41 protein-coding genes and 1 pseudogene (2 of these 42 running past the window's edge) are annotated in these 57671 nt (G+C 59.2%); 15 read left to right on the top strand and 27 right to left on the bottom strand.

Translation table 11 applies throughout. The features are described 5' to 3' along the window. The 5 genes from lgt to M3089_RS02275 all read right to left on the bottom strand — a co-directional run. On the bottom strand, positions 1-784 hold the 5' portion of the coding sequence (gene lgt, locus M3089_RS02260) for a prolipoprotein diacylglyceryl transferase (protein WP_249081510.1). Its footprint begins 62 nt before the window's first position; the window shows 784 of its 846 coding nt (coding positions 1-784); the start codon lies at positions 782-784; its stop codon lies beyond the left edge, outside the window. Between the two features lie 37 nt (positions 785-821). After that, on the bottom strand, positions 822-1922 hold the full coding sequence (gene ychF / locus M3089_RS02265) for a redox-regulated ATPase YchF (protein ID WP_205106899.1): 1101 nt from the start codon (positions 1920-1922) through the stop codon (positions 822-824). Positions 1923-2198: 276 nt separating this feature from the next. Next, entirely contained in the window at positions 2199-3188 is a 990-nt protein-coding gene (gene nadA / locus M3089_RS02270) for a quinolinate synthase NadA (RefSeq protein WP_249081512.1), read from the bottom strand. 260 nt (positions 3189-3448) lie between these two features. Continuing rightward, the gene (locus M3089_RS15790; protein WP_262922140.1) at positions 3449-3580 is read right to left on the bottom strand and encodes a hypothetical protein; all 132 of its coding nucleotides are present in this window, start codon (positions 3578-3580) and stop codon (positions 3449-3451) included. A 249-nt stretch (positions 3581-3829) separates the two neighbouring features. Further along, positions 3830-6823 carry a fibronectin type III domain-containing protein gene (locus M3089_RS02275; RefSeq protein ID WP_249081513.1) on the bottom strand — a complete coding sequence of 998 codons (2994 nt, stop codon included), beginning with the start codon at positions 6821-6823 and terminating at the stop codon, positions 3830-3832. Between the two features lie 872 nt (positions 6824-7695). Here M3089_RS02275 and M3089_RS02280 point away from each other — a divergent pair. Further along, positions 7696-9120: an MFS transporter gene (locus M3089_RS02280; RefSeq protein WP_205106893.1), complete on the top strand. Its 1425-nt coding sequence runs from the start codon at positions 7696-7698 to the stop codon at positions 9118-9120. A gap of 126 nt (positions 9121-9246) precedes the next feature. Then, on the top strand, positions 9247-10221 hold the full coding sequence (locus tag M3089_RS02285; RefSeq protein ID WP_249081515.1) for an aldo/keto reductase: 975 nt from the start codon (positions 9247-9249) through the stop codon (positions 10219-10221). 303 nt (positions 10222-10524) lie between these two features. On the opposite strand, the gene M3089_RS02290 is transcribed toward M3089_RS02285, so the two are convergent. Together M3089_RS02290 and M3089_RS02295 are read right to left on the bottom strand one after the other, a co-directional pair. Continuing rightward, the gene (locus M3089_RS02290) at positions 10525-11541 is read right to left on the bottom strand and encodes an ABC transporter ATP-binding protein (RefSeq protein WP_249081517.1); all 1017 of its coding nucleotides are present in this window, start codon (positions 11539-11541) and stop codon (positions 10525-10527) included. Between the two features lie 143 nt (positions 11542-11684). Then, complete coding sequence (locus tag M3089_RS02295) at positions 11685-13271, bottom strand: glycoside hydrolase (protein WP_249081519.1); 1587 nt, start codon at positions 13269-13271, stop codon at positions 11685-11687. A 381-nt stretch (positions 13272-13652) separates the two neighbouring features. Between M3089_RS02295 and M3089_RS02300 the strand changes: the two genes are divergently transcribed. Then, positions 13653-15659 (top strand): helix-hairpin-helix domain-containing protein, encoded by a 2007-nt coding sequence (locus M3089_RS02300; RefSeq protein ID WP_249081520.1) that lies wholly within the window; start codon positions 13653-13655, stop codon positions 15657-15659. A 320-nt stretch (positions 15660-15979) separates the two neighbouring features. Here the strand turns inward: M3089_RS02300 and M3089_RS02305 are convergent, their stop codons facing one another. Both M3089_RS02305 and miaB read right to left on the bottom strand, forming a co-directional pair. Continuing rightward, a complete protein-coding gene (locus tag M3089_RS02305) occupies positions 15980-17809 on the bottom strand; it encodes an ABC transporter ATP-binding protein (protein WP_205106883.1) in 1830 nt (609 codons plus the stop codon). Between the two features lie 101 nt (positions 17810-17910). Further along, positions 17911-19254, bottom strand: coding sequence for a tRNA (N6-isopentenyl adenosine(37)-C2)-methylthiotransferase MiaB (gene miaB / locus M3089_RS02310; RefSeq protein WP_249081522.1), 1344 nt, complete (start codon positions 19252-19254; stop codon positions 17911-17913). A 289-nt stretch (positions 19255-19543) separates the two neighbouring features. Between miaB and M3089_RS02315 the strand changes: the two genes are divergently transcribed. The 5 genes from M3089_RS02315 to M3089_RS02335 all read left to right on the top strand — a co-directional run bounded on the left by M3089_RS02315 (position 19544) and on the right by M3089_RS02335 (position 25748). Continuing rightward, entirely contained in the window at positions 19544-20701 is a 1158-nt protein-coding gene (locus M3089_RS02315; RefSeq protein ID WP_249081524.1) for a MalY/PatB family protein, read from the top strand. A gap of 365 nt (positions 20702-21066) precedes the next feature. Next, positions 21067-22578 (top strand): RNA polymerase factor sigma-54, encoded by a 1512-nt coding sequence (gene rpoN / locus M3089_RS02320; protein WP_205106877.1) that lies wholly within the window; start codon positions 21067-21069, stop codon positions 22576-22578. Further along, positions 22575-23192 (top strand): phosphatase PAP2 family protein, encoded by a 618-nt coding sequence (locus M3089_RS02325; protein ID WP_205106875.1) that lies wholly within the window; start codon positions 22575-22577, stop codon positions 23190-23192. The genes rpoN and M3089_RS02325 overlap by 4 nt, the downstream gene beginning before the upstream one ends. 19 nt (positions 23193-23211) lie before the next feature. Beyond that, on the top strand, positions 23212-23718 hold the full coding sequence (gene purE / locus M3089_RS02330; RefSeq protein WP_205106873.1) for a 5-(carboxyamino)imidazole ribonucleotide mutase: 507 nt from the start codon (positions 23212-23214) through the stop codon (positions 23716-23718). A gap of 89 nt (positions 23719-23807) precedes the next feature. Next, positions 23808-25748, top strand: a complete 1941-nt coding sequence (locus tag M3089_RS02335) for a 4-hydroxy-3-methylbut-2-en-1-yl diphosphate synthase (RefSeq protein ID WP_249081525.1) — start codon at positions 23808-23810, stop codon at positions 25746-25748. 191 nt (positions 25749-25939) lie between these two features. Here the strand turns inward: M3089_RS02335 and M3089_RS02340 are convergent, their stop codons facing one another. The 6 genes and pseudogenes from M3089_RS02340 to M3089_RS02365 all read right to left on the bottom strand — a co-directional run bounded on the left by M3089_RS02340 (position 25940) and on the right by M3089_RS02365 (position 30898). Next, positions 25940-27106 (bottom strand): carboxymuconolactone decarboxylase family protein, encoded by a 1167-nt coding sequence (locus M3089_RS02340; protein ID WP_249081526.1) that lies wholly within the window; start codon positions 27104-27106, stop codon positions 25940-25942. 371 nt (positions 27107-27477) lie between these two features. Then, on the bottom strand, positions 27478-28152 hold the full coding sequence (locus M3089_RS02345; RefSeq protein WP_249081527.1) for a flavodoxin family protein: 675 nt from the start codon (positions 28150-28152) through the stop codon (positions 27478-27480). A 39-nt stretch (positions 28153-28191) separates the two neighbouring features. After that, positions 28192-28995, bottom strand: a complete 804-nt coding sequence (locus M3089_RS02350; protein WP_249081528.1) for a flavodoxin — start codon at positions 28993-28995, stop codon at positions 28192-28194. Positions 28996-29056: 61 nt separating this feature from the next. Next, positions 29057-29596 (bottom strand): annotated as a pseudogene (locus tag M3089_RS02355) (flavin reductase family protein); the annotation flags it as partial. A gap of 303 nt (positions 29597-29899) precedes the next feature. Beyond that, positions 29900-30169, bottom strand: a complete 270-nt coding sequence (locus M3089_RS02360) for a helix-turn-helix transcriptional regulator (RefSeq protein ID WP_317236390.1) — start codon at positions 30167-30169, stop codon at positions 29900-29902. 207 nt (positions 30170-30376) lie between these two features. Next, the gene (locus tag M3089_RS02365) at positions 30377-30898 is read right to left on the bottom strand and encodes a cupin domain-containing protein (RefSeq protein WP_249081531.1); all 522 of its coding nucleotides are present in this window, start codon (positions 30896-30898) and stop codon (positions 30377-30379) included. Between the two features lie 331 nt (positions 30899-31229). Here M3089_RS02365 and M3089_RS02370 point away from each other — a divergent pair, with 331 nt between their 5' ends. Next, complete coding sequence (locus tag M3089_RS02370) at positions 31230-32408, top strand: acyltransferase family protein (RefSeq protein ID WP_249081532.1); 1179 nt, start codon at positions 31230-31232, stop codon at positions 32406-32408. Positions 32409-32467: 59 nt separating this feature from the next. Here the strand turns inward: M3089_RS02370 and M3089_RS02375 are convergent, their stop codons facing one another. Together M3089_RS02375 and M3089_RS02380 are read right to left on the bottom strand one after the other, a co-directional pair. Then, positions 32468-33346 (bottom strand): DMT family transporter, encoded by an 879-nt coding sequence (locus M3089_RS02375; RefSeq protein ID WP_249081602.1) that lies wholly within the window; start codon positions 33344-33346, stop codon positions 32468-32470. A 129-nt stretch (positions 33347-33475) separates the two neighbouring features. Then, complete coding sequence (locus M3089_RS02380) at positions 33476-34423, bottom strand: DMT family transporter (RefSeq protein WP_249081534.1); 948 nt, start codon at positions 34421-34423, stop codon at positions 33476-33478. A 485-nt stretch (positions 34424-34908) separates the two neighbouring features. Here M3089_RS02380 and M3089_RS02385 point away from each other — a divergent pair, with 485 nt between their 5' ends. The 3 genes from M3089_RS02385 to xpt all read left to right on the top strand — a co-directional run bounded on the left by M3089_RS02385 (position 34909) and on the right by xpt (position 37952). After that, positions 34909-35793 carry a helix-turn-helix transcriptional regulator gene (locus tag M3089_RS02385; RefSeq protein ID WP_249081536.1) on the top strand — a complete coding sequence of 295 codons (885 nt, stop codon included), beginning with the start codon at positions 34909-34911 and terminating at the stop codon, positions 35791-35793. Between the two features lie 209 nt (positions 35794-36002). Next, complete coding sequence (locus tag M3089_RS02390; RefSeq protein ID WP_394802238.1) at positions 36003-37226, top strand: MFS transporter; 1224 nt, start codon at positions 36003-36005, stop codon at positions 37224-37226. Between the two features lie 159 nt (positions 37227-37385). After that, complete coding sequence (xpt, locus tag M3089_RS02395; protein ID WP_205106853.1) at positions 37386-37952, top strand: xanthine phosphoribosyltransferase; 567 nt, start codon at positions 37386-37388, stop codon at positions 37950-37952. A 269-nt stretch (positions 37953-38221) separates the two neighbouring features. Here the strand turns inward: xpt and M3089_RS02400 are convergent, their stop codons facing one another. The 4 genes from M3089_RS02400 to M3089_RS02415 all read right to left on the bottom strand — a co-directional run bounded on the left by M3089_RS02400 (position 38222) and on the right by M3089_RS02415 (position 44510). Then, positions 38222-38548, bottom strand: coding sequence for a hypothetical protein (locus tag M3089_RS02400; protein ID WP_205106851.1), 327 nt, complete (start codon positions 38546-38548; stop codon positions 38222-38224). A 6-nt stretch (positions 38549-38554) separates the two neighbouring features. Continuing rightward, positions 38555-39301 (bottom strand): hypothetical protein, encoded by a 747-nt coding sequence (locus tag M3089_RS02405; RefSeq protein ID WP_205106849.1) that lies wholly within the window; start codon positions 39299-39301, stop codon positions 38555-38557. Between the two features lie 135 nt (positions 39302-39436). After that, positions 39437-42061 (bottom strand): DNA mismatch repair protein MutS, encoded by a 2625-nt coding sequence (gene mutS, locus M3089_RS02410; protein ID WP_249081540.1) that lies wholly within the window; start codon positions 42059-42061, stop codon positions 39437-39439. Positions 42062-43040: 979 nt separating this feature from the next. Then, positions 43041-44510 carry a chitobiase/beta-hexosaminidase C-terminal domain-containing protein gene (locus M3089_RS02415; RefSeq protein ID WP_249081541.1) on the bottom strand — a complete coding sequence of 490 codons (1470 nt, stop codon included), beginning with the start codon at positions 44508-44510 and terminating at the stop codon, positions 43041-43043. A 586-nt stretch (positions 44511-45096) separates the two neighbouring features. On the opposite strand from M3089_RS02415, the gene M3089_RS02420 reads away from it, so the two are divergent. Continuing rightward, positions 45097-46755, top strand: coding sequence for a sigma-70 family RNA polymerase sigma factor (locus M3089_RS02420; protein WP_249081542.1), 1659 nt, complete (start codon positions 45097-45099; stop codon positions 46753-46755). Between the two features lie 86 nt (positions 46756-46841). Further along, positions 46842-47639: a class I SAM-dependent methyltransferase gene (locus tag M3089_RS02425; protein ID WP_249081543.1), complete on the top strand. Its 798-nt coding sequence runs from the start codon at positions 46842-46844 to the stop codon at positions 47637-47639. A gap of 1205 nt (positions 47640-48844) precedes the next feature. Here M3089_RS02425 and polA read toward each other — a convergent pair. Beyond that, complete coding sequence (gene polA, locus M3089_RS02430) at positions 48845-51613, bottom strand: DNA polymerase I (protein ID WP_249081544.1); 2769 nt, start codon at positions 51611-51613, stop codon at positions 48845-48847. Between the two features lie 85 nt (positions 51614-51698). Here polA and M3089_RS02435 point away from each other — a divergent pair, with 85 nt between their 5' ends. After that, a complete protein-coding gene (locus M3089_RS02435; RefSeq protein WP_205106837.1) occupies positions 51699-52676 on the top strand; it encodes a polyprenyl synthetase family protein in 978 nt (325 codons plus the stop codon). A 93-nt stretch (positions 52677-52769) separates the two neighbouring features. Here M3089_RS02435 and M3089_RS02440 read toward each other — a convergent pair whose 3' ends face one another. From M3089_RS02440 to uvrC, 5 genes are all read right to left on the bottom strand, one after another. Continuing rightward, a complete protein-coding gene (locus M3089_RS02440) occupies positions 52770-53420 on the bottom strand; it encodes a GNAT family N-acetyltransferase (protein ID WP_249081545.1) in 651 nt (216 codons plus the stop codon). A gap of 135 nt (positions 53421-53555) precedes the next feature. Continuing rightward, positions 53556-54494: a deoxyribose-phosphate aldolase gene (gene deoC, locus M3089_RS02445; RefSeq protein WP_205106833.1), complete on the bottom strand. Its 939-nt coding sequence runs from the start codon at positions 54492-54494 to the stop codon at positions 53556-53558. After that, positions 54491-54820 carry a nucleotide pyrophosphohydrolase gene (locus tag M3089_RS02450; RefSeq protein ID WP_205107125.1) on the bottom strand — a complete coding sequence of 110 codons (330 nt, stop codon included), beginning with the start codon at positions 54818-54820 and terminating at the stop codon, positions 54491-54493. Before M3089_RS02450 ends, deoC begins: the two co-directional genes overlap by 4 nt. Before the next feature lie 48 nt (positions 54821-54868). Beyond that, positions 54869-55321, bottom strand: coding sequence for a D-aminoacyl-tRNA deacylase (gene dtd / locus M3089_RS02455; RefSeq protein ID WP_205106831.1), 453 nt, complete (start codon positions 55319-55321; stop codon positions 54869-54871). 877 nt (positions 55322-56198) lie between these two features. Continuing rightward, positions 56199-57671 carry the 3' portion of an excinuclease ABC subunit UvrC gene (uvrC, locus tag M3089_RS02460; RefSeq protein ID WP_249081546.1) on the bottom strand. It continues 402 nt past the right edge of the window, so only the last 1473 of its 1875 coding nucleotides appear in the window; the start codon falls outside the window, past its right edge — the gene reads right to left on this strand; the stop codon is at positions 56199-56201.

Consider the following 57671-nt stretch of genomic DNA (forward strand, 5'->3'; position numbering starts at 1 on the left):
CCCCGACAATTATGAACGGTATGCTGAGCAGCTGTCCCATGTCGAGAGGCAGGCTGGCCTCGAATGCTTCCTGTATCTCCTTGGTGTATTCTATGAAGAATCGCGCGGTGAAAATAAACGTCAGGCACAGCCCGAAGAAGAATCCCGTGCCCACCTTCTGCGGGTGCTTGCGGTAGAGGGCCCACCCAATGAAGAACAGCACGGCGTAGGCCAGCGCCTCGTAGAGCTGGCCCGGGTGGCGCGGCATGGGGTCGACGCGCTCGAAGATGAACGCCCAGGGCACGTCGGTCACCTTGCCTATTATCTCAGAGTTCATCAGGTTGCCCAGCCGTATGAAGCACGCCGTGGTCGGGGTGGCTATGGCTATGTTGTCGAGAACGCGCCAGATGTTGAGCCGCGTCTTGCGAACGTATATCCAGAGGGCTACCATCAGGCCGAGCGTGCCGCCGTGGCTGGCCAGCCCTTCGTAGCCCGTGAACTTGACGGAGCCATCGGCCATGAAGCGTATGGGCACTATCATCTCGACCACATGCTGCCATGACGAGAGGAAATAGTCGGGCTGGTAGAACAGGCAATGGCCCAGGCGCGAGCCTATGAGTATGCCCACGAAGCAGTAGACAAACAGAGGGTCGAACAGCTCGGGGCTTATTTTCTGCTCCTTGTAGAGCCGCTTCACTATGAGGTAAGCCAGCAGCAGGCCCACAAGCCAGCACAGCGAATACCACCTCATGCCCATGAAGGCGGTGAGGTCGGGGTTCCACACGATGTATGCAAGCGTATCCATGACGTTGGGTTTTATGGTTGTAGACTTGGCGTACAGGCTATACGTTGAATCGGAAGTGCATGATGTCGCCGTCCTGCACAACGTAGTCCTTGCCCTCTATGCCCAGTTTGCCGGCCTCGCGCACGGCAGCCTCAGAGCCATACTTTATGTAGTCGTCGTACTTTATCACCTCGGCGCGTATGAAACCCTTCTCGAAGTCGGTGTGGATGACGCCCGCGCACTGCGGCGCTTTCCACCCTTTGTGGTACGTCCAGGCCTTCACTTCCATCTCGCCGGCGGTGATGAAGGTCTCGAGGTTGAGCAGGGCGTAGGCCTTCTTTATCAGCCGGTTGACGCCACTCTCGGCCAATCCGAGCTCCTCGAGGAACATCTGTTTGTCGTCGTACGACTCAAACGATGCAATGTCTTCCTCTGTCTTGGCGGCTATGACCATTGCCTCGGCCCCCTCCTCGGCGGCAATCCGCTCTATGCGCGCGCTGTAGTCGTTGCCGGTCTTGGCCGCCGCCTCGTCGACGTTGCACACGTAAAGCACCGGCTTGGCCGTGAGCAGGAACAGGTTGCGGGCCGCGTCTTGCTCCTCCTTGGTGTCAAACTGCACCGTGCGGGCGTTCTTTCCCTGCTCCAGCGCAGCCTTGTAGGCCTCGAGCACGGCCACCTCGGTCTTGGCCTCCTTGTTGCCCGCGGCCGCCACCTTCTGCTGCTTGGCCAGCCGCGCCTCTATTGTCTCAAGGTCCTTGAGCTGCAGTTCGGTGTCGATAATCTCCTTGTCGCGCACGGGGTCGATGGTTCCGTCGACGTGGGTGATGTTGTCATCGTCGAAACAACGCAGCACATGTATTATGGCATCGGTCTCGCGGATGTTGCCGAGAAACTTGTTGCCGAGCCCCTCGCCCTTGCTTGCCCCTTTGACCAGGCCGGCTATGTCTACAATCTCGCACGTGGCGGGCACGATACGGCCCGGGTGCACTATCTCGGCCAGGCGGGTAAGGCGCTCGTCGGGCACGGTTATCACGCCCACATTGGGCTCGATGGTACAGAAAGGAAAGTTGGCTGCCTGCGCCTTGGCGCTCGACAGGCAGTTGAAAAGCGTCGACTTGCCCACGTTGGGCAGGCCCACTATACCGCATTTTAATGACATCTATTATATTGTTTAAATGGTTTCAGTGTGCGAAGTTACAACTTTTATCCGACATAAGCCCACTTGCCGGCGCCATAAATGGCCGTGCGGGCTGTTTTATCACTATATTATGGTATTGCGGCCAACGGCACGGAGCGACGTAATGCCGCCGGCCACATATGCCGCCACCGGCCGTGGCGTGCGGCGCCGATGCCTTTGCATGCTCCGGGGGCCACGCCCGCGCCAACGCCCGGCTACAGCTGCGGCAGCGGGGCCGGGTGGGCGCGGGCATCGCCCTCAGCTCAGGCTGAGCATGCGCTCGATGGGCTTCACTGCCTCGCGGGCCACTTCCGGGTCGACGTCGACCACGGGCCACTCATACTTCAAGGCATTGTACAGCTTGAGCATGGTGTTCATCTTCATGTAGTCGCACTCGTTGCAGGAGCATCCCAGCGACCCTTCGCTTATCTCGGGCGGCACGGGCAGGAAAGTCTTGTCGGGGCATGAGCGCTTCATCTCGTGCAGTATGCCGGCCTCGGTGGCCACGATGAACTCTTTGTCGGCCGACTTCTTGACATACTCCAGCATCACGGCCGTCGACCCAACCACGTCGGCCAGCGCCAGCACGGGGCCCTTGCACTCGAGGTGGGCCAGCACCTTGGCACCGGGATGGGCCTGGCGCAGCTTCACCACCTCGGCCACCGAGAATCGCTCATGCACGTGGCAGCCGCCCTCCCAGAGCAGCATCTGCCGCCCCGTGACGCTGTTGATGTAGGCCCCGAGGTTGCGGTCGGGCCCGAAGATGAGCTTCTCGTCCTTTGGGAAAGAGTCGACAATCTTCTTTGCGTTGCCGCTCGTCACCACCACGTCGGTGAGCGCCTTCACGGCAGCCGTGGTGTTGACATAGCTCACCACCTTGTATCCCGGGTGCTCGTCCTTGAACTTGCGCAGGTCGTCGGCGCGGCAAGAGTCGGCCAGCGAGCACCCCGCGTTGAGGTCGGGGGCCAGCACCTTCTTGTCGGGACTTAGTATCTTGCACGTCTCGGCCATGAAATGCACGCCGCACATCACTATGATGCGCGCGTCGGTCTCGGCGGCCTTGCGCGCCAGCGCCAGCGAGTCGCCTATGAAGTCGGCCACGTCTTGTATCTCTCCGCGCGTGTAGTAGTGGGCCAGTATTACGGCCTTCTTCTGCTCGCACATCTTGCGTATCTCGGCACTAAGGTCGGTGCCGGCCGGTGCCGGCTCGTCGATGTAGCCTTGGGTTGTCCATTCCTTTTTCACCATTGCATAAAAATTATTATACGTTTTTTCTTTCCTTTAAAAACTGAAATGTTCTGTATGATATGCTGTTGATATGTTGAAAACTTTCCGTCGGTTTTCTTGCGTATTCCAATGTCAACGTCTGTGCAGCGGTTGCCAACATCAGTTGTTGATTGTTTTTTGCTGATTATTAGCGCCATCGTAGGTTTATCAACAATCCGGCATTACGGTGCAAAATTAATAAGTTTATATCTTTTTCTGCCAGAAAAGCGTTGAAAACTTAATCAAAAGCCTTTGATAAGTGTGTTGATATGCCCATGTCCGGGGCCTTGGTGTGCTTGTTGTTGATAAGTCGGTGTGGTTTCAACACACTTATCAACGGGGTTTTCAACATAGTTATCAACATAGTTTTCCACAGGCGCAGGCCTTGTTGCAAGTCTTTGCGGGCGGCGTTGCGGCAAGGCGTGTGGTCGTTTGCCGGGCCATACGGCGCCGGCGTGAGAGGGGCCTGCGGCGACAGCGTTCCCGAATGGGCCGTATTGCGGTGCGAAACGGGCCGTATTGAGATGCCAAACGGCCCGTTCCACAATGCGGAACGGGCCGTTCTGTGTTCAGCCGTTGCTGCCGTAGCTTTCCATGTTGTGCGTGCAGCCTGGCAGCCTGGCTCACCTGGTGGCCTTACGTGTGGTTACTGTGCCGTCGGCAAAGGTTGTCTTCACTATGTAAATGCCCTTGTGCGGCACGTTGTCGAGCCTCATTCCCTGCATGTTGTAATACTCGGTGGCGGTGGGTTTGCCGCGGCCGCCGTCGTTGCCTGTGCCCTTTATGGCCGACGCTATGTCGAGCTCGTCGACCACCCAGCGCAGCCTGGTCCTGTCGGCCGGCCATGCAAAGGCTATCGACCCTCCCTTGCCGTCGGCGTCGGGCGTGCCCACGTTCAGGCATCGGTTGTTGTCGGGCGATGTCTCGATGTAGAAAGCATGCTTCCCGTTATCGTCCTTGGCGTAATAAGGGTATACCGTCACGGGCTCGGCCGACAGCGTGCCGGCTATGCGCAGGTATGTGCCCGTCTTGGTGTTGCTGATGTATGCGCAGCCGCCGTCGCCCGGTTCGATGTTCCATTGTGCCTCGGGCATGGCGCTCACGGGGTCGGCCTGGCCTGCGGCTATCTGCTCTTCGCTCAGCCCTACGATGAACACGAGCGAGTCGGTGATGCCGTCTTCTTTCTTTACCGTGGCCAGGTAGCGCCGCTCCACCTGCGCCGTGGCGTCGACGGTGCTTGAGTTGCTTATCGTGCCATAGCTGTAGATGTTGTGCACTTTCTTGCTGTCGTAGCCCGCAAGTGTCATTATGCGTGCCCCGTCGAAAGCTTTCCGGGCTGCGGCCATGGCCTCGGCTGCAGCGTCTACTTCGGCCTGCGTGGCGTTGCCCGCGGCTGCCTTGCCGGCCGTGGCCTTGGCTTCGGCTATGGCGGAGGTGAAGTCTGAGTATGCCTCTTCGGGGTAGCCGAGCGTCACGTTGCCCACGGTGGCCTCGGCGGCGGCCAGCTCCGCTGCTGCTATGGCGTCGTCGAGGGCGCTTGTGTAGAGCCCGAGCAGCGAGGCGTCGAGCGAAGAGAAGGTGAAGGCCATGTCGGCCCGGGCTATCGTTCCGTTGCCCCATATCCAGTTGTCTTCAAAGGTCACGGGCCTTAACTGCTGCCCTTTGTTCTGCGGACTGTTTATCCTGAACATGGCAACTTGCCCCTGCAGGCCCGACTGGGCCACGGTCTCGTTGGTTGAGAACACTATTTCGAACGGCGCGGCCTGGGCCACAGCCGTCACGCGGGCGCCGTCGCCTACGGTCTCTGTCGACGGGTTCAGGTATTCTCTCGTGGCGTAGTTGCGTATGTATACCTGCCCTTCGCCCTCGCTTGCCGGCGTTATCTCCCACAGCAGGGCCGGGTTGTTCCACTCGAAGTCGGTGGTAGAGCCCAGCGTTCCGTCGGAGTTGAAGGTGAGGTACTTGGGCGCCCCGGCATAAGTGGTGCCCGAGTTGTAGGGCACAGTGCCGTAGTTTATTATCCTGTAGAGCCTGCCCTCCTGCGGCACGAAGGCCTCGGTGCCGGCCGGTACGCCCCCCGCCGGCCTCATGTGCTCGTCGTTTACCGACACGGCGGCCGAGTAAAGCGATTGCTCATCGCCCTTGACAGCCTTCAGCCTGAAGTAGTACACCTGCCCTTCCTTCAGCCCCTGTATGGTGGCGGTGGTGGCGTTGCCCTCCACTTCGGCTGCGGTAGTGTAGTCGACGCCGTTCTCCGACATCTCCACCACAATCTTGTCGGCCCCCTCTTCGGCGTTTTTCCACGTCAGCACCACCGTGGTGGGGTCTTTCAATGTGGCGGTCACGGCCTGCGGATACATGATGTAGTCGCTCTTGTGGGCCAGGCTGTTCACGTAGTCCTCTATGTTTGTATACCCGTTGCCGTCGGCATCGCCGTTGGCGTCGGCCTTGTCCGGGTCGGTGCCGTTGGCCTTTTCCCATTCGTCGGGCATGCCGTCGCCGTCAGAGTCGGCCGGGGCGTCGGCTCCGGCCAGCGTGCCTATTCCCCCAACGTCCTGCTCGTTGGCGATGAACGCGCCCTTGGTGCCGAGCGAGGCGAGCTGTTCTATTATGCGCAGGTCGTGGCTGTCTCTCACCCTCGACGCCCCGGCGTGCTCCATCACGGCATAGAATGCGTCTTCGGCCGGCTCGAGGTTCATCGGCGCCTGGCACTTCAGGTTGGGCTGCTGCATGGGCGTTGCCCCGTTGTAGTCGGTTATCAGTCTGCCGTTGAGCTTGCCGTCGCGGTTGTCGTCGGTATAGTTGCCGGTGCTGTACAGGTGGTCAGTCTCTGTCCATTGGTCGAAATACTTGTTCGACGAGCCGCTGCTCGGGCCCGTGATGAAGTAGTTGTTCATCACGTCCTGGTAGTTGTCGGCCGCCGAGTGGCCTCCCACGATGCCGATGCCATAGTTGTACACCACGTTGTTATAGTACTGCAGGTAGCACTTCATCTTCGGGTTTCGGCTCTTGTTGTTGGTCCACAGGCAGTGTGATATGGTCCAGTTGCGCGTTCCGTCGGTAATGGCCCCAAACCGTTGCGGCTCTATTCCCTCGCTGATGATGCAGTTTTGGTAAGTTATGTTGTTCGCGTCCTTGATGTGAACGTTGTCCCACCGTCCCCACGAAATGGAGCAGTGGTCGAGTATTACGTTGTCGCAGTAGTCCATGGTCAGCGTGCATTTGTCTTCAGGCATGCTTATGCTGCCCCTCATCCTGATGTACCTCATTATCACGTTAGAGCTGTTAGACATTATCACGCGTCCGCCGTAGATGGTTATCCCCTCTCCCGGCGCGGTCTGCCCGGCTATGGTCAGGTTGCTGGCAATGGTCAGGTTCTGCCCTGTGATGTCTATCACTCCGCCGACATCGAACACAACCGTGCGGTTGGGTTGGCTCACGGCGTCGGCCAGCGAGCCAGGCCCCGATGCGTTGAGGTTGGTCACGTGTACCACTGTTCCTCCTCTTCCGCCTGTGGCATAGGCCCCGAATCCTTCGGCGCCGGGGAATGCCAGCTGTTGCGAATTGGCCTGGGCACACATCATGAGTGCAGGCAACATTAATAGACTTTTCTTCATTTTACTGGTTGTTTTTGTAGTTTTGTGATATTGTGAATGTTGTTTTGGTTGTGGGTACGTTCGTTTCAGGTTTGCCTTTTTAAAGCCAGCCGCTGCTTGTTGCTTTTGTTCGCCAACCCAAACAGGCCGTAGGCCGGCTTGGTGTTTGTTTTTTCAGTTGCGCCGGTCGGGCATGGCGCATTGCCCGTGTCGGCTGCGTCCCGGTTGGCCCTTTGCCTCGCCGTGGCCCGCCGAGCCTTTGGCGGGGGCTGCGCTGGGGCGCCATGCCATCGGCATGCAGCTGTTTCCGCCACTGCATCACTGTTTGGATTGGATGGTGCAAAGATAGTTATTAATCGTGTAAAATGCCCACTTTTTACGCATGAAAATTCTTTTTGTAGTATAATATGTTCAATAATCCCATTCCGACATGGTTTTGTCAAACGGTGGCGAGTATTGCCCGTAGCGTCGGGATGTATTGAAAAAAACATCGGGAAAAGCCACGTTGATTGCCGTTGCATACGTGGTGTGACCCTACTATGGCGGTAAATGCTTTTTACAAAATGCCCATTGCCTGCTGCCTCCGCCGAAGGTGTCTTGCAAAACGGCCGTTTTCGGGTTGCAATTCGGCCCGTTTTGCAGCGTGAAACGGGCCGAATTGAAATGCCATACGGGCCGTTTTGTATTTTCACGGCACACAGGCCCGGATGCCGGGGCAAGCAGAGGGGGCCCGTGCCGCGGCCATGCGGTAGGCTTGGCGGCCCTCAGTCTATCAGTGCTCCGTGCTCGGTGGATTGTCAAACCTTTCTTTCCAGTCAATTTGTTTGTGTGTGTTGGGCTTTCTTTATAATTTTGCACGGTATTTAGGATTGTAGATATAAAAAAGTGAGGTTATGGACAAAGAAAACACAAAAGCAGGGTCTGACGGCCAGGGCAGGCTGCGCATAGAGGGCAACCTCGAATGGGACGGTTTGCACCGCCCACGCATCTACTACGCCATGGCGGCCACGTTCTGCGGCCTTTTCCTTGCCGTGCTCGACGGTACGATATGCAACGTGGCCCTGCCGAGCATGGCCTCGCAGCTCGGGGTGGCTTCGGAAGACTCCATCTGGATAGTCAACGCCTTCCAGCTGGCGGTAATGATGCTCCTGCTTCCGTTTGCCTCGATGGGCGAGCTGTGGGGTTACAAGCAGGTTTACGTGCGCGGCATAGTGGTGTTCACGTTCGGTTCGCTGCTGTGCGCGCTCTCGCCGTCGTTCGCCATGCTTGTCATTGCCCGCGTGGTGCAGGGAGTCGGGGCAGCGATGATGATGAGCGTGAACACGTCGATGGTCAAGCTCATCTACCCCAAGCGCCGCCTGGGCGAGGGGGTTGGGCTCAACGCCACCGTCGTGGCCATAGCCTCGGTGGCAGGGCCTACGCTCTCGGCCGCCATCCTGGCCGTGGCGCCATGGCCGTGGCTGTTTGCCATCAACGTGCCGGTGGGCATACTTACGTTTGTCATGGCCCGCAAGCATCTGCCCGACAACCCCGTGCGCGTGGTCGGCAGGACGTTCAACTGGCGCGAGGCCGTGCTCAACGCCGCCACGTTCGGACTGTTCATAGGCTGCGTCGAGGCTTACTCTCACGACGTCGAGCCGCTCATTGTGCTGCTGGGGGCAGTGGCCATGGTGGCCGTGGGCTTTGTCTACGTGCGCATGCAGGTAGGCAAGAAGTACCCCATGCTGCCGCTCGACCTGCTCAAGATACCCATCTTCACCACCTCGGTGGCCACGAGCGTCATCTCGTTCACCGCCCAGATGCTCGTCATGGTGGGCATGCCGTTCATGCTTGTCACCACTTTCGGCTACAATGCCGTGGGCACCGGACTGCTCATGACGTCGTGGCCGCTGGCCATCATCTTCGTGGCGCCGCTGGCGGGATGGCTCGTGGGACGCGTACATCCGGGCATACTCGGCGGCATCGGCCTGTCTATGCTCAGCGTGGGGTGCTTCCTGCTGTCGTTCATACCGGCCGACACCGACCACTTCGGGCTTGTTTGGAGGCTCATGTTGTGCGGTGCCGGCTTCGGGTTCTTCCAGTCGCCAAACAACCATCTGCTGCTAAGCTCGGCCCCGCCGCAGCGCGCCGGCAGCGCCAGCGGCATGCTGGCCACGGCCCGCCTGACCGGCCAGACGCTCGGCGCGGCCCTCGTGGCCATGCTCTTCCATCTGTTCGGCCCCATGGCGCCCCACGACGCCATGCTCCTGGCGGGCTGCCTTACGGTGTGCGGGGCGGTGTGCTCGTGCCTGAGGCTGAAGGAACGGATGGCCGGGTAAGTGGCAGTCAGGGGCCTGACCGTTGACTACCGCTAACTTCTTATAACTTCTTATAACTCCCGGCAAAGGGTTTTTCTCGCATATTTTTAGTAAGTTTGCCGTGCTTAACGCAAAGACATAAAGACAATGGAAAAGTATATTGCAGACGAAAAGAGATATGCCGGCGGCATGGAATACAACCGTTGCGGACGCAGCGGGGTGCTGCTGCCCAAGGTGAGCCTTGGCTTCTGGCATAATTTCGGGGGCATCGACTATTACGGGCGCAGCCGCGCAATTGCCCGATACGCTTTCGACCACGGAATAACACACTTCGACCTGGCCAACAACTACGGCCCTCCCTACGGCTCGGCAGAGCTTACCATGGGCCGGATGATGGACGAAGACTTCCGTCCTTACCGCGATGAGCTGTTCATAAGCACCAAGGCCGGCTACGACATGTGGCCCGGGCCGTATGGCAACTGGGGCTCGCGCAAGTATCTGATGGCAAGCCTCGACCAGAGCCTCAGGCGCATGAAGATAGACTATGTTGACCTTTTCTACAGTCACCGCTACGACCCTGAGACGCCGCTCGAGGAGACCCTGCAGGCCCTTGTCGACATTGTGCGGGCCGGCAAGGCGCTCTATGTGGGCATATCGCGCTGGCCGCTGGAGGCGCTCAAGGTGGCCGTGAAGTACCTGCGCGAGCGCGACACGCCTCTGCTCATATACCAGGGGCGGCTCAACCTGCTCGACCGTGCGCCGCAGGATGAGGGCATCACCGACCTGTGCGAGAAGGAAGGCGTGGGCTTCATCTCCTTTTCGCCGCTGGCACAGGGCCTGCTCACCGACAGGTATCTCAACGGAATACCCGACGACAGCCGCATGATGCGCGACCACTTCCTGAAGCGCGACGTGCTCACGCCCGAGCTTCTTGAGCGCCTTCGCCACCTCAACGCCGTGGCCGAGAGCCGCGGCGAGACGCTGGCCGAGATGGCCCTGGCGTGGATATTGCACCAGAAGGGCGTGACGTCGGTGCTTGTCGGTGCAAGCAGTGAGGAGCAGTTGCAGAAAAACCTGAAGTGCATCGCTGCCGAGCCCTTTGCCGACGGGCAGATTGTTTGACGCCTGTAGGCAGGCGGCATCAAGGCCGCGGGCCCTGTGTGCGGCCGTGGGCTTGCGCCTGCGAGGCTGGAAATATGTTTTACACCTGCATGCCTTTCATGGCCGCAGAGGCCATTTCATGATTCAAAACAGGCCGTCCGGCATTCCCGGACGGCCTGTTTTGCATGGCAATGCGGCCCGTTTTGCACTGCCGTTTTGCCCTTGTTGCCAAGTTGCTGTGTGTCAGTGGGTTGGCCGTTTGCCGACGATGGCGTCGCAATAGCGAAATCATTTTACACAAATATCTATTGTATTAGCCCGGCGTCACTGCTGTTGCCTGTTCCGGCACAGCGCCCTCATCACCTCGGCAATGGTGGCGGCATGTTGCAATCCGTTGCCCATGCGCATGACGTATCCCCCTTCGGCCACCTCGACCTCTGGCGTTGCGCCGCATTGGTCGGCCGGTTCGATGCCGTTGCGCCGCAGGGCCTTGCACAGCATGTCGTAGCGCCTGTCGCGCAGTCCGCCCACGGTGGTGGCCGTGGTAGTGGCGTGGTTCATCACAAACAGGCCCGTGGCCGTGTCAAACACTGTGTCGCCATGGCCGAAGAAAGCCTCCAGCCGCCCGTCGAGGGCCAGGTCTTCGGGGGCCCCCGTGGCCAGTTTGCCGCCGTTGTCCATGAGCCACAGCGTGTCGGCCGCCTGCAGGGCGAGGTCGAGGTCGTGCGTCGACATAAACACAATCTTGCCCGTCTCATGGCTTATTTGGCGCAGCAGCCGCATCACCTCGGCCTTGCTCGTGAAGTCGAGGAAGGCCGTTGGCTCGTCGAGCAGCATCACCGGCGTCTGTTGCGCCAGCGCCTTGGCTATCATGGCCTTCTGCCTTTCGCCGTCGCTCAGGCTGGCCACCCTGCGCCGCGCCAGCTCCCCTATGCCCACGGTGGCCATGGCCCGGTAGGCCACGCGGCGGTCGTCGTCGGAGCACCGCCCCCAGAAGCCGGTGTAAGGCGAGCGTCCCAGTGCCACGAGCTCGGCCACGGTCATGTTTCCCGTGTCGGGTTTTTCGGTGAGGACTATGCTCACCGTGCGCGCCATCTTGGCCGCAGAGTATTCAGACATGTCCTTGCCGTCGATGCTCACCGCCCCCGACAGCTTGGGCAGAAACCCCGCCATGGTGCGCAGCAGCGTCGACTTGCCGGCCCCGTTGCGGCCCAGCAGGCATGTCAGTTCGCCTCCGCGCACGGTGGCGCTCATCCTGTGGCCTATGGTCTTTGCCCCGTTGCGGGTCTTGTATCCTATGCTCAGGTCGGCTATCTCTATGGTGTGCACTGTTGTTGTCATGCCTGCAAAGGTAAGCAATGTTGGTTTCAGGCGGGCCACAAGTCCGGTTAAAAGGAGTTAACACACCTGTGCGGGGCCTTTGCCGCGCCAAGGCCTCCGGCTGGGGCGGTTGCCCTGGTTGCGTTGCAGGCCTGCTCCGGGCCTCATTGTTGGGGGCTGCTGCCGGGTTGGCATACAAACGTGGTAACCGACCGCGGCGCAAGTTCCGTGCTGCCCAGGGTGGTGCCTATGGGCGCGAGGCTCTCGGCCGAGATGTCCGACGTGCGGTACATGGCCCACGATGCAGCCTTCCGGCCGCCCAGGGCTATGCCGAACGGCCTGGCGGTGTCGGCGTAGTTGATGGCCACCACCACCCAGCTGCCGTCGGTGTTGCGGTATGCCGAGCACATCACCCCGTAGGCGTCGGTGTCGCCCCCGGCCACCACCGAGCCGTCGGCAGCCGTGGCGCAGATGTCGTGGCGCACAGCCCCGGGGCGCACAAAGCGGCTGAAGTTGCCGATGGCCCACATCAGCTTGGAATCGGCCGCCCATCCCGTGGCCATGCCGTCGCTGCCGTACAGGCGTATCAGTCCGTCGCGGTAGTCGCCTCCGGCGGCCCTCCACCACGACCAGCTGCAGGCGTTGCCGTAAACCATGTCGTGGTGGATGACGCGCGCCACGTAAAGGGCCGTCTTCATGCTGAAGTCATATCCGCCACCGCCGCCTATCTCAACGTCGTTCGACATGATGCACAGCTCCGTCTGCCAGTAGTCAACCCCGAGCCTGCGGGCGGCGTCGCGCAGCCGCATCCTTATGTTTCGCATGGTGTCTGTGGGCGTGTTTGTCCAATAGCTGTGGCCTGCTATCACCGGCAGCACGCTGCGGCAGCGGCCCACGTAAGTGTCGGTGCTGTCCTTGGAGAACAGCGCCCGCAGCTCATTGGCCCTCTGCCAGTCGGTCATGTGGGTGCCCAGCAGGCACCGCAGGTCGCTGCTTTCGTTGACAAGTATCTTGGTCTGCAGCCCGGCCTTGCCCAGGCGGTTGTCAAGGCAGCGCACCACGCGGGCCACTTCGCGGTTGGTTGCCGGCGTGCCTTCCTGCTTGGGGCCGAGCCAGTTCCAGTGTCCGTCGGGCTCGTTCAGCGGCGATATGTAGTCGACGGTCACGCTGTCATATCGCTCAAGGCCCTCGATGGCCGTGGTGACGAACGCGGCAAAGTCGTCGTAACGGTCGCTGCCGAGGTTCAGTGTGCCGCCCCTGCCGGTGTTGGTGGCCAGCTTGTTCTGCGTGAGATACACCGGCGGCGAGTTGAGGAAGGCCAGAATATGCGGCACGCCGCGCTCCCGTGCCAGCCTCAGGAATTGGCGTTCGGCCTGTTGCTTGGCCGGGTTGAACTTGCCGTCGGGCCCTACCATGCACTCGGTGCGCGTCGACGGCTGTATCATCGAGGCCTCGCCCTGCTCTTCGCTGCCCGCCCCTATGTTGAATCTCCACAGGCTCAGCCCTATGCCCTTGGGCTTTCCGGCCTCGTCGCAGTCGGTCGAGAAGAGCCAGTCGGCCACCTTCCTCTGCTCCGCCTCGGGCCACCGGCCCACATACTTCATGCTCCATGCGTCGGAAGCGCCGAAGTGCAGCACCGTCTGCCGGGGCTTGTCGGTTTGTATTGTGTAGGTGGCCACGCTGCCGCCGGCAGCGCTTGGCATGGCGGCAAGCAATGCAAGTGCCGATGCTGTGATGGTTTTTGTTGTCATTTATGGTTTGTTTTAAGTTTTGTCGTCGGTGGCATGGCATGGCCGTGCTTGCACGTCGGCAACAGGCATCGGTATTCGTCTGCCGCCGCCACGTCCCCTTCGGCTGTGGCGCGGGGCGTCGTTAGGCCGGTCCATTCATCCATTCAACGCCGCATTTCCGGCTGCGCAAAGGTAAGTATTGTTGTCGTTAGTGCGGGGAGACGGGTGGTTAAAAGGAGTTAACCCGGGAGATTCGTTGCACTATCGCTCCCATGCGGGCCAACGTCCATTGGCCGATGGTTCCGTTGCAGCTTAGTTTTAAGGTGAAAGCGACGTGTTTGCGGCGGATACATACAGCATATTTTTCGTAACTTTGCCGATGGTATATAACAATGTTTCATCATGGGTGGATTGGCAAGCCGAGTGGCGGCGGCGATGGTTGCGCTGCTTTTGGCCCAGCCGTTGCAGGCCGGCGGCGGTGGCGGTTGGGAAGAGTGGCTCGACGACATAGCGGCGTTTGACGACTGGTCGGCCGGCGACAGGGAGCAGGCCTACGACATGCTGTGCGACCTTGAGGCCCATCCCCTTAACATCAACGCCGCCACCCGCGACGAGCTGGGGCGCTTGCCGTTTCTCACCGAGGCCCAGGTGAGCGACATTCAGGAGCACATCTACCGCCACGGAGCCATCAGGACGATGGGCGAGCTGCAGCTCATAGAGAGCCTGGACTATGCCCGCCGGCGACTGCTGCAGTGCTTTGCCTACGCCGGCGAGCCCCTGCGGCCGCCCCGGCCCACGGCCGAGTCGCTGCTCAGAGGCGCCCACGGCGACGTGACGGCCATGGTGAGCGTGCCCATGTACGACCGCCGCGGCGACCGCAACGGCTACCTCGGCTATAAGTACAGGCACTGGCTGCGCTTCGGCGTCAGTTCGGCAGGCAGGCTGAGGGCCGGCTTTGCGGCGTCGCAGGATGCGGGCGAGCCCTTCTTCTCGGGCAGCAACAGCATGGGCTACGACTTCTATTCATTTTTCATAGAGGCCCGTCGGCTGGGGCCCGTTGAGCGTATCGTGGTGGGCCGCTATACGGTTTCGTTCGGCATGGGACTGGTGGCCAACACCGGTTTCAGCCTCGGCAAGCTCTCGGCGCTGGCCACCATGGGGCGCGCCCCGGCCGGAATACGGGCCACGGCGTCGCGTTCGGAGGCCTCATACCTGCAGGGGGCGGCCGTGACGCTGAGGCTGTCGGACGCCGTGAGCATGAGTGTGTTTGCCTCATACCGCGCCCACGACGCCACGCTCAACGCCGACGACGGCACCGTGGCCACCATCGTTACGTCGGGATACCACCGCACCAAGGCAGAGATGGAGAAGAAAAACAACACCCACTCGGCAGCGGCGGGCATAGACGCGCGCTTTGCCAAGGCCGGTTTCCACGCCGGGCTGACTGCCGTTTACACCCGATACGACCGCGACCTGCGCCCCGACACGGCCACGCTCTACCGCCGCCACTATGCCTCGGGCAACGACTTTGCCAACATCGGGGCCAACTACGGCTATGAGTCTCGCGCGTTCAGCGTGGGCGGCGAGACGGCTGTCGACCGGCGTGGGCGCGTGGCCGCCATCCACCGGCTTGGCGCCCGGCTGTCGGAGGCAGTGAGCCTGGTGGCAGTCCACAGGTTTTATTCATACCGATACACGTCGGTCTATGCCAACAGCTTCAGCGAAGGGGGGCGCGTGCAGAACGAGAGTGGCATATACGCCGGAGCTGAATGGCGGCCGGTAGCGCGGCTCAGGCTCGCGGCATACGCCGACCATGCCCGCTTTGCGTGGCCCCGCTACCGCGTGTCGTGGCCGTCGGCCGCCACCGACGCCATGCTGTCGGCTGCATACGACGCCGGCAGCTGGGCCCTTGGCGCGCGCTACCGGCTGCGCCTGCGCAAGCAAGACAACAGCCAAAAGACGGGCCTTGAGAGCCGGACGGTGCACACGGCGCGCGTGGCCCTGGACATTGGCGTTGACGGCAAGTGGTCGGGGCGCACGCAGGCCGACATGTCGCTGGCGGGCCACGGCAGCCTTGACCGCGGACTGATGGTGAGCCAGGGCGTGGGCTTGAGGCACGGGTGGCTGCAGGCCGACGCCTTTGTGGCCTACTTCAACACCGACAGTTACGACAGCCGGCTGTATGTCTACGAGCGCGGCATGGCTTACAGCTTCTACATGCCGGCCTACCATGGTCACGGCATGCGCGGCTCGCTGATGGCCCGGGCCGACGTGGGCAAGAGGCTGATGGTGGCGGCCAAGGTGGGCATGACGGCCTATTTCGACCGCGACACCATAGGCAGCGGCTACAGGCAGGTGGACGGCAGCACGATGGTAGACATCGACCTGCAGGCCCGGTGGAGTTTCTGAGCGTTGTGGCCCGTGCCGTTTCTTTTTATTACAAAATGGTGGATGAATTTACCATCGTCACGTTTCGCCCGGCAATGCGGGCCGTTTCATGCGGCCGTATGGCCCGTTCGGCATTGCCGTTCGGCCCGTTTGGCGCGGCGAAATGGCCGTTGGCGCAACGTGCTGTCAGCCAAATGGTTGGCGGGAATGGCAACCGCGGTAGCATATCTTTACAAAAACGAGGCCGTTTGACGGCAGTAAATGCAATCGTGGCTGTGCCGTATTCCAACAGCACAGCCACGATTCAACATATAGTCCGGGCCCACGTGTGGGCCGTGCCTCTACAGGCTCTGCATGTCGTTGAGCTTCTTGTAGTATCCTCCGGCGGCGAGAAGCTCCTCGTGGGTGCCCCGTTCCACAATCTCGCCCTCGTGAATCACGTATATCTCGTCGGCGCTCTTGATGGTCGACAGGCGGTGGGCAATGGCCACGGTTGTGCGCGTCTTCATGAGCTTCTCGAGCGCATCCTGCACCAGCCGCTCGCTTTCGGTGTCGAGGGCCGACGTGGCCTCGTCGAGTATCAGTATGGGCGGGTTCTTCAGTATGGCCCTCGCTATGCTCACGCGCTGCCGCTGCCCGCCCGACAGCCGGCTGCCACGGTCGCCGATGTTGGTGTCGAAGCCATGCTCCGATTCCGTTATGAAGTCGTAGGCATTGGCTATCCGGGCCGCCTCGTCAATCTGCTGCTGCGTCGCCCCGGCCACCCCGAAGGCTATGTTGTTGCGGAACGTGTCGTTGAAGAGTATGGCCTCCTGGTTCACGTTGCCTATGAGCTGCCTCAGGTCGTGTATGCCCAGGTCTTTGACATTGACCCCGTCGATGAGCACCTCGCCCTCCTGCACGTCGTAGTAGCGCGGTATGAGGTCGACAAGAGTAGACTTCCCGCCGCCGCTCTGGCCCACCAGGGCTATCGTCTTGCCCTTCTCTATGGTGAGGTTGATGTGTCGCAGCACCCACTTGGTGTCGTATTTGAACGACACATCGCGGAATTCAATCTTGTGGCGGAACTCGCTGATGCGCACCGGGTGGTCGCTTTCGCGTATGGGGTTCTCGGCCTTGAGTATCTTGTTGATGCGCTCCATCGATGCCAGGCCCTTCGGAATGTTGTACCCCGCCTTTGAGAACTCCTTCAAAGGGTTGATGATGCTGTACAGTATAACGAGGTAATAGATGAACGTCGGGCCCGACAGCGTAGAGTTGTTGAGCACGAGAATGCCCCCGAACCACAGCACTATCACAATCATGACCGTGCCCAGGAACTCGCTCATGGGGTGGGCCAGCTGCTGCCGTTTGTTCACTCTCATCACGCTGTTGCGCTGCCGGTCGTTGACGTCGGCAAAGCGCTCGTTCATCTTTTCCTCCGCGCAGAAGGCCTTGATGATGCGCAGTCCGCCCAGCGTTTCCTCCACCTGGCTCATCGTGTCGCTCCATAGTGCCTGCGCCTCCTTGGAGTTCTGCTTCAGCTTGCGGCCCACGTTGCCCATCACCCAGCCCATGAGCGGCACGATGGCGAGCGTGAACAGCGTCAGCTGCCAGCTTATGAAGATGAGCGTCGAGAAGTATGCTATGATGAGGATTGGGTTTTTGAAGAGCATGTCGAGCGACGACATGATGGAGCTTTCCACCTCGTTGACGTCGCCGGTCATGCGGGCTATGATGTCGCCCTTGCGCTCGCCTGAGAAGAATCCGAGCGGCAGCGACGTTATCTTTCTGTAGAGCAGGTTGCGTATGTCGCGCACCACGCCCGTGCGCATGGGTATGATGGCGGCCGACGAGAGGAAGTAGCACCCCGTCTTCAGGAAGGTGGCGAAGGCCAGGAACAGCCCTATGCATAGCAGGGTGGTGCTCGGCCCGATGTCGGCAATCATCCGGTTGACGTAGAAGTTCATGTTGTTCATCAGCACATCCTTCACGTTGGCGTCGCCGAATGCCATGAGCGACGTTGCGCTCTTGGCCTCGCCTGTCTTGAACAGAATCTGCAATATGGGTATGAGTGCCGCAAACGAGAAGATGTTGAGCACCGCCGAGAGAATGTTGAACACTATCGACTGCACCAGGTACTTCTTGTATGGCGGTATGAAGCGGCGCATTATCAGCAGGAATTCCTTCATGATTTGCTTATGGTTGGGGTTGTCCGGACGTGTCCGGGGTTATGTCTTGTAGTTGCTTTTGCAGGCGGCGGCCCGTCGGGTCGGGCCGCCGCAGGTGTTTGTCAGCCGGCCACCTCTTCGCCGAAGAGCGTGGCGCTGGTGCTGCCGGTGATGCGCACGCGCACCGTCTGGCCCACGTGGTGGTTGCCCTTTGGCAGCACCACCACCTTGTTTTGCTCCGTACGGCCGAACAGTTGCTCGCGCGAGCGCTTGCTGAAGCCCTCGATTAGCACGTCGAACTCGCGCCCCTCGTCGCGCCGGTTGGCCTCGGCCGACATCTCGGTCTGCAGTTCGATGAGCTCGTTGAGGCGCCGTATCTTCACCTCTTCGGGCACGTCGTCGGGCAGGTGCTTGGCCGCGTAGGTGCCGGGGCGCTCGCTGTACTTGAACATGAAGGCCGAGTCGTAGCCCACCAGGCGCATCAGGTCGAGCGACATGCGGTGGTCTTCTTCGGTCTCGCTATGGTATCCCACGAAGATATCGGTCGAGAGGCCGCAGTCAGGGACTATCCGGCGTATCGCCTCCACCCGGTCGAGGTACCATTCGCGGGTGTACTTGCGGTTCATCAGCTTCAGTATGCGGTTGCTTCCGCTCTGCACGGGCAGGTGGATGTGGCGGCACACGTTGGGCATCTCGGCTATCACGCGCAGCGTCTCGTCGCTCATGTCCTTGGGATGCGACGTGGTGAAGCGCACCCTCATGCCCGGGGCGGCCTCGGCCACGGCCCTGAGCAGGTCGGGGAAGCTCACGGCCTTGCCTCCCTCGGGGCTGCCGTCGGCAGGTGTTTCATACCTGTACGAGTTGACGTTCTGGCCGAGCAGCGTCACCTCTTTGTATCCTCGGGCCTGCAGGTCGTGCACCTCGCCGATGATGCTCCTCAGGTCTCGGCTTCTCTCGCGGCCCCTGGTGTATGGCACTATGCAGTAGTGGCAGAAGTTGTTGCAGCCCCTCATGATGCTCACGAAGCCCCCCACGCGCGCCGTGTGCAGCCTTTGGGGCACCACGTCGCGGTAAGTCTCGGTGGTGGAGAGGTCTATGTTGATGGCCTTGTGGCCTGTCTCGGCCTGTGCTATGAGGTCGGGCAGCGACATGTAGGCGTCGGGGCCGGCCACGAGGTCGGCGTGGTGGTTTTGCAGCAGGTCTTCCCTGACGCGCTCGGCCATGCAGCCCAGCACGCCTATTATCATCTTGTGGCCCTTGCGCCGCTCGGCGTTGAGCGTGTCGAGGCGGCCGTATATCTTCTGCTCGGCGTTGTCGCGTACGGAGCAAGTGTTGAGGAACACGGCGTCGGCGTCGTCAATCCGCTCGCAGACTTCGTAGCCGGCCATCTGCATGACGGCGGCCACCACCTCCGAGTCGGCCACGTTCATCTGGCAACCGTAGGTCTCTATAAACAGTTTTTTCATCGTTTCTTTATCGTTACGGCGGCAAAGTTACAGTAAAATAAGTAGCTATCAAAATAAAAGGCGCATAAAAAAAGCGATGCGGGTTGCACCATCCGTAAATGCGATACGCGCTGTTTGGCAGAAAATGACTAACTTTGCAAAGGCCAAGCGGCGCGATGGCGGGGCATGGCCGGCGGCCCCCGCGGCTGTTGCCCCGGGCCCGGCAGTGGGCGATGGGCGCGCTCGGTGGCGTGCGGAGTGGCTAACTACGCACGGCGGCAAGGCATAACTTAACCAACAGACAGCATATATGTACTACAATTTTGACGAGCTTATCCCCCGCAGGGGAACCAATTCTTACAAGTGGGACTCGGCACCCGGCGGCGACGTGATACCGATGTGGGTGGCCGACATGGACTTCCGCACGGCTCCGCCCGTGGTCGACGCGCTGCGGCGCAGGGTGGAGCACGGTGTGTTTGGCTACGTGAAAGTGCCCGAGGCTTACTACGACGCCGTGGCCGGATGGTTCGGGCGGCGCCATGTCTGGCGCATAGAGCGCGAATGGATACTGTACACCTCGGGCGTGGTGCCTGCCGTGTCGGTGGTGGTCAAGGCCCTGTGCGAGCCGGGCGACAAGGTGATTTTGCAGACGCCGGTGTACAACTGCTTCTTCTCTTCGGTGCGCAACAACGGGTGCGAGGTGCTGGAAAACCCGCTCATGAACAACGGCGGGCGCTACACCATGGACTACGACGACCTGGAGCGCAAGGCTGCCGACCCGAAGGCCCGGCTGCTGGTGCTCTGCAACCCCCACAACCCCGTGGGCCGGGTGTGGACGGCCGAAGAGCTGGAACGCCTGAACGACATCTGCCTGCGCCACGGGGTGAGGGTGCTGTCGGACGAGATTCACTGTGAGCTGGTGTACCAAGGCCATCGCTACACGCCGTTTGCAGCCGTATCCGATGCCTGCCTCGGCAATGCCATAGTGGCCAACTCGCCGTCGAAGTCGTTCAACACGGCCGGGCTGCAGATAGCCAACATCATATCCAGCGATGCCGAGACGCGGGCCAGGATAGACCGGGCCATCAACATCAACGAGGTTTGCGACGTCAACCCCTTCGGTGTCGAGGGCCTCATGGCGGCCTACAACGAGGGCGAGGGGTGGCTCGACGCCCTGTGCGACTATCTTTGGGGCAACTACACCGAGCTGTGCCGGTTTTTCGCCGACAGGCTGCCGCGGCTGCGCGTGACCCCGCTCGAGGGCACATACCTGGTGTGGGTAGACTGCCGCAGCCTTGGCATGACGTCCGACGAACTGACCGACAGGCTGGCCGCCGAGGCCCGCGTGATGGTGAACAGCGGTACCATGTACGGCTCGCCGGGCGAAGGCTTCATACGCATCAACATAGCCTGCCCGCGCAGCCGAATGATGGAGGGCCTCGGCCGCATAGCCTCTGTGCTGGGCTGACGCACGGATGTGGAGGCCGATGTTGCATGATGGCATAACGCTCTGTAAGGCAGGGTTTTGCAGAACGTGCCGTTTGGCTTTGCAAAACGGCACGTATTGAACCACAAAACGGCCCATACGGCATCCCCGTATGGGCCGTTTGGCAATGGCGCGCCACAGGTGGCGGCCCCCGCCATGGGCACGGCCGGCCCGCCACGGGCCCCGCGCCAATCAAATAAATATCACGTTTTCTTTTGCTCTTTAAGCTAATTGCACTAACTTTGCACGAGATTAGGCACGGCCGGAAATATGACAGCAGGTTAAAATTGCCGCCGCTTGCGCAATCTTTGCATACGACTACACATACTCATACTACAGACAATATTATGGCTCAAGGTCAGGTTCAGGTTCAGAAACAGGAACAGGCGCTAAAGCAGACGCAGGCCATCACGCAGCAGCAGATGCTGCAGTCGCACCTCGTCGAGCTGCCGATAAACCAGCTGCTGGAGCGCATCAACACCGAAATGGATGACAACCCTGCGCTCGAAGCCGAGCCGCAGCCCGACGCCGACGCTGCCATCGACGGGCGCGCCGACGACGGGGGCGACACCGACGCTGCCGACGACGACTACGCAGCGCAGCACGAGAGAGAGGAAAGGCAGTCGGCCCTCGACGAGGCGCTGGCCGGGATAGGCCGCGACGACGAAGACCTGCCCGTGTACCACGGCGGGGCGTCGACGGCCGAAGAGCGCGAGGAGATGGTATACGGCGACACCGTGTCGTTCTACGACGAGCTGAAGGAGCAGATGGGCGAGACAGACCTCACCGACCGTCAGCGCACAATCATGGAGTACCTGATAGGCTCGCTCGACGACGACGGGCTGCTGCGGAAGTCGACAGACAGCATCGTCGACGAGCTGGCCATATACCACGGCACCGAGACCACGCCCGCCGAGGTGGACAGCGTGCTGGCCCGGCTGCAGGAGTTCGACCCCCCCGGCATTGGCGCCCGCAGCCTGCAGGAGTGCCTCATGCTGCAGATAGAGCGGCGCGACGACTCGCGGCTCAAGAGCCTCATGCGCGAAGTGGTGAGCCGCCACTTCGACGAGTTCACCAAGAAACACTGGGACAAGATACAGTCGTCGCTCTCGCTGACCGACCTGCAGGCCGAGACGCTCATCCGCGAGCTGCGCAAGCTCAACCCCAAGCCGGGGGCGTCGATGGGCGAGACCATTGGCCGCAGCGTGCAGCAGATTACCCCCGACTTCATAGTAGACACGCAAGACGACGGCACGGTGACATTCACGCTCAACACGGGCGACGTTCCCGAGCTGCGCGTGTCGCAGTCGTTTGTCGACACCATGCGCCAATACCAAGACAACAAGGGCTCGATGAGCCGGCAGATGAAGGAGGCGCTGCTGTACACAAAGAAGAAGGTTGACGCCGCACAGGGATTCATCGAGGCCGTGAAGGTGCGCCGGCGCACGCTCACGCTGACCATGCAGGCCATCATCAACTGGCAGCACCGCTTCTTTGAAGACGGCGACGAGGCATCGCTCCGACCCATGATACTCAAGGACATTGCCGAGAAGACAGGGCTGGACATATCCACCGTGTCGCGCGTCACGGGCAGCAAGTATGCCCAGACGCGCTGGGGCACGTTCCCGCTGCGCCATTTCTTCAGCGACAGCTTTGTCACCGAGAGCGGCGAGGAACTGTCTACGAGGCGCATAAAGGCCGCCCTGCGTGACATCGTCGATGCCGAAGACAAGCGCCGCCCGCTCAGCGACGACGCCCTGAAAGACGAGCTGGCAAGCCGCGGATACCCCATAGCGCGACGCACAGTGGCCAAATACCGCGAGCAGCTCGGCATACCCATAGCACGACTACGCAAATGAAACACCGCAACCTGATTATTGCCGCAAGGGTGATAAGCCTTGTCTTCACACCTTTCTACCTGCCGGTGGTGGGCCTCACGGCCCTCTTCGTGTTCAGCTACCTGAGCCTGCTGCCATTCAGATACAAGGCGGCGGTGGTGGGGCTGGCCTATCTCTTTACCGTGCTCGCCCCTACCCTGCTCATCCACGCATACAGGCGGTACAACGGCTGGACGCCCGTGGAGCTCGGGCGCAAGGAGCGCCGCATGGTGCCATACGTCATTTCGATAGCCTGTTACTTCGCCTGCGTCTACCTGATGGAGCGGATGCACATACCAAGGTTCATGGGCGGCATACTCATAGCGGCCCTGCTGATACAGATAACGTGCGCCGTCATCAACGCATGGTGGAAGATAAGCACCCACACGGCGGCCATAGGGGGCGTGGCGGGGGCGCTCTTCGCCTTTGCCGACATATTCGGCTTCAACCCCGTGGGCTGGCTCTGCGGCGTGTTCATGCTCGCCGGGCTGCTCGGCACGAGCCGGATGATACTCAGGCAGCATACGCTCGCACAGGTGGTGGCGGGATTCTGGGTGGGCTTTGCCTGCGCCGTGGTGGGCATACTCTTTGTATAACGAACTTAAACAACATAGCATGGAACCATTAGTAAGCATCATCATGGGCAGCACGAGCGACCTGCCCGTAATGGAGAAAGCCTGCAAGCTGCTCGACGAGATGCAGGTGCCGTTTGAGGTCAACGCCCTTTCGGCCCACCGCACTCCCGACGCCGTGGAGGCATTTGCGCGCGGAGCGAAAGGCCGTGGCATCAAAGTGATAATAGCAGGGGCAGGCATGGCCGCCGCGCTGCCGGGCGTAATAGCCGCCTCGACCACGCTGCCGGTCATCGGGGTGCCCATCAAGGGCATGCTCGACGGGCTCGACGCAATGCTCAGCATCATCCAGATGCCACCGGGAATACCCGTTGCCACCGTAGGCGTAAACGGAGCGCAGAACGCCGCAATACTGGCCGTCGAGATGCTGTCGCTGGCCGATGCCGGCCTGGCCGGGCGCCTCGAGGCATACAAGAGCGGCCTGAAGGCCAAGATTGAGAAGGCCAACAAGGAACTGGCCGAGGTGAAATACCAATACAAGGTGAACTGAAGCACCCCCGGGCCAAGCATGCCCTGCTGCCGTGGCAAGGGGCTCGCTTGGCTTTGTCGCGGGGCAAACCTCATTTTAAAATGCACACAATGACAGACTTGTTCAACTACCGCAGGCGGCAGACCACCGCCGTGAGCATAGGCAACACGCCCCTGGGCGGCGAATGGCCCATACGCATTCAGTCGATGACCACCACACCGACTACCGACACCGAGGCCTCTGTGGCACAGGCAAAGCGCATAGCCGACGCCGGGGGCGAGTACGTCAGGCTGACCACACAGGGCGTGAAGGAGGCCGAGAACCTGCGCAACATCAACGCCGCGCTGAGGGCAGAAGGATATGAGGTGCCCCTCGTGGCCGACGTGCACTTCAACCCCAAGGTGGCCGAGGTGGCCGCGCTGTATGCCGAGAAGGTGCGCATCAACCCCGGAAACTACGTCGACCCGGCCCGCACGTTTAAGAAACTGGAGTACACCGACGCCGAGTATGCCGCCGAGTTGCGCAAGATTGAAGAGCGGTTTGTGCCCCTGCTCGACATATGCAGGCAGAACCACACAGCCCTGCGCATAGGGGTGAACCACGGTTCGCTGTCCGACCGCATCATGTCGCGCTACGGCGACACGCCCGAAGGCATAGTTGAGAGCTGCATGGAGTTTCTGCGCATCTGCCGGCGCGAGCGCTTCGACGACGTTGTAATATCCATCAAGGCCAGCAACACTGTGGTGATGGTGCGCTCGGTGCGCCTGCTCGTGGGCGCGATGGAGGCCGAGGGCATGGCCTATCCGCTGCACCTGGGCGTCACCGAGGCGGGCGAGGGCGAGGACGGCCGCATAAAGAGCGCCGTGGGAATAGGCGCGCTGCTGGCCGACGGCATTGGCGACACCGTGCGCGTGTCGCTCAGCGAGGAGCCCGAAGCCGAGATACCTGTGGCCCGCCACCTTGTTGACTATGTGACGGCCCGCGCCGGCCACGCCCCCATACCGGCCGAAGAGGCCCCCGGATTCAACTGGGTGAGCCCCGCCCGGCGGCATACGCGGCGCGTGGGGCGCGTGGGCGGCGACGCCGTCCCGGTGGTGGTGAGCAGCCTTATCGGCGGCAAGGCACCGTCGGACGCCGACTTTGTTTACATAGGCGACGGCTCGGCATGGGCCGGCGAGGCCGACTGGACTGTGGACGGGCGCACCGGCGGCGGTGCAGTTGACCCATTGCCGGGCGCTGCCCCCGCAGTGGCCGCAAGGCGTAAGGGCCCGGCCCTGCTTGCCGACTTCAACGTTTGGGCCGACCTCAGCGCCGCCCATCCTGAGGCAGAGATATACCCCGTGTTCCCGCATACGGCCCTGCCGTTTGTGGGCATGGCCGACGCTGCGGTGAAGTTCATCGTGTTGCAGTATGGCGTTGCGGCCGACGAATACCTGGCATGCCTCAAAGCCCACCCCGAGGCGGTGGTGGTGTGCGTGGCAAACAACGCCAACAGGCTCGGTTCGCAGCGTGCGCTGGTGCACGAGATGATGGCTGCCGGGGTGGAAAACCCCGTGGTATTCTGCCAGATGTACCGCCACGGGGCCGACGGCAAGGGCGACTTCCAGATAGAGGCTGCCGCCGACATGGGTGCACTCATGATGGATGGGCTGTGCGACGGCATCTGGCTGATGAACGACGGTAGCCTGCCCCAGGCCGACATCGAGGCCACGGCGTTCGGCATACTGCAGGCCGCACGCCTGCGGATGACCAAGACCGAGTACATCAGCTGCCCCGGATGTGGCCGCACGCTCTACGACCTGCGCTCTACGATAGCGCGCATCAAGGAGGCCACGGCGTCGATGACGGGGCTTAAGATAGGCATCATGGGGTGCATAGTCAACGGCCCCGGCGAGATGGCCGATGCCGACTACGGTTACGTTGGCGCCGGGCGCGGCAAGATATCGCTATACCGCCGCAAGGAGTGCGTGGCCAAGAACATACCCGAGGAGGAGGCTGTCGAGAGGCTGCTTGCCCTCATCGAGGCCGACCGCCGGGCCTCGGCGCAGTGACGGCCACGGCCCGTGGCCATGCCATGCCGGTGGCATGGCGGGCGCCCGTGGCTGCAACTATTTTTTACAACGGGCAGCCCCGCCGTATTGAAGCGGTGCCGCCATCATGCCAAACGGCCCGTTCCGCATTGTGGAACGGGCCGTTTGCCTGCATGCCATGGTTTCATTGGCATGTGGCCCGGGCCATTGTTTCATTTTATTTTCATATCCGGTATGAGCGGGTTTGTGTCAATCAGCTGCAGGTCTTTCACCATGTCGAGCGTTCCCTGCTTGTATTTTATGAAGTGAGGGGTTTTCAGGTGGCTCTCGTAAGCGTCGCGGTCGGCATATATCTCAAGTATGGCAATCTTGTTGGGGGCATCCTTTTCGGCCATGGCATAGAGCGTGAGCACGCCCGGTTCGACTGCCACCGACGTCTCTATTTCCTCTTTCAGCATGGCGTTGTACTCGTCTATGCGTGCCGGGTCGACCACAATCTTCGACAGTCTCACCAGTTTGGCCCCTGCTGCGGCAGTCTTTGTGTATTCCTGCCTTATGGTTTTCAGTGCCTTGATGGCCGCCGGAAACCCTATGTATGGCAGGCATTGCACTATGGCCGCGGCTACTGTTTCGGGCGAGTTGCCGGCCTTTATGTTTCCGTGGTAGTGTGATTGCAGCTGGCTGTCGGCCCCAATGACAGCGAGTATGCAGTAGCCGAGCAGTTCGCGGGTGCCTATGTCGAGCGCCCCACGGGTGTAGATGTCGCCGAAGAAATAGTCGGTGAGCATCCGTGCCACGTCGTCGCCCAAGCCGTCCGGCACTCCCTCCATCACGGCCGATATGCCTCCGCTGTACAGACTGTCCTGTATGGCCGCTCCGCGAGCGTGGCGTGTGCCTTCGGTCACGCTGGCCTGGTTTTTCAGCGGCAGGCTTATGCCTCTCTTTGCGAACACCTCGTTGACCGTGGCCACGGCGTTGAGCGTCTTTGGGAAGCCGATGAACGGTGCCGTCAGGTAGATGGCTTCGCGCAGCTCCTCGGGCGTTGCCCCGACGTTGAGTGCCGCTCCGGCGTGGGCCGTGAGCTGCGGCAGGGTTTGCATTGAGGCCAGCGTGACGCATGTTATCAGTTCGCGCTGCTTCATGGTAAGGTTGCCGGTGGCAAACACATCGCCGAAGATGAACTTCTGAAGAATGTCCATCATCTCCGGGTCGGTGCCCTTGCCGGTCAGCGCTTCGCCACCGAACAGCATGCGGTAGTTGTGGCGGCACAGTTCGGTGCGGTCGGTTTTGTTTTCATCCACATGGTCGTTTGTTGCCTGCGCATGGCCATTCGCGCCTGCCGCGAGCGCGATGGTGATGGAAAATATCGTTTTTTTCATAATTAAAATGGTTGTTTTTTTGGAGTTCATTTTTTAGGAGTCAAGGAGTTATGTTTTAGGAGTTAAGGAGTTAAAGGGAGTCAAGGAGTTAAGACAATAGCTTTTGTGTATGGCAGCTTAGCATGTTTCAATGCATTTGTTTTTATTCCATATCATTTCTTTTATATGGTTTTTATTTATTATTCTTCATCTCTTTTCATTTCCTTTAGAGCATCTTTATCCATTGTTCTCTATTCCTTTTCATTGTTTTTAGCACATTGCAAGACATTTGTCTTAACTCCTTAGCGGAACGAAGTGAAGCGATAACTCCCTTTAACTCCTTAACTCCTAAAACTTAACTCCTTTGTTTTAAAATATAGTTTTAATTTCATTCACACCCTCTTTCCCAGTTCATAGGCCTGGGCGGCATACTTGGTGTTCTTCACCGAGCCCGCCGTCCAGACGCCGGCAGCCACCACTTCGCCCACGTTTTGCCATCCGAGGTAGTCGGCCGGCGTGCGGAAGTGGGTGAGCATAGGCTCGGCCTCCTTTTCCGAAGTGTCGGCGTAGGTCATCATGAAAGCCGTTTTCTTGGGGTGGCCCTTTATCTTTCCGTTGATGTCATAGAAGCGGTCGACCACCCGTTTTATCTGTGCCGACATGCCGAAGTAATACATCGGCGTGGCAAACACCACCATGTCGGCGTCGACGATGCGCTGCCTCACCGTCTCAAAGTCGTCGTCAATCACGCATGGGCCGTCCATGCCGCATGCGTTGCAGGCCCTGCACGGCTGCACGTTGTGCATGGCACAGTCAAAACGGAACACGTTGTGCCCCTTCTCCCTTGCCCCCTTGATAAACTGTTCGGCCAGGTAGGCCGAGTTGCCGTTGCGCCTAGGGCTACCTGTAAGTACTACAATGTCCATAGCTTTGTTGTTTTTTGTGTTTTCGTTGCTCTCGCCGTTGCCTATCGCCCCGGCCAGCCCTCCGCCCAGGGCCACGCTTCCGGCCGCCATGAGCGCCTTTTTCAAGAAATCGCGTCGTTCCATGTCAATCAGTCGTTTCATTGTCGTGAAGTCTTCCTGTAGCCTCGTCCAAGGCCGTCGTCAGTCGACGGCCACCTTCACCGTGGTGGCGTTGTCGCCCAGCACCATCCTCACGGCATACACCCCCGGTGCCAGCCGGCTTATGTCGGCCGTCGTTCCGTCGGTTGACAGCACAAGCCTTCCGTCGGCGTCGTAGATGCTCAGCCTGTCGACAGGGCCGCCAACGCTCATGGTGGTGCCGTCGACCGTCAGCGAGGGCTCTGCCGCTGCCCCGGCCACAGATATGCCCGAGGTGCTGCCTATGCCCGTCTGCGCTATCCATTCGGCGTTGAGGGCGTGGCAGTTGGCCGTCTGCGACGACCTTATCCACAGGCTGGGGCTTACGAACACACCGTCGGGCACAAGCCTTCGGGCGTCGGCCTCCACCCCACTTATGCCGCTGCTGGCGCTCGACACCACCAGCGCCATTCGCTTGCCGGTCATCCGGCTGCCGTTGGCGAAGAGGAAAGTCTGCATCGGCGCGGCCATGTTGCTCCACCACAGCGGCGTGGCCACCACAATGTCGTCGTAGGCGCTGAAGTCTACGCTGACCGGGTCGATGGCCGGATACGAGTCCGGGTCGTCGGGATTGGCCCTGATGGCAGATATCAGGGCGCTGCCTATGGCATATCCGTTGGCGGCGTAGTCGAGCCCCTTCTCGGCCGGTTCAATCCTCAGCAGGTCGGCGTCAGGCAGCTGCGACTGCATGTCGGTGGCTATGGCATGTGTGTTGTTGGTGAAGCTGTAGTAAACTATGAGCGTCTTGGCTTCGGCTGCCGCCATCAGCAAGAGCATGGCGGCAAGAGTCATTGCAATCCTTTTCATGTTGTATGCGTTTACGTTGTGTTATGTTTCAGTTGTCGCCATCTGTTTCGCGGGCATACTCCCTGCCCGGAAGCGTACACCTGCATATCACGTCGCCCGTGCGCAGGTAAGAGTATCCTGGCATGTTGAAGAGCACCGGTTTCAGCCTGTTGTAGTCGGGTTTCCCCTTGTCTTCGGTCACATTTTCGTCGGCAATGGTGTGCGTCACCCTGCAGATGAAGTTGTCGAACGTGTCGGTTTCATAATTGTCGGTCACCTCGCACTCCATCACCAGCGGGCTCTCGTCGATTACGGGCGTGCCCCCCGGCCCGGTGTGGTGGGCAAACACCCCCTGCTTGTCGGTCTTCGCCCCGCTCACACACCCCACGTAGTCGGCCCTGCGGAGCATGCCCTCGTCGACCATGTTTACCGACAGCCTTTGGCTGTCTTTCACCATTTGGTTGGTGTGGTGGGCCTTGTGCATGCTCACCATCAGCCTGTCGTGACCAATGATGCCCACGTGGGCCACCATGAGCCAGTTGACCTTGCCATTCGATTCGGCCCCCACCACAGTTGCCGGCATGGGGTATAGCGCCAGCAGCGGTCCCAAGTCTTTCTTCATATCCGTATTGTTTTTTAGTAGGTTGCTTTACGGTTGCAAAGTTATAACAATCCGGCCTTGGTGCTTGTACCCAAGTTACTGCGATTATGAACATTTTGACTGATTGTGCGCATGGCTCTCCCTGACTGCCGTCCCGGTCAACATGCCGTACAGGCTGTTCTGCGGGGCGTTTGCAATACGGCCCGTATGGCAATCCCATACGGGCCGTATCGGGCGCTGGAACAGGCCGTTTCGCAATGCAAGACGATAGCTCTTGCAGATGGCTGCCTGCCGCCGCCTGCCGCTGCGCTGCCGCCGGAGGCCTCAGTGGCAGGGCTCGCGCCTGCGGTATTCTTTCGGCGTGATGCCTTCGGTGCGCTTGAAGAGCCTGGAAAAGTAAGGCACATCGTTGAATCCGCTGAGGAAGCACACCTGTTGTATGGGCAGGTCTTTGCGCCTGAGCAGGTTTTTTGCCACGCTGAAGCGCCGTGCGTTGACAGCCTCGATGAGCGTCTTTCCGGTGTGGCGGCGGAAGAAGGTGCACACGGCCGAGCGGTTCATGCCCGCGTGTGCGGCAATGTCGCCTATGGTGATGTTGCGGTTGTAAGTAGCTGTTCAAAATTAACCAATACAATAGACCTTGCAGGTGTCCTTTATATCTTTGCCACCATCTTGTGTGCTCTTTCGGGCCGCATACCAAAGTCTCATCGGTCGCGTAGCCCGCAACGCTCTCTCTTCGGACTTTGGCATGCATCTCCGAAATAGCGCACAATTTGATGGCAATTAATTTTGAACACCTACTTAGTTGCAGTTTATGTAGACCCTGATGCGGCCCAGGCGCTGTTCCACGTCGTCGGCCATCCTGCCCACGCTTCTCTTGCCGTCGTTGCCGGCAATGGCCAAGAGCATCTGCTGGAAGGCCACCATGCGCTGCGCGTCGGCCATCTGCGCCATTTGCGCCATCAGCGCCGACAGCGTGGCGAGCGCCCTGCCGCCGAATGCCACCGTGTCGGGGGTGCCGGTGGCCAGCCTCACCACCTCGGCCATGCCGTCGGACAGGCCCGATATGCGCTCAAGCAGACTGTTGCTGAAAAACAGGCTCATGCACTCTATCTCGCTGTAGCTGCTGTCGAAGGCCCAGCAGTGGGGCATGTCGGGTTGCACCATCACCACCTCGCCGGGGCCGAACGATTCGCACACCGTGACCATGGTGCGCATGCCGCTGCCGCGCACCACGTAGGATATTTCCCACTCGGGGTGTTCGTGCAGCCCTATCTGCTCGTCGGGGCGCACAGCCATGTGTATGAAGCCGAACTCTTTCATGTGATGTGTAAAGATAAGTATTATAGCGTGAAAGGCAAGCAAATATATGGCAATAATTAAAAACGATAGAGCAAATACAGTAAGTAGCTGTTCAAAATTAACCGATACAATAGACCTTGCTGGTGTCCTCCATATCTTTGCCACCATCTTGTGTGCTCTTTCGGGCCGCATACCAAAGTCTCATCGGTCGCGTAGCCCGCTACGCTCTCTCTTCGGACTTTGGCATGCATCTCCGAAATAGCGCACAATTTGATGGCAATTAATTTTGAACACCTACTTACAACTGCGCCCGTTAACTTTGCAGCGCCAATCTTACTAAACGTCAAAAGCGATGAACAAGAGCGTATATCTGTCATCGAAGCCCCGCTACGAGATTCTCGACGGGCTGCGCGGGGTGGCCGCCGTGCTTGTGGTGGCCTACCATATATTGGAAAATTACTTCGGTCTGGGCGCCGCCCACCCGCTGAACCACGGTTACCTGACGGTTGATTTCTTCTTCATACTCTCCGGGTTCGTCATCGGCTACGCCTACGACGACCGCTGGGACCGCATGTCCGTGTGGGCCTTCTTCAAGCGCAGGCTTGTCAGTCTGCACCCCATGGTGGTGTTCGGCACGTTCTTCGGCACCCTGATGCTCTATTTCCAAGAGTGCCCCGAGTTTCCCAATGTGGCCACGGCAGAGTGGTGGGCGGTGCTGCTGGCCATGCTTTGGTCGTTTACCATGATACCCATACCGAATTCGCTCGACGTGCGCGGCTGGGGAGAGACCAACCCAATGAACAACCCTATATGGTCGTTGCAGTGGGAATATGTGGCCAACATACTCTATGCGCTGGTGTTGCGCAGGTTGCCAAAGTCCGTCTTGGCGCTGCTGGCGGCCGTTTGCGGCGTTTTCACCGTGCTTCTATGCCTGCAGGTCGACGTGTTCGGGTTTCTTGCCACGCGCGCCGAGGTGATGCGCCACACCGTCATTGGCGGCTGGGGGCTCAGTGCCGAGCATCTGCAGGTGGGGCTCACCCGGCTGCTCACGCCCTTCCTGTGCGGGCTGCTGCTCTCGCGCCTCGGCTGCAGGGTGCGCCTACGTGGCGGTTTCTGGTGGTGCTCGCTCGCCCTGGCAGTCCTCACGGCGGTGCCGCGGCTGGGCGGCGGCGGTGCCCCGTGGCTCAACGGGCTGTTTGATGCTGCCGCCATTCTGGTTGTATTCCCGCTCATCGTGGCCGCCGGTGCAGGCAGCAGCGTTGCCGGCAGTAGGTCGACGGCTGTCTGCCGCATTATCGGCGAACTGTCTTACCCACTCTATCTCACCCACTATCCCTACGCCATGCTACACAAGCATTGGATAGCCAACCATCCCGACGCGCCGGCCTCCACACATGCCTTTGTCTCGTTGTGCGTGTTTGCGATGGCCCTGATGACGGCATACGCCACGAGCCGGCTCTACGACCAGCCCGTGAGACGGTGGCTCCGCTCGCGCCTTTACAGCCGCCAGGAGGGCGGTGCCGGTTTGTGAGCAGTGGGCAGCCTTGCCCCGGCAGCAGCGTGCAGGCCGCCTTGGGGCCCGTTGCGCCCCTACCCCGCCGTCTGGCCGCGGCGCCTGGCGGCGCGCATGGTCTGCAGCACCACGCTGAGCACCACCATGGCAATGCCCGCGTAGAACGATGCGTTGAGCTCCTTGGACTCGCCGAAAAACACAAAGGCAATGATGATGGTGTAGCAAGGCTCAAGGTTGTAGGTAAGGTTGACGGTGAAGGCCGACAGCCGTTTGAGGGCCATTATCTGCAGAAGGTAAAGCCCCACGGTGCAGAACAGCGCGTGGCATAGCATCCACCACAGGTTGCCGCCCTCGGGCACTACCGCCACAGGGCCCTCGGCGGGGAATGCCATGAGGTAAACGGGTATGACGGCCGAGGTTCCCACCAGTCCGCCGCACATCTGGTACATGAGCATGGTGCGCGACTTCACCCCCTCGCCCACTTTCTTGTTGAGTATGGCATAGAGCGAGCACATGGCCGCCGAGGCCACCCCAATCATGATGCCGTAGCGGTAGCGCGTGTCGAACGAGAAGATGCAAAGCAGCCCTCCCACCGTGATGAGCGACAGGGCCAGCTCGGCCCACGACACGCGGCGGCGGAAGATGGCCGGCTCGAAGATGGCCGTGAAGAAGCTCATGAGCGCTATGCACACCACGCCGATGGATATGTTGCTGGCCTTTATCGAGCCGTAGAACAGCATCCAGTGCAGCCCCAGCAGCGTGCCGCAGCCGGCTATCTGCAGAAACTTGCGCCACCCCACCCGCGGAAAGCCCACAAACACCATCAGTATGAGCGACGAGAAGAGCATCCGGTACCATACTATGTCGACCTCGTTGAGTGTTATCAGCTTGCCGAACAGGCCCGTGAATCCGGCCAGCATCACGCTAAGGTGCAGCCAGGCGAAAGCCTGGCGCATGTCTTTCTTTGATTCCATAAAACGACTGTTGCCTTGTTTCGGGCTGCAAAATTAATAATATTCCGCGACAGCGGCCACTTTGCGGCCACCTATTTTCATGTCAGGCAGGGAGGGCCGGGCCTGCGGCCGTCAGCTTTCACCTGTGCCTTGGGCCATCCTTTCGGCGTGTGCCTCGAGCTCGGCCCGGCTCTTGCTCTGCGTCACCATGTACACCCCGAGAAACACGAGGGCTATGGCCATCACCTTGACTATGTTGAACGACGAGGTGCCCCAGTAGAACACCACGATGCCCGTGGCCACAATGGGCTGCACATAGCAGTACATGCTGGCCACCGTGGGGCGCAGGTGCTTCTGCCCCACGGGCGAGAGCAGGTAGCATACAAACGTTGCCCCGACAACGATGAAGGCCAGGGCTGCCAGCAGGCCGGCGCCCATGCCGCCCCACTCGAGCGCAGCCAGGTCGGTGTATGAGAAGGGTATGGTGCATATCGACGAGTATGTGAACATCCACTTCATGAGCGTTACGGGCGAGTAACGGCTTATGAGGCCCTTGAATACCACCAGGTATGACGCGAAGCACACCTCGGCCGCTATGCATATAATGTCGCCCCAAACGTTGCCGTCTTGCGCCGTCGCCGAGCCGCCGTTGCTCACTATGAGCATCAGTGCGCCCACGGCGCCCATGAAGATGCCCGTAACCTTCTTGGCCGTGACGGGCTCCCTGAGGTAGAAGGCGGCTATGACCATGGTGAAGATGGGCGTGCTCGTGGATATGATGGAGGCGTCGACGGGCGACGTGAGGCCCAGCCCAACGGTGTAGACGCCCTGGTTGAACACTATGCCGAGCGGCGCGGCGAAGAACAGACGGAGCAGGTCGTGGTGGTCTACGTGCTCGGGCTTGGCAAAGAGCGAGGCCGCCCAGAACAGCGCAGCGGCCCCTATGATGCGGATGTTGACAAGCAGCACCGGAGTGATGGCGCTGCCCAGGAACACAAATTTGGTGACGGGCGACATCAGGCCCCACATGAAATTGGCGGCGAACATGGCGCCGTGACCCTTCAGTTCGTTTCTTGCCATATTGTAAGTAGTTGTTCAAAATTAACCGATACAATAGACCTTGCAGGTGTCCTCTATGTCTTTGCCACCATCTTGTGTTCTCTTTCGGGCCGCATACCAAAGTCTCATCGGTCGCGTAGCCCGCTACGCTCTCTCTTCGGACTTTGGCATGCATCGCCGAAATAGCGCACAATTTGATGGCAATTGATTTTGAACAACTACTTAGTCTTTGTTAACCACAAATCGCTCATTACCCCGACGTGGCCGTGCTTTTGTTGCTTTTGGCGGCTTTACAAGCGCTTGCGTCATGTTGTGGACAGTTTTACGTGAGCTTTGCCTCGGCGTGGCGGGCTCTTCCACAGTCAAAGGCGGCGGCCTGTATGCGCCGCAACAGCGCTGAGTCACTTAGGCCTCTGATAGCCGGTAGGAGTTAAAACGGCGCAAAATTACGCATAATGCAATGCCTGTTGTTGTATAAATCAGACTATGTTTTGTATCTTTGCGCCATGAAACAAGAAAACCTTTTCATGCCGTTCGAGGTGAGGGTGCGCCATTACGACAGGTTTCCCACTGCCGAGCACCAGCACTCTTTCTTCGAGCTTTGCTACATAGCGTCGGGCAGCGGCGAGTTTGTGTCGGGCAGGCGGCGCTGCAACTTCGGCCGCGGGTCGGTGTTCTTCGTTAGGCCTTACACCAACCACACCTACCGTCTTGACGGCATGTGCGACATCATCTACGTGCAACTGTCCGACCAATACATAGTCCGCGCCCTCAGCGCGGCCGAGAAAGAGAGCCTGGAGGCCTGTCCGTCGCCCGACATGTCGGCGCTTGTGAGCCCTGCCGACGCCCGCCGCCTGGCCCTGGTGATGGAGTGTCTGGGCAGCGAATGCACAGCGCCGTCGTATGGCACGCAGCGCATAGCCTCGTGCCTGATAGACAGCGTGCTGGCCATCTGTGCCCGCAGCGCGAGGCAGGTGGCCGGCGAGGCGCTGCGTCAGGCCGACTCGGAGAGCAAGATGATGGCCATGCTGCAGTTCATAAGGCTTCATCTCGACAATCCCGACATGCTCAGGGCCGCCAGCCTTGGCAGCAGGTTCAACCTGGCCGCGAGCTATATAGGCAAGTTCTTCAAGGCCCACGCGGGCGAGAGCCTGAGCCGGTATGTGGCCCAATGCCGCGTGAGGGCCGTCGAGGAGCTGCTCGCCCACACCGACCTTCGCGTGGGTGAGATAACGCTCAAGACGGGTTTCACCGACGACAGCCACCTGACGCACACCTTCAAGCGGGCCACGGGGCTCACCCCGATGGAATACAGGAGGCGGCTGTATGCCTCGCCCTCGGCCGTAGGCGTTGCCGGGGCCCGCGGCGGCGGGTCCGCCGGGCAGCGTTGACGGCGGCGGCGTGACTTTATGCCTGGCGCTGCCACGGCCTTCATTTTGGCAGTGGCATTGTCCTTGTATGGATTATTTTTAGTAACTTTGCCACAGCCATCGGCCCGCGGCCCGGCCCAGAGCCGGCCGGCAAAGGCCCGCGGCATGGTGGCGTGGCCGCGCAAGCAATGCGCCTGCGGGCACAGGATAAAGCAAGAAAAGAGTGAATGATGACAAACAGACTGGTAAAAACAATGAATGGCCGGCAGCGCTCTGCTGAGGGAACGGCCTATGCAATACTGTTCACCATAGGCACGTGCCACCTGCTGAACGACATGATACAGTCGGTCATACCGGCCCTCTACCCGTTGCTCAAAGACAAGTATGGATTCACTTTCGCCCAGATAGGCATCATAACGCTGGTGTTCCAGACAACCTCGTCGGTGCTCCAGCCCTTCGTCGGGCAGTATGCCGACCGCCACCCGCAGCCCTATTCGCTCGCGGCGGGCATGTGCTTCACCCTCTTGGGGCTCGTGGCGCTGGCCTTCGCACCGGGTTTTGCGCCCATACTGCTGTCGGTGGCGCTCATAGGATGCGGCTCGTCGGTGTTCCATCCCGAGGCGTCGCGCGTGGCGCAGATGGCCTCCGGCGGCCGCAAGAGCCTGGCTCAGTCAATCTTCCAGGTGGGTGGCAACGGCGGCAGCGCCGTAGGCCCGCTGCTCACGGCGCTGATAGTGATACCCTTCGGGCAGCATGCCGTGGGCTGGTTTGCGCTGGCCGCCCTGGTGGCCGTGGCGCTGCTGGTGCGCATAGGCCGCTGGTATGCGGGCATGATTGCCGCCATCAGGAGCCGACGGGCGCAGAGGGCGGCAGCCGCGGGCACGCTGCCTAAGGCCACGGTGCGCGCGGCCATGGGCATACTCGTGCTGATGATATTCTCGAAATACTTCTTCAACGCCTGCATGACGAGCTATTTCACGTTCTATCTCATCGACAAGTTCGGGGTCAGCGTGCAGCAGTCGCAGTACTGCCTGTTTGCATATCTCGCGGCGTTTGCGGCCGGAACGCTTCTCGGGGGCTTCATGGGCGACCGCTACGGGCGCAAGTATGTCATACTGTTCTCCATTCTCGGGGCCGCCCCCTTCACCCTGGCCATGCCCTACACTGGCCTCGGCTGGACCATATTCATGGCCGTGATGTCGGGCCTTGTCATTGCTTCGGCCTTCTCGGCCATTGTGGTCTACGCCACCGACCTGATGCCCGACAAGGTGGGAATGGTGGCCGGCATCTTCTTCGGGCTTATGTTCGGCCTCGGAGGCATAGGCTCGGCGTTCTTCGGATGGCTGGCCGACGCCACGAGCATCGACTACATATTCAAGGTGAGCACGTGGCTGCCGCTGATGGGCGTGATAGCTTTCTTCCTGCCCGACGTCAGGCCCGGCAGGGCGGCGTGACGGGCATGGGTAGCCCATGAGCGTCGGCGGACGGCCGAAAAAGACCGGCACGGGGCCACTTTATCTGCCGGAGCATGGCTCTGTCTCGGTTATTTTGCTTACCTTTGCCATTCGCAAGGCAGCCTGGAAAGGCGTAAACCAAACAACGACAGTAAAGAAATGGAACTTCTAAAGCAGCGCATTTTGCAGGATGGAAAATGCTACCCGGGGGGCATACTCAAGGTTGACAGCTTCATAAACCACCAGATGGACCCTAACCTCATGATGGAACTGGCCCGAGAGATGGTCAGGATATTCGGCCGGAGGCCCATCAACAAGATTGTGACCATAGAGGCCAGCGGCATAGCCCCGGCCATACTCACGGGCTACCTGATGCAGCTCCCGGTGGTGTTCATAAAGAAAAAGCAGCCCAAGACGATGGACAGGATGCTCTCGGCCGTGGTGCACTCGTTTACCAAAGACCGCGACTACACCGTCTGCATCAGCGCCGACTTCCTCACACCGGCCGACCGCGTGCTCTTCATCGACGACTTCCTGGCCAACGGCAACGCCGCCAAGGGCGTAATCGACCTTTGCGCCCAGGCCGGCGCAAAGATTGAGGCAATGGCCTTCCTCATCGAGAAGGCCTTCCAGCACGGCGGCGACTACCTGCGCTCGGCAGGCGTAGACTACACCGCCCTGGCCACCGTCACAAGCCTCGACGACTGCAAGATTGAGCTGGAGTGAATGATGTTTATTGTTTGAATAGTCTCCAAAAATAAACGCAATGCGTAACGTTAATTTTCAACACCACGCATTGCGTTTATCAATAAAGTATGCTTTATATATTTATAAAACCATCCTGCCTCGAAAATTTAACCCAATCTGGTGGTGTTTTTATGTTTCCTTGCCCATATTACATATACTATATTGAAAGTAAAGAAACAGTATGGTATACTTAAGGGTAGAGTTATCTGGTAGACTTATTGCTATTTTGGACGTTAATGTCACATCTGTCAGGATTTCACAACGCGCTTTATCTTTTTTAGAATGTAATCGTCAATGCCTTTGCATTCATCGGTATGCTTTTCGGCATACCCATTCAAATATGACATAGTATCCTTTATATCTTGCAAAATTTCAGGCTTCAATATGGCATAGCAACGCATGTGTGATTCTTTAAAACCGTTTTGTTCTATCCATTCATTGTTTTTATAAAGATTAGCTAATGCCTCCTCTCTTGTATCACCGTCTTCGATGCCTAATACTTGCAGGCTTTCAAGTTCTTCACCACGGGGCGATATTGTATAGCCCTCGTCTGTATAGAATATGTATCTGCTCATGAGCATTTAAAGTATAAAGCCAAATGATTGCTTCTCTAACTCCATTTCATATTGCTTGACAAGGGCATCGTAACTTAGAAAAGCCACCCTTTTATCCATGCGCAGCTCATCGAAAGCATGAAAACGCATCTTTGCTTCAAATTCAGGCTTCCGGTTTATGTCGGCAACAATGACCATCCTTGCATGAAAATCCTGTAAGTCATTGAACTTTAACAAGGAATTCTGAATGTCTGTAGAATGCTCTATCTCAAAGAAAGAGTGCGGCATGTTGCGGTTGTTGAACCATATTGCATCTATGGTGGCACTGCGTTTAGTGAATTGTGGGTATGAATAAGGCGGTTGCTCGCTTAGCGTGGACAGCTCTTGCAGCCTTTTTCCATTGTAGAACTTCTTGTTTTTGTCTTGTTTGGGGATAAAGGTTTGCATGTTATGGTATTTCCCTATAATCAGCAGAATGCCTTGATAGTATGAATGATTAAACAGGGTGACGTCTTCCGCATTTTTGTTTTTATCTGTCTCCACCACCATTCCCCTTTCTTCTATCTGCTTTCTGTATTTCTCAAGCCCGTACAACCCGGGCCTAATCTTGTATATTCCATTTGTTGTTTGAACTATGCGGCGGATGCTTGCAAATGGCGTCTTGGTATTCCATTTGCAATCTTTTATCTTGAAAACCTCTCTGTTCAGTTCGCCTAAGGTGGCAACTCCTCCGAGTCTTTCGATAGTCTCTATTACAGCCTCGTATTGTTTCATGAATCCATATTTTGTGTATAATGGTCATTAAATACCTGTCTATAGCATTGAAACAGCCATGTGTGCCAACCCATTTTATGAAAGGTTTGGCTTTGGTCATTATGTTTTGTATGCTTTTATGAATGTTGCTCCACCCTACTTTCCCCCTACTATCTTCTTTATCTCGTTGAGTTTGTTGAGTGCCTCGACCGGGGTGAGGTTGTTGATGTCGAGGCCCAGTATCTCGTCGCGCACCTGGCAGAGCACGGGGTCGTCGAGTTGGAAGAAGCTCAGCTGCATGCCCTCGCGGCTGCCGGCCAGGTTGGCTATGGGCTTGCCGGCCGAGCCTACCTGCGCATTGTCGGCTTCGAGCTGCTTGAGTATCACGTTTGCGCGTTTCACTATGCTGCGGGGCATGCCCGCTATCTCGGCCACGTGTATGCCGAACGAGTGCTCCGAGCCGCCGCGTTGCAGTTTCCTAAGGAATATCACCTTGCCGTCTTGTTCCTTCACGCTCACGTTGTAGTTCTTGATGCGCTTGAAGTTTTTCTCCATCTCGTTCAGTTCGTGGTAGTGTGTGGCAAAGAGCGTGCGTGCCCTTGCCCTTGGTTGCTCGTGCAGGTATTCCACTATGGCCCACGCTATGGATATGCCGTCGTAGGTGCTCGTGCCCCGTCCCAGTTCGTCGAAGAGCACGAGCGAGCGCGGCGACACGTTGTTGAGTATGTTTGAGGCCTCGGTCATCTCGACCATGAAGGTGGATTCGCCGAGCGATATGTTGTCGCTGGCCCCCACGCGGGTGAATATCTTGTCCACCAGGCCTATTTTCGCGCTCTCTGCGGGCACGAAGCAGCCCGTCTGGGCCAGCAGCACTATGAGGGCGGTTTGGCGCAGCAGGGCCGACTTTCCGGCCATGTTGGGGCCTGTTATTATCATTATCTGCTGCTGCTCGGCGTCGAGCCTTATGTCGTTGGGCACGTAGCTCTCGCCCGGCGGCAGCTGTGTCTCTATCACGGGGTGGCGCCCCTGCCTGATGTCTATCACGTCCGACGAGTCTACCTGCGGGCGCACGTAGCGGTGTTCCTCGGCCGTCTTGGCGAAGGAGAGCAGGCAGTCGAGCCTGGCCAGCAGGTTGGCGTTGATTTGTATCTGTGGTATGAACTCCTGCATGGCCATCACCAGTTCGCCGAAGAGCCTGGCCTCGAGTGCCAGTATCTTGTCTTCGGCCCCGAGTATCTTGTCTTCATACTCCTTGAGTTCCTGCGTTATGTACCTCTCGGCGTTGGCCAGCGTCTGCTTTCTCACCCAGTCGGCCGGCACCTTGTCCTTGTATGTGTTGCGCACTTCGAGGTAATAGCCGAACACGTTGTTGTATCCTATCTTCAGGCTGGCTATTCCCGTGAGCTCTGTCTCGCGCTCCTGTATGCGCATCAGGTAGTCCTTGCCGCTGTAGGCTATGTTGCGCAGCTCGTCTAGCTCGGCGTTAACGCCTGCGTTTATCACCCCTCCCTTGGCCACGAGCTGTGGCGGGTCGGCCGTTATCTCGCGCTCTATGCGCTGCCGTATCGACTCGCACAGGTTGAGTTGCTCGCCCACCCGCTTCAGCGCCTCGTTGTCTGCCGTTGCGCAGGCGGCCTTGATGGGCGCCACGGCCTGCAGCGCCACCTTGAGCTGGGCCACCTCGCGGGGCGACACGCGGCCCACGGCCACCTTCGATATGATGCGCTCCAGGTCGCCCACGCGGTGCAGCTGCTCGTCGACGCAGCCGCGGAAGTCGGGCCGACGGAAGAAATACTCCACCACGTCGAGCCGCTCCTGTATGGGTTTCTCGTTTTTCAGGGGGAACACCACCCACCGCCTGAGCATTCGCCCGCCCATGGGCGACACGGTGCGGTCTATCACGTCGAGCAGCGATGAGCCGTCTTCCTGCATGGGGCTGAGCAGTTCGAGGCTGCGCACGGTAAACTTGTCGAGCCTCACGTAGCGCTCTTCCTCTATGCGCGCCAGCGACGTTATGTGGCCTATGTGTGTGTGCTGCGTCATCTCGAGGTACTGCAGTATGGCGCCGCTGGCCACCACCCCGTTGTGCATGTGGTCTACGCCGAATCCCTTCAGGTTTTTCACGCCGAAGTGGCGCAGCAGTTTCTGCCGTGCCGTCTGCTCGGTGAACACCCAGTCGTCGAGCTCGAAGGTGAAGTATTTTGTGCCGAAGTGGCGCTCGAAGTCTGGCTTGTGGCCCCGCTCGTGCAGCACCTCCTTTGGCGAGAAGTTGCCCAGCAGCTTCTCCACATAGTCGGCGGTGCCCTCTCCCGTGAGGAATTCGCCTGTCGATATGTCGAGGAAAGCCACTCCGCAGGCGGCCCTGCCGAAGTGCACGGCGGCCAGGAAGTTGTTTTCCTTGTAGTTAAGCACGTTGTCGGTCATGGCCACCCCGGGCGTCACCAGTTCGGTGATGCCCCGCTTCACGAGCTTCTTTGTGAGCTTCGGGTCTTCCAGCTGGTCGCATATTGCCACGCGCTTGCCGGCCCTTACCAGCTTGGGCAGGTAGGTGTCGAGGGCGTGGTGCGGAAATCCGGCCATCTCTGTCTCCGTCCTTCCCCCTGCCCCGTTGCCCCTCCTGGTGAGCGTTATGCCGAGTATGCGCGATGCCGTCACGGCGTCTTCGCAGTAGGTCTCGTAGAAGTCGCCGCAGCGGAAGAGCAGCACTGCGTCGGGATGCTTCGCCTTGAGGTCGAAGAATTGTTTCATCATCGGCGTGAGCTCGTTGTTTTTCTTAGCCATTGTCGATATGTTTTTTTCTTTTCATAATCAGCCCGCCCCACCCTTTGGCCTCTGCGGCCGTGGTGGCTCTGTGCCTTTACTTTCACTGCAAAGTTACGCCAAAAGGATTGAAAAACAAAGGGCGTCGGTGTTTTTTTGTTGTTTGCCCGGGCTGTGGCGTGCCCTTGTCGGCGGTGTCTCTGTAGGTTCGGCGGCGGACCTGGCGTGCGACGGGGACTGTTTGGGAGTGCCGTATGTGCCGTTTTGCGGGGCGAAATGGGCCGTTTGGCACACCCGGACGGCACGTCTTTCCATCTGCCTGTGCTTCAGGCAGATGCAATCAGGGCGTCGGGGCTTGTGGCAAGCGCATCGGGTGGCTCACCAGATAAATCCAGGGGCTCTTTAGTAGTTAAGAAGTTGTTTTAGGGAGTTAAGGAGTTAGGGGGAGTAAAGGAGTTAAGAAAATAGTTTTTCTTGCTATACTTATGGAGTTAAATGAAGTTAGGGGAGTTATATGGAGTTAGATGACAATAGCACAGACTGCCTTCCTGCAACGCGTTCCCCATGCTCCTAGGACACCCATGTTTCCAAATCTATTGTCTTAACTCCTTTACTCCCCCTAACTCCTTGACACCAAAATAAATCCTAAACTATTGTCTATACTCCTGAACTCCTGTACTCCTGAGCTCCCACTAATATGAAATCTATAGTCTTAACTCCTTAACTTCCTAACTCCTTAGCACCAAAATATATCCTAAACTATTGTCTGTACTCCTGAACTCCTGTACTCCTGAACTCCCACGAATATGAAAACTATAGTCTTAACCCCTAAAAAGCCCTGCATTTATCTGGTGGGCCCGCATACGAAAGGTGCGCAACCTTTCGGCTGCGCACCCTTGTCTTTGTTGTCTGTTTCGTTTTCGGGCATGGCCCGCCCCGCAACGCCTGTGTGGCGTTGCCGGCTATGGCGGGCACAGCCTGCGGCCTGCGGGGTGTCGTGTCACTTCACGATCACCTTCTTGCCTCCGATGATGTTCAGGCCCTTCTGGGGCTTGGCCAGGCGCTGTCCGTTGAGGTTGTAAACGGCTTCCTGGGCGTTCTCGGCCTCGATGCTGCTGATGCCGCTCACTGTCTCCTCCACGGCCTTGGTCGGGAAGAGCTCCTTCACCTCGGTGCCGCTCAGCTTGGCTGAGCCGAGTATGCCGGTGATGGTGTACGTCTTGGTGTTGTCTGCTGTCGGGAACTCGATGCCGAGCTTGAACTTGTCGTACAGCATCATCTTGTTCACGCCGTCCTCGTCGGTGGCGTAGTAGTTGGTATACTTGCCCGAAACCTCCTCTGAGAGCTTCACGTTGCTTATCTCAACGAGGTCGCACATGTAGGTCTCGCCGTTGAGGTCGGCCACGGTCACCTTCTTGGCCACAGGCTCGCTGCCCTCTGTAACGGCCACTGTTGCGGCGTCGGTGCCCTCGTTGCTCACCAGCTCTGGCATGCCATTGTACGGTGAGTAGGTGCAAACGAGCGTGCCGTTGAGCATGCTTCCGGCCTTGGCTTCAATCTTGATGTTGTAGATGTCGATGGCTCCCGATGCGTCGCGCACGAAGATGTCGCTGTTGGTGTTGCCGTTGTTCTCGTAAGAGTTGTAGTAAACCACCTGGGCGTCGGTCAGCGTCAGGGCCACCAGCGTGCCGGTCTCCTGCTGCTTCACGGCTGCGATGTCAGCGCAAACCACCGGGAAGGTGTATGTCTCTGTTGCCACGCCGCTCAGTGTTCCCTTGGCGTCGGCTGCCACGGCCTTCACCGTTGTGTTCTCGCTGATGTTGAGGGGCTCGGTGTAAACGGTGCTCTCTGCGGTCGGGGTTGTGCCGTCGATGGTGTAGTGGATGGTGCAACCGGCTGCTGCGGTGAGCGTTACGGTCTGCGGGGTGGTGTAGATGCCGCCCGGAACCGAGAATGCAGGTGCCTCTACCACGGCTCCGCCCTCGTCGTTGGTTATCTCCACGGAGTTGAAGTCAAACTGTCCGGCCTTGCCTGCGCCTTCGCTTCCGTATACGGCCTTGTCGCCAACGGTGAAGTCAACCACGGCCACGGGGGCGTCGGCAGTCCAAGTCACCTGGCTGTTGTCCATGTCGTAGGTCATTGTGCCCACGCTTGGGGTGATCTCGGCCTGGCGCTTCAATCCCTGCTTTGATATGGTGAACACCATCTTCTGCATTGCATTTGTGCTGTTTACGGTGATGGTGTTCTTGGCATAAAGGCGTATGTCCTTCGACGAGCCGTTCTGTGTGGGTGCCGTCTGACCGTTGTTTTTCACTGCCGTGAAGGCGTAGTTGCCAGATTCGAGTGTGAATCCGTCATCCGTCTTGGTGATTTCCAGTGTGGTGAAGTCCACGTTCTCTACAGCTGCGTTGATGCTTCCGCACAGGAGCATGAGCAGCCCGAATAATGAAAAGCGTAAAGTTTTTACCATAATAAGTAAGTTTTAAAATGTTGTTGATGTTTGTTTGATGTTATGTCATAACCGCAGCCTTACTGCGATTCGGATTTCCAACAGTTGCCCGAGCGCAGCTAATCTTATGCAAAGATTGCGCAAGAGAGAGGCAAGTGAGCTTGCTCACAGTTGCCCGAGCGCAGCTAATCTTATGCAAAGATACGGAAAATATTTATACGTTATGCCCATTTGCTGTTTAAAATGATGTTACACATGTTTTATTTGTGTTCTTTTAGCAGGTTTATGCTTTGTTTACCAATTGGCCGTACCGGCCCGGCTCACCGTGCGTAGGTAGGGTCGGGGCGGCAAGCCCAGGCGGAGTGTCGTGCCGCGAAGGCCTGTTGCGGCATTTCCGTCATTCCAGCCAAGCCATTCCGCATACCTTTCCTGCATGCCTCCTTCCGTTTTGTCGCGGCCCAGCCATCCGCGTCTTGGGCAAAGGCGGCGTCCGCCCTGTGGGTTGGCTGCAGGCGTCTGCTTGCATATCCATGGCCGTTTTGCAACAAAAAAATCAAGAAAAATGCAATTTGTCCGCAGTATTTTCATTGGTAATATATCATAACTGATGATGGAAAGGCAAACAGATTACACGGGAGAACTGTGCCGGCTTACCGATGCCGAGTTGGTGGGTGCGTGCCTCGACGGTCGACGTGGAGCCATGGGCGAGCTATACCGACGCTACAGCGGAGCCATGTTCGAGTTGTGCAGGCGCATCACCGGCGACAGCGAGTCGGCGCGCGACGTGGTTCACGACGGCTTCATCATCGTGTTTTCGCGCCTCGACAGCCTGCGCCACACCGACCGCTTGTACGGGTGGATGGCCCGCATCATGGCAAACCTCGCCCTGAAGCAGGTGGCCGACGCCACCCGACGGTGCCGGGCCGAGGCCGCCGTGGCCGTGGGGCAGGGCGGCGACAGCACTGCCGCCGACGTGCCGCTCGATGTGCTCCTGGCCATGGTCGACCGTCTGCCGCGGGCCTACGGCCTTGTGTTCCGCCTTGCCATGCTCGACGGCCTGGGCCATGACGAGATATCGCGGCTGGTGGGCATCAAGCCCAAGTCGTCGGCCTCAAACCTCGCCCGGGCCCGGGCCATGCTCCGCCTGATGGTCGACAGGTGGCGGCGCGAGGCCGGGTTGGCCGTCGTGGCCTTGCTGGCTGTGGTGTCGGCTTTGCTCCATCGCGATACAGCCAGGCGCCCGGCGGGTTTTGCCGGTGTCCGGGTGGCTCGCCATTCCGGGGCCGTTGCCAGTCAGTTGCCGGGCGGCAGCGGGGCGAGGGTGGGGCAGGGAGCGCCCTGCCGTGGCGCCGGTGGCCGCCATTCCCGGTCGCCACAGCCCTCCGCCCAGGTTGTGGCTGTGGGTCTGCGGCCGTTGGCCCCCGCACCGATAGCAGCCGCCGTGGCGCCCGTGGAGGCCCCGGGGCAGCTTGAGCCGCGCCCTGTGCAGCCCCCACAGCCGGCGGTGGGGCATGCCGCCCCGAGGCGCACGGCCCTGTCGCTGGGCGGGTCGGCCGCCGCCATGGCCACACGGCTGCTGGCCTCGGCCGCCGGCATGGGTACCGAGGCGGGCATAGGTTCGGCCACCAGGGATGCCCTTTCCACTTGGGAGGGGCTCAACCACTTCGTCACCTATACACCGCCCGAGGGCATGGACCCGCTCGAGCGCGAGGCCCTGATGCGCATAAGCATGATGAACAGCGGCACCATCATCACCCGCCGCACATATTCCCGGCCTGTCGCCGTGGGCCTGGCCGCCAGTTGGCAGCTGTCGGGGCGGTGGGCCTTCGAGACAGGCCTGAGGCTCACGCTGATGCGCTCTGAGGCCGTCACGGGCTCTTCAGACACCACCAACATCACCCGGCGCGACAAGGCCCTCTACATCGGCGTGCCGCTCAACGCCACCTATACCATAGCCGGCAGCGGCCCGCTGCGTTTCTATGCCACAGCCGGGGTGGCTGTGGACGTGCCGGTGTGGCACACGTCGGCTGTAGACTACAACATCGACAACCGTCTCTTCTTCACCCGCCACGACGCACCGGGCCGACCCGCGGTGCAGCTGTCGGTGGGCGCCGGAGTGGGCGTGGGCTACGAGATTGCGCCCCGCGTAGAACTGTTCTTCGCCCCACGGGCCACCTACTACCTGCCTTCGGGGGGCACGCCCACGCTGTGGCAGCAGCAGAGGCTGCAACTGTCGTGGCCTGTGGGCATAAGGCTGAAATACTGACGGCGGCCGAAAATGGCGGCCCGGGCGGCGCAGTAATGCGGCCGATGGCATATCTATGTAAGTGTACAAACATTTTTCTGACAGATATGCAGGCAAGACACAACGACCGCCGGCTCTACTTCGACGAGCTGGCGCTGACGGCCGGGCGGCATTTCATGCCGTATACCGACAAGTGGAGTGGGGCGGGGCCCGGAGTGAGGGTGCTCGAGATTGGGTGTGGCGACGGCGGCAACCTGCTGCCGTGGGCGCGCCGCGGATGCAGCGTGACGGGGGTTGACATCTGCCCCGGGCGCATTGCCGACGCGCGCCGATTCTTTGCCGGCACAGGGCTTAGTGCCTCGTTCGTGTGTGCCGACGCCACGGGGCTGCAGCCGCAGGGCCGGGGCTACGACCTGATAATAGCCCACGACGTGGTGGAGCACGTGGCCGACCGCCACAGACTGATGCTCGCCGTGGGCCGGCTGCTGGCCCCCGGGGGCGTGGCCTTTGTGGCCTTCCCGGCCTGGCAGATGCCTTTCGGCGGCCACCAGCAGATAGCCCGCAGCGCGGTGTTGTCGCACCTGCCTTTTGTCCATCTGCTGCCGGCGGCTCTCTACCGCGCCCTTCTGCGGGCCTTCGGCGAGATCCGGGCCACCGAGGCCGAGCTGATGGCCATCAAGTCCACGCGCTGCACCGTCGAGGCGTTTGAGCGCTGTGCAGCCCGGGCGGGCCTGGCCGTGGCCGACCGCTGCCTGTGGCTGGTCAACCCGCATTACGAAACCAAGTTCGGCTTGCGCCCGCGCCGCCTTTGCGCCCCGCTGGCGGCCCTGCCGTGGGTGCGCAATTTCTTCAGCACCAGTTGCTGGTATTTGCTCCGCCTGCCCACTGACTGCGGGCAGCGGTAGGCTTGCTGTGGGCCGGGGCTGATGCTGTCTGGGCGTCGGCGCGGCAGCGGGGTGGGGCGGGGCTTGCTTTTTTACCATGGATTGAAGTCATTGTTGTAATATAAATTCATAGTGTAATTAACGTTGGAAGGCGCGTGCTTTGTTTTGTTTTTTATGCCATGCCCCCAAAACTGCAGTGCCCTCACTGCGGCATCTTGCCGGGTGCTTTGTTTCGCCGTGGCCCCATGCGGGTTACGGCAGGTCGAAGGTAAGTTGCCACAGCAGCGTCGTGCTGTCGCTTTGATGCTCTAATGGCTGTAAGGCTTTGGTTTCTTTATGGATACAGGAACGGTTGGTGTCGTTTCGCAATCTTAACTGTTGTTTTTGAAACACATTGTTTTCAATGTGTTTTACATCCGGTTGGCATCTGTAGCAATGCGTTTCCGTTTTTTTTGTCTTTGCGTGGCGCTATTGTGAAAATGCCTTTCCTGCTTTATGTAGGCTGCTGCATCTGGCTGCGTTGTTGCGCTTCAGGCTTGTAGGGCGAGTGCGTTTGGTGTATGTTTTTTTTAGATATAAACTGCTCACCAGATAAATCCAGGGGCTTTTAAGGAGTTTTTTTAGGAGTTCAGGAGTACAGGAGTTCAGGAGTACAGACAATAGTTGAGGATATATTTTGGTGTCAAGGAGTTAGGAAGTTAAGGGGTTAAGACAATAGTTTTGGAAACATGGGTGCCCTGGGAGCATGGGGAACGTGTTGCAGTAAGGCAGTCTGTGCTATTGTCCTCTAACTCCATAACTCCCCTAACTTCATTTAACTCCATAAATATAGCAAGAAAAACTATTGTCTTAGCTCCTTAACTCCCTGTACGCTTAAGCCCCCTATGTTTATCGGGTGTCCTCATATAAACCACCGCTGTCGTCGTGTGGTTTTGCAACATGGTTGTGTGCTGGCTGCCATGGCTTCCGATGGTGCTGGTGGTGCAGTCCGGGTTGGCTTTCGGCGTGCGTCGCCAGGCAGGGCTGATGTGGGTGTGATGGGGTGGCGTGTTGTGTCAGGGTGGCGTTTGGGCGGCGCGTGTCATCTTGGCGTACAGGTCGTTTTGCAATGCAAAACGTGCCGTATCAGAGTGTGATACGGCACGTTTCGCATTGTCGTCTGCCCCGTTTGGCCATGCCGTGCGGCAGGGTGGGGCGGCAGGCTTGCCGATGGTCGGCGTGCGGGGTCAGTGGGCCTCGAGCCAGTTGGCACCCCACCCGCAGTCGGCCACGAGTGGCACTTTCATGTCGAAGGCGCCCTGCATCTCCTCTATGACTATGCGCTCCACAATCTCTTTCTCTTCGGGCAGCACGCTGAAGTTTAGTTCGTCGTGCACCTGGAGCATCATCTTCGAGCGCACCCCCTCGCGGGCAAAGCGTTCGGCAATGCGTATCATTGCCACCTTGATTATGTCGGCAGCCGTGCCCTGTATCGGGGCGTTGATGGCGTTGCGCTCGGCGAAGCCCCGCACCGTGGCGTTGCGCGAGTTGATGTCGGGCAGATAGCGGCGGCGGTGGAACAGCGTCTCCACGTAGCCCTGCGTGCGTGCCTGCTCCTTGGCCTGCTCCATGTAGTCGCGCACGCGCGGGAATGTCTCGAAGTATCCGTCGATGAGCTGGCGCGCCTCGTCGCGGCTGATGTCGAGTCGCTCGGCCAGTCCGAACACGGTGATGCCGTAGATGATGCCGAAGTTGGCCCGCTTGGCCTTGGTGCGCTGGTCGCGCGTCACCTCGTCCATGCCCACCTTGTATATCTTGGCCGCCGTGGCTGCATGTATGTCGTGGCCCTCGCGGAAGGCCTCGATCATGTTTTCGTCGCCGCTCAGGTGGGCCATCACGCGCAGTTCTATCTGACTGTAGTCTGCTGAAAAAAACAGACAGCCTGGCTCCGGCACAAAGGCGCGGCGTATCTCCTTGCCGTCTTCGCCCCTGACGGGTATGTTCTGCAGGTTGGGGTCGCTCGACGACAGGCGGCCGGTGGCCGTGACGGTCTGGTTGAACGACGTGTGTATGTGGCCCGTGCGGGGGTTGATGAGCTTGGGCAGGGCATCGACGTAGGTGCCGAGCAGTTTTTTCAAACCCCTGTGTTCCAATATGTCGGCCACAATCTCGTGCTTGCCGCGCAGCGTCTGCAGCACCTCTTCGCTCGTCACATACTGGCCTGTCTTGGTCTTCTTGGGCTTGTCGGTTATCTTCATCTCGTCGAAGAGCACCTCGCCCACCTGCTTTGGCGACGACACGTTGAACTCGCGGCCTGCCAGGCTGTGTATGCGCAGCTCGAGGTCGTTCATTCGCTTGGTAAGAATGTTTGACGTTTCGGCCAGCGATTCCGTGTCTATCCTCACGCCGCCGAGCTCCATCGAGGCCAGCACCGGCATCAGCGGCATCTCTATGTCGGCAAAAAGCGACGATGCCCCGATGCGTTCCAGCTCGGGCTCGAGCTTGTTTTTCAGCATCAGGGTCACGTCGGCGTCTTCGGCGGCATACTCATACACCTGCTCCGGGGCGAGGTCGCGCATCGACAGTTGCTTCTTTCCCTTCGGGCCAATCAGTTCGTCGATGTGTATGGTGCGGTAGTGCAGGTAGACCTCGGCCATGAAGTCCATGTTGTGCCTGAGCTCGGGCTGGATGAGGTAGTGGGCTATCATGGTGTCGAACATGGGGCCGGCCAGCTTCACCCCGTAGGCTGCCAGCACCTCCAGGTCGTATTTAATGTTTTGCCCTATCTTCAGTATTTTCGGGTGCTCGTATAGTGGTTTGAATATGTTAACAATTGTTTGGGCTTGTTCACGTTCGGCCGGCACGGGCACATAATAAGCCTTGTGTTCCTCTACCGCGAAGCTCAAACCCACCAGTTCGGCCTCGATGGCTTGCGTAGAAGTGGTTTCCGTGTCCAGGCTGACGGCTTGTTTTGTCATGAAAAAGTCACGAATGGCGACCATATCATCCAGATTGTCAACGAGTTTATAGTCGTGTGCCACTGTTTTAATGCTGTCGTAGCTGGCGTTTTTTGGGCTTTCTTCACCGTCGGGCGTAAATTCTTCAAAGAGAGAAAGCTGCTGATTGTCGTTTTTTTGCTTGTTTTCAGTTTTTTTAATGATGCGGTTTGCGAGCGTCTTAAACTCCAGTTCGTCGTAGAGTTTCAGCAGTTTTTCCTCGTCGGGCTGTTCGGTGCGCAGTTCGTCGAGGTTGAGCTCTATCGGCACATCGGTCTTGATGGTTGCCAGAAATTTTGAAAACTCAATTTGCTTGGCGTTGTCCTCCACTTTCTTTTTCAGCGCGCCCTTCAGCCTGTCGGTGTTGGCCAGCAGGTTCTCCACAGTGCCGAACTCGGCTATCAGCTTTGCCGCCGTCTTCTCGCCGACGCCGGGGCAGCCCGGTATGTTGTCGGCCGTGTCGCCCATGAGGCCGAGCAGGTCGATTACCTCCGACGGTGCCGACAGTCCGTATTTGGCCTCCACCTCCTTGGGGCCCATCACCTCGTATCCCGCGTCGCCGTGCCTGGGCCGGTACATGCTCACCCTGTCGCCCACAAGCTGGGCGTAGTCTTTGTCGGGAGTGAGCATGTATGTGTCTACCCCGGCCTCGGCGGCCTTGGTGGCCAGCGTGCCTATCACGTCGTCGGCCTCATAGCCGGGGGCTTCGAGTATGGGTATCCTCATCGCCCGGAGTATGTCTTTTATTATGGGCACGGCCTTCTTGATGTCTTCGGGCGTGGCCTCGCGCTGCGCCTTGTACTCGGGGAAGGCCTCATGGCGGAAGGTTGGCCCGGCAGGGTCGAAGGCCACGCCTATGTGCGTGGGCCTCTCTTTGGCCAGAACTTCGTTGAGCGTATTGACAAATCCCATGATTGCCGACGTGTTCAGGCCCTTCGAGTTGATGCGGGGGCTCTTGATGAAGGCATAATATGAACGGTATATCAGCGCGTATGCGTCTAAAAGGAAGAGTTTATCCATTTTTCTTTGGTTTTTTCAGCGTAAAATTACAAAAATAATTCCTATATCCCGATAATTTCACTAATTTTGTATCAAATTTCAGAGGATGGACTATTTATCGCTGATTAGAAAGCCGATTGAGGGTGATTTGGGCGATTTCAACGCTCTTTTCGACCACTCTTTGTCGCATACAGACGGCATGCTCTCGCAGGCTCTGGCCCATATAAGGCAGAAGACCGGCAAGCGCATGCGCCCTATGCTCATACTGCTCATGGCCCGCAACTACGGCGCCGTGACCGACTCTACGCTCAATGCCGCCGTGGGCCTCGAGCTGTTGCACACCGCCAGCCTCGTGCACGACGACGTGGTCGACGAGAGTGGTGAGCGCAGGGGGCAGGCATCTCTCAATGCCACTTACAACAACAAGGTGGCTGTGCTTGTGGGCGACTACCTGCTGTCGACGGCGCTGCTACACGTGGCATACACCGGCAACAAGCAAATAGTGCAGTATCTGGCCGAACTGGGGCGCACGCTGGCCAGTGGCGAGATTCTGCAGCTGTCGAACATACGCAGCCAAGGCATCTCGGAAGACGTTTACTATCAGGTGATTAGGCAGAAAACGGCTGCCCTGTTCGAGGCTTGCTGCGCCATTGGGGCGCTCTCGGCCGGTGCCGCCGAGGCCGACATCGTGGCGGCTAAGGAGTTTGGTTGCAACCTCGGCATGATATTCCAGATACGCGATGACATTTTCGACTACTTCGAGTCGGCCGACATTGGCAAGCCCACCGGCAACGACATGGCCGAGGGCAAGCTGACTCTGCCCGTGATATATGCCTTGAACACCGTGGGCGACGAGGCCATGTTTGCCCTGGCCCGCAAGGTGAAGGAGGGCACGGTGACTGCCGATGAAATCGCCGTTTTAGTGGATTTTACCAAGAAAAACGGCGGCATTGAGTATGCCCAGAGGCGTATGGACGAGCTGCGCATGCAGTGTGATGCGTTCATACGCGGCTCGGTGGGCGACAGAGAGATAGGCGATGCACTCACGGCATACGTAGACTTCGTAATAAGGCGCACAAAATAGTGCGCCTTTTTTGTTTATCCACAAGTTTCGTGACATCGGTGCGGCTGTGTCGGTAGCCCCGTCGAGGCGCATGGCGGCTGCTGCCGCAGCCTGTCAGCGCGGCCTCATGGTGGTGAGCATCTGCCTGAACCTCAGTTGGGTAGGGGTGCCTTCAACCTTCAACTTGGGCGTGAAAGCCGCGTCGAAGGCCGCCACGTCGGCCTCATTGATGGCATAGTCCGGGCTCTCGTGGTAAGTGCCGGCGCAGCCTTTCAGCGCGCCGGGCGACAGTTCGCGCAATTGCAGCGCGTCGAAAAACATGTCGTCGGCCGTGCGTATGCCGTAAGTCTCAGCGCTGACAAAGCCCCGGTGCGAGTAGTAGGCGGGGTCGCCGCACAACACCAGGGCCGGGTGCCCCTGCATGGCAGCCAAGGCAGCCGTGCGGTCGAGCAGCATCCGGCCTATGCCGCGGCGCTGCCAGTCGGGCAATACGCCCAAGGGCCCTACGGTGACCACACCAAGCGTGCGGCCCGCGTCGGTGCGTATGCTTCCAGCCGCGCAGGCTATGGCGCCCACCACCGTGTCTCCGCATACGGCCACCGTGGCCAGCCGTGGCATGTAGTCGGGGCTTTTGCGCAGGCAGTGCAGCAGGTAATGCTCGGCTGCTCCGGGCGCGTAGACATTCCAGAATGCCTCGCGCACGGTGTTTTCCGTGGCCCGGTAGTCGCTGCTGAGCTCAGTCCTTAGAGTTATCTTGCCGTTCATCGTAGGATGCCTGTGGGGTGGGGCACGTGCCGCAAACCCGCTGCCCGGGCCGTTTTCATGCACCGGGGCATGTGGGCGGCATGGGTGTCGGCGGCCGCAGCGTGCCCTTGCCGGCAGCTGCAGCCCACCCCGTGATTAGAAGAATTTTGTTTCCTGGCCCACTATCTCGCTCAGCAGCATGTTGGCCAGGCGGCTCGTGCCGAGGCGGAACCACTGGTTGGTGAGCCATTTTTCGCCCAGGAGCTCTTTTACGATGGTGTAGTATATAAGTGCATCCATGACCGAATTGATGCCGCCAGCGGGCTTAAAACCTATCTGTATGCCCGTTTCTTCGTAGTATTCCCTGATGGCCTGGCACATCACGTAGGCCGCTTCGGGCGTGGCGGCGGGCTCGAGCTTGCCTGTCGACGTCTTTATGTAGTCGGCTCCGGCATACATTGCCAGCAGCGAGGCGCGCTTGATGTTGGCCGCCGTCTTCAGGCAGCCAGTCTCGAGAATCACTTTCATCTTCTTGTCGCCGCACACTGCCTTGAGCTCGCCAATCTCGTCGCTCACTCCCTCGTAGTCGCCGCTGAGGAACTTGCCTACGGGCATCACGATGTCAATCTCGGTTGCGCCGTCCTTGATGGCCAGCGCCGTCTCGGCAACCTTCACTTCGGGGAATGTCTGCGACGACGGGAAGCTGCCCGACACGCAGGCTATCTCTACGCCGTCTACCTCGAGCGCCTGGCTCACGGTCTCGGCAAAGCATGGATATACGCAGATGGTGGCCACGTGGGGCAGGTCGGGGTAGGCGTCGTCAAACTGGTTGACGCGCTCGGTGAAGGCCAGCACGCTCTCCTCGGAGTCGGTGGTCTTGAGCGTGGTCAGCTCGATGCTGCCCATCAGGAAGCGCTTCACCTCGGGCGTGTCGTTCTCGTGAACCTTCTCGGCGATGAGCTTTTTCACCTCTTCTTTCACCGCGTTGTCGTCGATGTCGAGGTTGTATTTGTCGAGTGCCTCTTCGTATTTGCTTTTCTTCGGGGCCTCGCCGTGGTGGCTGTGGCCGTGTTCGTTGTGTATTGAATCAGTCATTGCTTGGTCAGTTTTTCGTTGTTTTTATGCCTGTCTTTGTCTCTTTCTGTTTTCTTTGCAATGTTCTTGCGCAGCTCCTCGGTAAGGTCTACGCCCGTCTGGTTGGCCAGGCAGAGCAACACCCAGAGCACGTCGGCCATCTCGTCGCCCAGGTTGTGGGGCTCGCCGGCCTTGAAGCTCTGGTCGCCATAGGTGCGCGCAATGACGCGGGCCAGTTCGCCCACTTCCTCGGTGAGCACGGCCATGTTGGTCAGTTCCGAGAAATAGCGCACGCCGTAGGTGCGTATCCATTCGTCGACGGCCTGTTGGGCCTGTCTTATTGTCATCTCTTCCATGTGTCGTCTCGCTTTAGCCTGTTGTCGACGGAGCTGCCGTCACTCCTTGTTCTTGGTGTCCATGCAGATGGTTACTGGCCCGTCGTTTACCAGCTCCACCTTCATGTCGGCGCCAAACTCGCCCGTGGCCACCGGCCGCCCCGTGGCCTCGGCCATGAGGGCGCAGAAGCGTTGGTAGAGCGGTATGGCTATGTCGTGGCCGGCGGCGCGTATCCACGAGGGGCGGTTGCCCTTTTTGTACGACGCCATCAGCGTAAACTGGCTCACCACCATCACCTCGCCGCCAGTCTCGGTTATGGGCAGGTTCATCACGCCGTCGGCATCGTCGAACACCCTCAGCGCCGCAATCTTCCTTACCAGCCACTCGGCGTCTTCCTCGGTGTCGTCGTGGCATACGCCGAGCAGCACCACGAAGCCCGGGCCTATGGCCGACTTCACCTTGCCGTCGATTGTCACCGATGCGCGGCTCACGCGCTGTATCACTGTCCTCATAATTCTGTTTGTGTGGCTTTTGCTATGCAAAGATAATGTTTTTCGGTCGAATCACAAAATATTGCCGACTGTTTTTGGCCTCTGGCCGGCCCGGTGGAGTGGAGCGTCCGTTGCCATCATTGCGCGCAGGATAAGCAAGCGTGGAGGCATCTGTGCCGTTTGGCCCGGCAACGAGGGCCGTTCTGATGCGCGGTATGGCCTGTTTGACAGTGCAAAACGGCATGTTTCACGTGAAGCAATCGTGCGGTTCTGAGAGCGTTGCGGGCCACCTCTTTGTGCGGGTTGCATTGGATAAAGAGTGTACTAACGTGCAACTAATTGTGTGTCAGGATGTTATGCGACACCCGATAAACATAGGGGGCTTAAGCGTACAGGGAGTTAAGTAGTTAAGACAATTGTTTTCATATTCTTGGGAGTTCAGGAGTACAGGAGTTCAGGAGTACAGACAATAGTTTGGATATATTTTGGAGTTAAGGAGTTAGGGGAGTAAAGGAGTTAAGACAATAGCTTTTCTTGCTATATTTGGAGTTATATGAAGTTAGGGGAGTTATATGGAGTTAGAGGACAATAGTTTAGTGTATATTTAGGAGTTAAGGAGTTAGGGGAGTAAAGGAGTTAAGACAATAGTTATGGAAACGTGGGTGCTTTGGGAGCATGGTTGCAGGAAGGCAGTCTGCGCTATTGTCCTCTAACTCCATATAACTCCCCTAACTTCATATAACTCCAAATATAGCAAGAAAAGCTATTGTCTTAACTCCTTAACTTCCTAACTTCTTAACTCCTAAAGCCCCCCCAGGATTTATCCAGTGAGCCATATTATGGGCATGATGGAAGTTGCAGCTGTGCGTGAACGGCCTTGCGGCAGCGCGTGGCGGGCCTATTGCCTCGGTGTGCCTGGCGTCGTGGTGTCGGCGTTTTCGGCCGCGCCGGCAGGGTGGAAATGGGCATGCACGGCCGCCGCCTTGGCCGGGCCGATGATGGACGAAAGCGTTGCCATGTCGGCTTCCCTGATGCGTTTCACGCTCTTCAGGCCCGCCAGCAGGGCGTCGCGCGTCTTCGGGCCTATGCCGGCAATGTCGTCGAGCTCGGAGTGCAGGGCGTGCTTTGAGCGTTTGTCGCGGTGGAAGGTGATGGCAAAGCGGTGCACCTCGTCCTGTATCTGCGTGAGCAGTCGGAACAGTTCGCTGTCGGTCTTCATGCCCACCACCACCGGCGGGAAGCCGTAGAGCAGTTCGTTGGTGCGGTGGCGGTCGTCCTTGGCCAGTCCGGCTATGGGTATGGCCAGCCGCAGCTCGTCTTCCACCACCTCGCGCACCACCTCCATCTGGCCCCGTCCGCCGTCGGTGATGATGAGGTCGGGCAGGGGTTGCTGCTCTTCGACGAGTCGCGTGTAGCGCCGGCGCACCACCTCCTTCATCGAGGCATAGTCGTCGGGGCCCGTCACCGTCTTGATGTTGTACTTTCGGTAGTCTTTTTTGCTCGGTTTCATCTTCTTGAACACCACGCATGCGGCCACGGCGTCGGTGCCCGATATGTTTGAGTTGTCGAAGCACTCAATCTGGTACGGCATCTTCGGCAGGTGCAGGGCTTCCTGTATCTCCTTCATCAGCCTCACGGCCTTTTGCTCGGGGTTGAGCTTCTCGGCCTGCTTCAGGCGGTCAAACCTGTACTGCTTGCAGTTCATCACCGACAGGTCGAGCAGCGTCTTCTTGTCGCCCCTCTGCGGCACGGTGAGCGTTATGCCTTCGAGCGAAAGGTCTATTTCAAACGGCAGAATTATCTCTTTCGACGTGCTGTGGTAGCGTTCGCGCATCTCGGCAATGCCCAGCGCCAGCAGCTCGTCGTCGCTTTCGTTGAGCTTTTTCTTGTATTCAAACGTGAACGACTGGTTGATGCTGCCCCCCGTGACGTGGATATAGTTGATGAAAGCCGTCTTTTCGTCGCTTGTTATCGAGAATACGTCAACGTTGTCGATGGTGTGGCTCACCACCTCGCTCTTTGCCACGAAGCCCGTGACGAGCATGTAGCGGCGCTTCACCTCCTCGGCCTCTTCAAAGCGCAGCTCGCCTGCAAGCCTCTCCATCTCGTCGCGCAGCATGCGCAGCAGCCCGCGCGTGTTGCCCTTCAGTATCTCGCGGGCCTCGGCAATGCCCCTCTGGTAGTCTTCATACGACTGTTTGCCCACGCATGGCGCCCCGCAGTTCTTTATGTGATACTCCAGGCAAACGCTGTATTTGTGGCGTTCTATGCCGTCTTTCGTTATCGGGAAATGGCATGTGCGCGGCTTGCAGAGCTTCTTTATCAGCTCCAGGATGGCGTTCATCGAGCCGATGTGCGAGTAGGGCCCGTA

This window comes from Marseilla massiliensis, assembly GCF_023336985.1.
GTDB lineage: Bacteria > Bacteroidota > Bacteroidia > Bacteroidales > Bacteroidaceae > Prevotella > Prevotella intestinigallinarum.

Coding starts and splice junctions, on each gene's coding strand:
- M3089_RS02420 (WP_249081542.1), top strand. CDS start 45,097: ATGATGGAAAGGCAAACAGATTACACGGGAGAACTGTGCCGGCTTACC.
- M3089_RS02440 (WP_249081545.1), bottom strand. CDS start 53,420: ATGAACGGCAAGATAACTCTAAGGACTGAGCTCAGCAGCGACTACCGG.
- miaB (WP_249081522.1), bottom strand. CDS start 19,254: ATGAAAAAACTGTTTATAGAGACCTACGGTTGCCAGATGAACGTGGCC.
- deoC (WP_205106833.1), bottom strand. CDS start 54,494: ATGACTGATTCAATACACAACGAACACGGCCACAGCCACCACGGCGAG.
- xpt (WP_205106853.1), top strand. CDS start 37,386: ATGGAACTTCTAAAGCAGCGCATTTTGCAGGATGGAAAATGCTACCCG.
- M3089_RS02305 (WP_205106883.1), bottom strand. CDS start 17,809: ATGAAGGAATTCCTGCTGATAATGCGCCGCTTCATACCGCCATACAAG.
- ychF (WP_205106899.1), bottom strand. CDS start 1,922: ATGTCATTAAAATGCGGTATAGTGGGCCTGCCCAACGTGGGCAAGTCG.
- polA (WP_249081544.1), bottom strand. CDS start 51,613: ATGGATAAACTCTTCCTTTTAGACGCATACGCGCTGATATACCGTTCA.
- M3089_RS02380 (WP_249081534.1), bottom strand. CDS start 34,423: ATGGCAAGAAACGAACTGAAGGGTCACGGCGCCATGTTCGCCGCCAAT.
- M3089_RS02345 (WP_249081527.1), bottom strand. CDS start 28,152: ATGAAACGACTGATTGACATGGAACGACGCGATTTCTTGAAAAAGGCG.
- M3089_RS02350 (WP_249081528.1), bottom strand. CDS start 28,995: ATGAAAAGGATTGCAATGACTCTTGCCGCCATGCTCTTGCTGATGGCG.
- M3089_RS02425 (WP_249081543.1), top strand. CDS start 46,842: ATGCAGGCAAGACACAACGACCGCCGGCTCTACTTCGACGAGCTGGCG.
- M3089_RS02375 (WP_249081602.1), bottom strand. CDS start 33,346: ATGCGCCAGGCTTTCGCCTGGCTGCACCTTAGCGTGATGCTGGCCGGA.
- M3089_RS02435 (WP_205106837.1), top strand. CDS start 51,699: ATGGACTATTTATCGCTGATTAGAAAGCCGATTGAGGGTGATTTGGGC.
- M3089_RS02290 (WP_249081517.1), bottom strand. CDS start 11,541: ATGACAACAACAGTGCACACCATAGAGATAGCCGACCTGAGCATAGGA.
- M3089_RS02275 (WP_249081513.1), bottom strand. CDS start 6,823: ATGAAGAAAAGTCTATTAATGTTGCCTGCACTCATGATGTGTGCCCAG.
- mutS (WP_249081540.1), bottom strand. CDS start 42,061: ATGGCTAAGAAAAACAACGAGCTCACGCCGATGATGAAACAATTCTTC.
- M3089_RS02370 (WP_249081532.1), top strand. CDS start 31,230: ATGAACAAGAGCGTATATCTGTCATCGAAGCCCCGCTACGAGATTCTC.
- M3089_RS02335 (WP_249081525.1), top strand. CDS start 23,808: ATGACAGACTTGTTCAACTACCGCAGGCGGCAGACCACCGCCGTGAGC.
- M3089_RS02285 (WP_249081515.1), top strand. CDS start 9,247: ATGGAAAAGTATATTGCAGACGAAAAGAGATATGCCGGCGGCATGGAA.
- M3089_RS02300 (WP_249081520.1), top strand. CDS start 13,653: ATGGGTGGATTGGCAAGCCGAGTGGCGGCGGCGATGGTTGCGCTGCTT.
- M3089_RS02400 (WP_205106851.1), bottom strand. CDS start 38,548: ATGAGCAGATACATATTCTATACAGACGAGGGCTATACAATATCGCCC.
- M3089_RS02295 (WP_249081519.1), bottom strand. CDS start 13,271: ATGACAACAAAAACCATCACAGCATCGGCACTTGCATTGCTTGCCGCC.
- purE (WP_205106873.1), top strand. CDS start 23,212: ATGGAACCATTAGTAAGCATCATCATGGGCAGCACGAGCGACCTGCCC.
- M3089_RS02415 (WP_249081541.1), bottom strand. CDS start 44,510: ATGGTAAAAACTTTACGCTTTTCATTATTCGGGCTGCTCATGCTCCTG.
- M3089_RS02450 (WP_205107125.1), bottom strand. CDS start 54,820: ATGACAATAAGACAGGCCCAACAGGCCGTCGACGAATGGATACGCACC.
- M3089_RS02325 (WP_205106875.1), top strand. CDS start 22,575: ATGAAACACCGCAACCTGATTATTGCCGCAAGGGTGATAAGCCTTGTC.
- M3089_RS02365 (WP_249081531.1), bottom strand. CDS start 30,898: ATGAAAGAGTTCGGCTTCATACACATGGCTGTGCGCCCCGACGAGCAG.
- rpoN (WP_205106877.1), top strand. CDS start 21,067: ATGGCTCAAGGTCAGGTTCAGGTTCAGAAACAGGAACAGGCGCTAAAG.
- M3089_RS02340 (WP_249081526.1), bottom strand. CDS start 27,106: ATGAAAAAAACGATATTTTCCATCACCATCGCGCTCGCGGCAGGCGCG.
- M3089_RS02315 (WP_249081524.1), top strand. CDS start 19,544: ATGTACTACAATTTTGACGAGCTTATCCCCCGCAGGGGAACCAATTCT.
- M3089_RS02405 (WP_205106849.1), bottom strand. CDS start 39,301: ATGAAACAATACGAGGCTGTAATAGAGACTATCGAAAGACTCGGAGGA.
- nadA (WP_249081512.1), bottom strand. CDS start 3,188: ATGGTGAAAAAGGAATGGACAACCCAAGGCTACATCGACGAGCCGGCA.
- M3089_RS02390 (WP_394802238.1), top strand. CDS start 36,003: ATGACAAACAGACTGGTAAAAACAATGAATGGCCGGCAGCGCTCTGCT.
- M3089_RS02280 (WP_205106893.1), top strand. CDS start 7,696: ATGGACAAAGAAAACACAAAAGCAGGGTCTGACGGCCAGGGCAGGCTG.
- dtd (WP_205106831.1), bottom strand. CDS start 55,321: ATGAGGACAGTGATACAGCGCGTGAGCCGCGCATCGGTGACAATCGAC.
- M3089_RS02385 (WP_249081536.1), top strand. CDS start 34,909: ATGAAACAAGAAAACCTTTTCATGCCGTTCGAGGTGAGGGTGCGCCAT.